34 protein-coding genes are annotated in these 52,262 nt (G+C 36.2%); 18 read left to right on the top strand and 16 right to left on the bottom strand.

Translation table 11 applies throughout. The features are described 5' to 3' along the window. Window positions 1–228 precede the first annotated feature (228 nt). Window positions 229–1,044 carry an alpha/beta hydrolase family protein gene (locus PL77_RS23350; protein WP_044210868.1) on the bottom strand — a complete coding sequence of 272 codons (816 nt, stop codon included), beginning with the start codon at window positions 1,042–1,044 and terminating at the stop codon, window positions 229–231. Further along, window positions 1,037–2,158: a Zn-dependent alcohol dehydrogenase gene (locus tag PL77_RS23345; RefSeq protein ID WP_044210867.1), complete on the bottom strand. Its 1,122-nt coding sequence runs from the start codon at window positions 2,156–2,158 to the stop codon at window positions 1,037–1,039. The genes PL77_RS23350 and PL77_RS23345 overlap by 8 nt, the downstream gene beginning before the upstream one ends. Window positions 2,159–2,322: 164 nt before the next feature. Between PL77_RS23345 and PL77_RS23340 the strand changes: the two genes are divergently transcribed. After that, entirely contained in the window at window positions 2,323–3,165 is an 843-nt protein-coding gene (locus PL77_RS23340) for an AraC family transcriptional regulator (protein WP_044210866.1), read from the top strand. 237 nt (window positions 3,166–3,402) lie between these two features. Here the strand turns inward: PL77_RS23340 and PL77_RS30965 are convergent, their stop codons facing one another. Further along, window positions 3,403–5,343, bottom strand: a complete 1,941-nt coding sequence (locus PL77_RS30965; protein ID WP_156152506.1) for an arylsulfatase — start codon at window positions 5,341–5,343, stop codon at window positions 3,403–3,405. A 391-nt stretch (window positions 5,344–5,734) separates the two neighbouring features. On the opposite strand from PL77_RS30965, the gene PL77_RS23330 reads away from it, so the two are divergent. Further along, the gene (locus PL77_RS23330; RefSeq protein WP_044210864.1) at window positions 5,735–7,351 is read left to right on the top strand and encodes a calcineurin-like phosphoesterase family protein; all 1,617 of its coding nucleotides are present in this window, start codon (window positions 5,735–5,737) and stop codon (window positions 7,349–7,351) included. Between the two features lie 92 nt (window positions 7,352–7,443). On the opposite strand, the gene PL77_RS23325 is transcribed toward PL77_RS23330, so the two are convergent. Beyond that, the gene (locus PL77_RS23325; protein WP_044210862.1) at window positions 7,444–7,734 is read right to left on the bottom strand and encodes a hypothetical protein; all 291 of its coding nucleotides are present in this window, start codon (window positions 7,732–7,734) and stop codon (window positions 7,444–7,446) included. Window positions 7,735–8,018: 284 nt separating this feature from the next. Here PL77_RS23325 and PL77_RS23320 point away from each other — a divergent pair, with 284 nt between their 5' ends. From PL77_RS23320 to PL77_RS23310, 3 genes are all read left to right on the top strand, one after another. Next, on the top strand, window positions 8,019–9,197 hold the full coding sequence (locus PL77_RS23320) for a cytochrome P450 (RefSeq protein WP_044210861.1): 1,179 nt from the start codon (window positions 8,019–8,021) through the stop codon (window positions 9,195–9,197). A gap of 68 nt (window positions 9,198–9,265) precedes the next feature. Next, window positions 9,266–9,574: a 2Fe-2S iron-sulfur cluster-binding protein gene (locus PL77_RS23315; RefSeq protein ID WP_044210859.1), complete on the top strand. Its 309-nt coding sequence runs from the start codon at window positions 9,266–9,268 to the stop codon at window positions 9,572–9,574. Further along, the gene (locus PL77_RS23310; RefSeq protein WP_044210857.1) at window positions 9,575–10,825 is read left to right on the top strand and encodes an NAD(P)/FAD-dependent oxidoreductase; all 1,251 of its coding nucleotides are present in this window, start codon (window positions 9,575–9,577) and stop codon (window positions 10,823–10,825) included. 99 nt (window positions 10,826–10,924) lie between these two features. On the opposite strand, the gene PL77_RS23305 is transcribed toward PL77_RS23310, so the two are convergent. The 11 genes from PL77_RS23305 to PL77_RS23255 all read right to left on the bottom strand — a co-directional run bounded on the left by PL77_RS23305 (window position 10,925) and on the right by PL77_RS23255 (window position 26,183). Next, a complete protein-coding gene (locus PL77_RS23305) occupies window positions 10,925–12,670 on the bottom strand; it encodes a hypothetical protein (RefSeq protein WP_044210856.1) in 1,746 nt (581 codons plus the stop codon). Next, window positions 12,667–14,448: an ATP-binding protein gene (locus PL77_RS23300; RefSeq protein ID WP_044210854.1), complete on the bottom strand. Its 1,782-nt coding sequence runs from the start codon at window positions 14,446–14,448 to the stop codon at window positions 12,667–12,669. The genes PL77_RS23305 and PL77_RS23300 overlap by 4 nt, the downstream gene beginning before the upstream one ends. 294 nt (window positions 14,449–14,742) lie before the next feature. Continuing rightward, window positions 14,743–15,609, bottom strand: coding sequence for an RnfABCDGE type electron transport complex subunit B (locus tag PL77_RS23295; protein ID WP_044210853.1), 867 nt, complete (start codon window positions 15,607–15,609; stop codon window positions 14,743–14,745). Between the two features lie 316 nt (window positions 15,610–15,925). Then, window positions 15,926–16,783: a ferredoxin--NADP(+) reductase gene (locus PL77_RS23290; protein ID WP_044210851.1), complete on the bottom strand. Its 858-nt coding sequence runs from the start codon at window positions 16,781–16,783 to the stop codon at window positions 15,926–15,928. 18 nt (window positions 16,784–16,801) lie between these two features. Continuing rightward, complete coding sequence (locus PL77_RS23285) at window positions 16,802–16,996, bottom strand: hypothetical protein (protein WP_156152505.1); 195 nt, start codon at window positions 16,994–16,996, stop codon at window positions 16,802–16,804. Between the two features lie 4 nt (window positions 16,997–17,000). Then, the gene (locus tag PL77_RS23280) at window positions 17,001–17,582 is read right to left on the bottom strand and encodes an electron transport complex protein RnfA (protein WP_044210847.1); all 582 of its coding nucleotides are present in this window, start codon (window positions 17,580–17,582) and stop codon (window positions 17,001–17,003) included. Next, the gene (rsxE, locus tag PL77_RS23275) at window positions 17,579–18,217 is read right to left on the bottom strand and encodes an electron transport complex subunit RsxE (protein WP_044210845.1); all 639 of its coding nucleotides are present in this window, start codon (window positions 18,215–18,217) and stop codon (window positions 17,579–17,581) included. Before rsxE ends, PL77_RS23280 begins: the two co-directional genes overlap by 4 nt. 2 nt (window positions 18,218–18,219) lie before the next feature. Next, the gene (locus tag PL77_RS23270) at window positions 18,220–18,903 is read right to left on the bottom strand and encodes an FMN-binding protein (protein ID WP_044210843.1); all 684 of its coding nucleotides are present in this window, start codon (window positions 18,901–18,903) and stop codon (window positions 18,220–18,222) included. Further along, window positions 18,900–19,916, bottom strand: a complete 1,017-nt coding sequence (locus tag PL77_RS23265) for an RnfABCDGE type electron transport complex subunit D (RefSeq protein WP_044210841.1) — start codon at window positions 19,914–19,916, stop codon at window positions 18,900–18,902. Before PL77_RS23265 ends, PL77_RS23270 begins: the two co-directional genes overlap by 4 nt. Continuing rightward, window positions 19,909–21,252 (bottom strand): electron transport complex subunit RsxC, encoded by a 1,344-nt coding sequence (rsxC, locus tag PL77_RS23260; protein WP_216595935.1) that lies wholly within the window; start codon window positions 21,250–21,252, stop codon window positions 19,909–19,911. Before rsxC ends, PL77_RS23265 begins: the two co-directional genes overlap by 8 nt. A 17-nt stretch (window positions 21,253–21,269) precedes the next feature. Continuing rightward, window positions 21,270–26,183, bottom strand: coding sequence for a 2-oxoacid:acceptor oxidoreductase family protein (locus PL77_RS23255; RefSeq protein WP_044210872.1), 4,914 nt, complete (start codon window positions 26,181–26,183; stop codon window positions 21,270–21,272). 871 nt (window positions 26,184–27,054) lie between these two features. On the opposite strand from PL77_RS23255, the gene PL77_RS23250 reads away from it, so the two are divergent. From PL77_RS23250 to PL77_RS23240, 3 genes are all read left to right on the top strand, one after another. Beyond that, a complete protein-coding gene (locus PL77_RS23250) occupies window positions 27,055–27,501 on the top strand; it encodes a hypothetical protein (protein ID WP_044210837.1) in 447 nt (148 codons plus the stop codon). A 109-nt stretch (window positions 27,502–27,610) separates the two neighbouring features. Next, window positions 27,611–28,048 (top strand): GNAT family N-acetyltransferase, encoded by a 438-nt coding sequence (locus tag PL77_RS23245; protein WP_052444667.1) that lies wholly within the window; start codon window positions 27,611–27,613, stop codon window positions 28,046–28,048. 217 nt (window positions 28,049–28,265) lie between these two features. Next, the gene (locus PL77_RS23240; RefSeq protein WP_044210836.1) at window positions 28,266–28,514 is read left to right on the top strand and encodes a hypothetical protein; all 249 of its coding nucleotides are present in this window, start codon (window positions 28,266–28,268) and stop codon (window positions 28,512–28,514) included. A gap of 20 nt (window positions 28,515–28,534) precedes the next feature. Here the strand turns inward: PL77_RS23240 and PL77_RS23235 are convergent, their stop codons facing one another. Further along, complete coding sequence (locus tag PL77_RS23235; RefSeq protein WP_082026698.1) at window positions 28,535–29,446, bottom strand: family 16 glycosylhydrolase; 912 nt, start codon at window positions 29,444–29,446, stop codon at window positions 28,535–28,537. Window positions 29,447–29,641: 195 nt separating this feature from the next. On the opposite strand from PL77_RS23235, the gene PL77_RS23230 reads away from it, so the two are divergent. The 10 genes from PL77_RS23230 (at window position 29,642) to PL77_RS23180 (ending at window position 52,071) form a co-directional block, all read left to right on the top strand. Next, window positions 29,642–33,757, top strand: a complete 4,116-nt coding sequence (locus tag PL77_RS23230; RefSeq protein ID WP_044210832.1) for an ATP-binding protein — start codon at window positions 29,642–29,644, stop codon at window positions 33,755–33,757. A gap of 493 nt (window positions 33,758–34,250) precedes the next feature. Then, window positions 34,251–35,090: an AraC family transcriptional regulator gene (locus tag PL77_RS23225; protein ID WP_044210830.1), complete on the top strand. Its 840-nt coding sequence runs from the start codon at window positions 34,251–34,253 to the stop codon at window positions 35,088–35,090. Window positions 35,091–35,219: 129 nt separating this feature from the next. Then, window positions 35,220–36,626: a sulfatase gene (locus tag PL77_RS23220; protein WP_044210828.1), complete on the top strand. Its 1,407-nt coding sequence runs from the start codon at window positions 35,220–35,222 to the stop codon at window positions 36,624–36,626. Further along, the gene (locus PL77_RS30960) at window positions 36,610–38,109 is read left to right on the top strand and encodes a family 16 glycosylhydrolase (RefSeq protein WP_052444666.1); all 1,500 of its coding nucleotides are present in this window, start codon (window positions 36,610–36,612) and stop codon (window positions 38,107–38,109) included. Before PL77_RS23220 ends, PL77_RS30960 begins: the two co-directional genes overlap by 17 nt. Before the next feature lie 93 nt (window positions 38,110–38,202). Beyond that, window positions 38,203–41,448 carry a glycoside hydrolase family 2 TIM barrel-domain containing protein gene (locus PL77_RS23210; RefSeq protein WP_063769047.1) on the top strand — a complete coding sequence of 1,082 codons (3,246 nt, stop codon included), beginning with the start codon at window positions 38,203–38,205 and terminating at the stop codon, window positions 41,446–41,448. 735 nt (window positions 41,449–42,183) lie between these two features. Next, the gene (locus tag PL77_RS23205; RefSeq protein WP_253274015.1) at window positions 42,184–45,222 is read left to right on the top strand and encodes a TonB-dependent receptor; all 3,039 of its coding nucleotides are present in this window, start codon (window positions 42,184–42,186) and stop codon (window positions 45,220–45,222) included. Between the two features lie 17 nt (window positions 45,223–45,239). Then, window positions 45,240–46,958, top strand: a complete 1,719-nt coding sequence (locus tag PL77_RS23200) for a RagB/SusD family nutrient uptake outer membrane protein (RefSeq protein ID WP_044210824.1) — start codon at window positions 45,240–45,242, stop codon at window positions 46,956–46,958. 21 nt (window positions 46,959–46,979) lie between these two features. After that, window positions 46,980–48,584 carry a hypothetical protein gene (locus tag PL77_RS23195; RefSeq protein WP_044210822.1) on the top strand — a complete coding sequence of 535 codons (1,605 nt, stop codon included), beginning with the start codon at window positions 46,980–46,982 and terminating at the stop codon, window positions 48,582–48,584. A 374-nt stretch (window positions 48,585–48,958) separates the two neighbouring features. Then, complete coding sequence (locus PL77_RS23185) at window positions 48,959–49,990, top strand: NPCBM/NEW2 domain-containing protein (protein WP_172665937.1); 1,032 nt, start codon at window positions 48,959–48,961, stop codon at window positions 49,988–49,990. Window positions 49,991–50,589: 599 nt separating this feature from the next. Next, window positions 50,590–52,071: a sialate O-acetylesterase gene (locus tag PL77_RS23180; protein ID WP_044210817.1), complete on the top strand. Its 1,482-nt coding sequence runs from the start codon at window positions 50,590–50,592 to the stop codon at window positions 52,069–52,071. The last annotated feature ends 191 nt before the right edge of the window (window positions 52,072–52,262 follow it).

Below are 52,262 nucleotides of genomic sequence, written 5' to 3'. Positions count from 1 at the left end.
TTTTAAAGGCTCATTCCATGAAATTCTTAACGCTTTTCCCTTCAAGGCCGGGGACTACTTCCAAACTAAAATGGTAGAAAGCTCACTGGCGCGAATGTTAAGCGTTAGCGTCATTCGTGTCCTAAATATCATCAGAAATCTCCTGATTTCTAAATACTTTAAATTCGAAAACTTAGTTTACACTGTAATACTAATTTATTTAAAAATAATCGAGAGCGTAAAGACTCGCTACTTATTGACCGTTTTTTCTACTTTATCAAAGAACAACAAAGTGTCTTCTAAATGCTCATACCAGTATTCCCATTGATGTCCACCTTCAAATTCTTCGTAAACATGCTCAATATTATTTTCATTGAGTTGTTGGTGTAAAACACGGTTGAAAGTGATCAATTCATCAGTGTTTCCACAGTCAAATCGGAAAGGAGGTAAGGTTTCTTTATGCTGAAGAACGGCGGTTAATACATCCTCATCCTGACGGTTTTCTTGAGCGTAAGATTCTAGTTTTTCTTCAACAAACAATTCCATTTGTTGGATTTCTGTAATTGAACTATGTCCACTGACCCCGTCATAAAGGTGTCCATATTTAGCACCGATTCTTAATGCACCAAAACCACCCATAGACAGACCTGAAATGAACAGGGGAGAAGTCTCACTTGTTTGAGGTATATTTTCTCTTACGGCTTGAGGAACATCTTCAGCAATCCACTTCTCAAAACTATAGCCATGATGATCATTATAAGCTGATCCATCACCCCATAATCCATCAGAAGGCATAGCCAAAATAACAGGTTTAATTTTTCCTTCTTTGATCAATCTATTGGCCGTTACATGTGCACCACCCATCATAGCCCAAATCCAAGCACTTCCATATACACCATGAAGTAAGGTGACAATGGGAAGGTCTTTGTGCTCTCCTTCTGGAACAAAAACACAAATATCACCTCTTCCTTTGAGGTTGTTCGTTTTTACAGTGATAAAACGAAGTCCGTCCATCTCAAATTTAGGATTGGACAATTCTGTAGTTCTGAATTTTGATTTACTCATGATCGAAAATAATTACACCTTTTGCATTTCTACCTTTCAACATATCATCAAACGCTTGCTCCAGATTTTCAAGAGGGTAGGTTCTTGTCACCATTTCATCAAGCAATAAATCTCCCTTTTTATAAAGGTTTACGATTTTAGGGAAGTCCACCTCAGGACGGCATTTTCCATACAATGGATTGATGTAGATTTTATCCCATTCAAAAAGACTCATATCAATCAATACTTCTTGCTCAATACCACTGACTTGAACCGCAGTACCCGCATTTCTCACCATCGCTAAAGGAGCCGCCCCTAAAGCAGGAATAGCCGTACATTCAAAAGCATAGTCAGCACCTCTTCCGCCTGTCATTTCCTTTACTTTTTGTGCCGCTTTTAAAAGCCCTTTATCTTCTTTATCGGCTAAAATTGTATGAGTTGCCCCAAACTGTAACGCCATTTGTAAACGTTCAGTATTGATATCAATTGCAATGATTTTTTCAGCACCGGAGACTTTTGCACCTTGGATCGCGTTCAAACCAACACCACCTGTGCCCAAAACTACAGCCGTATCACCCGCAGAAATATCAGTTGCATTGACCACAGAACCATATCCTGTCATCACACCACAACTAATCAAACTTGCAGAGGCCATTGGAATATCTTTATCCATTTTGACACATGCAGATTCTTTCACTAAAGTATATTCTGAAAAAGTACCAAGGTTAAAAGATCTTTCGATCGGCTGACCTTTCCAAAGGTTTCCTTCTAGGTGAGAGTGACCTGGAGTATGTCCATTTCCTCCAGCGACAACCGGAGAATTAGTATCACAAATATGTTGATTCCCATCTTGGCATTGATCACATTTCATACAAGGCGTTGCCCAATTTAATATCACTGAGTCACCTTTCTTAAATTTTGTAACAGCAGGACCTGTCTGTACAATAATACCAGCACCTTCATGTCCTAAGATAATGTCTTTTCCCCAGTGTAAAGAATCATGATCTGTATGACAAAGTGATGCCGCCAAAATTTTTACGATCACCTCATCATCTTGTGGTTCTCCCACTTCAATATTTTCGATAGTAAACGTTCCTTGCCCATGACCAATTGCGGCCTTACATTGTATTCCCATAGTGTAAAAAAGTTTGTGAGTTGAGATAACTTGTGTTGTCGAAAGCAAATCTCTTTTGTTTTGGATGGAATCTTATTCTCTATTTTGATTGAAAAGTTATCTATTTTGTATTTTATATGTTGAATGTGTTATTTTGAGTATTAAAATACATCACTTTTTAATCTATGAAAACATTTTTCGAGAAGGTCGTCACCCAAGATACTTCCAATATCAGAGCTTTTAAATACTCCAATAAAGCCTTTAATACACCTTGGCATGTTCACCCTGAATATGAGCTTACTTTTATTTTAAATAGTGTAGGCAACCGTTATGTAGGGAATAATATTTCAGATTATCAACCGGGGGAATTGGTCCTGCTTGGACCCAACTTACCACACTGTTGGAAAAATGATTTAGAAAGTGATGAACGAGCAGAATCTTTAGTATTACAATGGTCAAAGGAGGTGATTGCACCCTTGATGGGATTTGATGAAATAAAATCGGTTTTCAATAAAGTGGAAAGAGGTATTATTTTCCATCAACCAGAAAGTATTGATGTGGAGGCTAAAATGAATAAAATTATCGCTTCTAAAGGGATTGAACGATACCTTCATTTTGTCACTTTATTAAAAGAAATGGTAAAGTTGGATCAACGTCATTATTTAGCAGGGGCTTCTTATGCCTATGATGAATCGAGTGCTACCAATGATCGAATTGAAAAAGTGCAGAATTTTATTTCAGATCATTATGATCGAAAAATTAAACTCTCCGAAATTGCACATGAACTCAATATGACAGAACAATCTTTCTCTCGGTTTTTTAGTAAAGCAATGCAACGCCCTTTCTTTGTTTTTCTCAACGAATATAGAATCAATAGAGTCAGCCGTCTTTTACTGGAAACTGATATGCAAGTGGCGGAAATAGGATACAGATGTGGCTACGAAAGCCTTCCATTTTTTTATCAGCAATTCAAAAAATTCAAGAATTACAGTCCTTTGGAATTTCGGAAATTATATAAGAAGATCTAAGGTTTTTGAAATCAGGGATTTCTGTTCTTAAAAGTGTATTTGTAATAAAAAATGTACAAGCATACAATTTTGATTGTATTTCGTGCACCGTAGTTAAAACTATGGACAAGTGATATTCCAACCTCATCAAGACTGAAGTCTTGAAGGTTGGTAACGTAAACAACACTTTAGTGTTGGTGGAGTCAATATCACTTGCCCATGACTTCAGTCGTGGTGCACGCTATTTAATTCTAGTTCTTATTCATCTTTCACTCTTTCCAGTTGAATAGCTATAATCTTGGTATTTTTAGGATTTTTGGTACCAGTGACTTCATTCAAAGTAAGATAAATTTTTGAATCATTTTTCTTCAATTGAAGTGATCCTAAGTTTGACCTTTTGATTGTTTTTCTAAAAGTTGATTTCAAATCAAAATTTTCCCAATACGCACTTTCTCCTTCTATTAAAGTTCCAAAATCATTACCTCCATTATCTTCTAATCGTGTTACCGAAGTGGATGCATTATTGGTGGATAAAGAGAAGGAGTAATCTTGGAAGTCTTCAATTTCATGAACTAAGAAAATGTTGTAAGTACCTTCAGTATGAACTTTAATATCATAAGTCGCTTGATCGTCTTTTGCTGACCAATTTTCTATATTATGATTATTATTTTTCAAATTTTGAGATATTTCTGAGGGGCCACAAGTATAAATTTGTGTTGAGGTTCTCCCTTTAAAACCGATTTGGAAAACAGGCATATTGTAAGACTTAGAAGCGAGTACATCGTCATACCATTTTTCAAGTTCTTTTTCCAAAGATTTTGCAATTTCAGGTTGCTCTGCTATTAGATTTTTCGTTTCTCTAGGATCTGAAATTACATGATAGAGTTCTTTTTTACTTTGATCTTGATTTTGAATAAATTTCCATTCTCCCTTTCTGTATGCTAACCCTTGATTTTCAAAAATGAAACTCTCTTTAAATTGAGGGGTTAAAGGCTCACTAGGAGTACTCATATTTTTATCCGCTTTGTCAGTTCCAATATTACCTTTAGGGCTATGACTAGCAAAAACTAATTCACTGTCAGGAACTTCTTTTTTATCAAAAATAGGTGAAAAATCAATACCATCTAATTGAAGTGAATCAGGTAGAGGAAGGTGACACATTGCGACTAAACTAGGGAAAAGGTCTTCAATTTTCGTTACTCTGTCAATGTGTGTCGATGTCAGCTGCTTGCCAAATTTGATAAATAAAGGTGACTTCACTCCATTCTCCCAGTTCGTCCCTTTATACCCTCTAAAAGCCGAAGGGTTTCTCAACTTCCATTCTTCCTCCGTTAAGCCAAAACGATAACTTTTTGTCCAAGGGCCATTATCACTCAGAAAAACAATGATAGTATTCTCAGTCAAACCTTGTTCTTCTACTGTTTGCATGACACGCCCTATATTTTCATCAAGGTTATCAATCATTCCATAGAGAAGAGACATTGGCTCAGATAATCCTTTTGCCAGATATTTATCTACATTTTCTTGAGGAGCTCTCCATGGGTTATGTGGCGCCAAATGAGAAATGTAAGCAAAGAAAGGCTGTTCTTTATTTGATTTAATAAACGAAATGGCCATATCAGTAAGAGCATCCGTAGTATACCCATTCGTATTTACTTCTTGTCCATTTAATAATCCAGTATTATCAAAATAATTATACAAACAGCTATAGTAGGCTTCGTCAAAACCTCGGTCCCATGGTAAATAACCATCGGTTTTTCCGCTATGCCATTTCCCCCACATTCCTGTTTTATAACCATTCGATTGAAACACTTGAGAAATTAGCGTTTCATCTAAATTCATATAATCTCTACCACCATGTACTGATGTAACGCCCGTTTTCAAAAAGTTTCTACCGGTTAATAAGGCAGCTCTTGACGGTGCACAAACCGATTGTAAATAAAAATTATCAAATTGTACGGAAGCTTCTCCTAAAGCATCGATATTAGGCGTTTCAATCATCGAATTTCCATGAAGGCTTAAATCATCAAACCCTAAATCGTCAACCTGTATTAGGATAACATTAGGTGGTTTATTTTCTGTCTCAGTTGAGCAGGAGAAACATAAAAGTGAACTTATAAAAGGGAATAGAAAATAAAGGTACTCTTTTCTTGTCATGAAGTTGTAGTCATTCAACATAATATTTCTTTTAGGTTTCAAATATTTAAAAAATTAAAAAGTGAGTTTTTAGAGCTATATATAATTGAAATTTAAAGTTGCTTGTTTAATTTCAATCAGAGTATTACAAAAATATTTTATTTATTGACATTTTTCTAATCCAAACATGTTAAAATATATTATTACATTATTGAAAACGAGGAGCTAAAGATGGTTGTAAGAGTCTATCTTTTTTATCAGCAATTTAAAAAGTACATCAATTAAAGCCCATTGGAATTTAGGAAATTATATAAGAAGATTTAGTCTTGTAACACCGATAATTTTCTATATTTATCTCATTAAATAAAACTCAATTTTTTGAGAAGTAATTACTAGCAGAAAGCGAATTTGTGTTTTAATCTAAATAAACTTTGACAATTAACTTAAACAAGCAATGAGACATTTTTTTGTATTAATACCGTTATTATTCTGGCTTCATACCGAAGCATTTCCCAAAAAACTCCCCACCAAAGTCAGCGGATATGTATTCGAAGACATCAATCAAAATGGCGTACTAGACAAAGGCGAACCGCTCGTAGAAGGAGTGGCAGTTTCGAATGGTTTGGAAGTGGTATTGACCAACGAGAAGGGTTTTTATGAATTACCCCTTCAACCGAAACAAACCATTTTTGTAAGCAAACCATGTGGTTATGAACTAAGAAAGAACAGCTATCATACCATGGCTGATTTTTTACATTTCTATCCTGAACCCACTTCAGAATCGTATGCTCCAACCGTAGCACAAAATGCGGAAGTACCAGCACAATTGAATTTCCCTTTAAGAAAAATTGAAGAATCTAAGACTTTTACAATGGCCATGCTTGGTGACATTCAAGCACGCTATCAGCATCAAGTCAATTATGCTCATGAAGTAGCGGAGGAATTGTATCAATATCCTAATTTGAAAGGTGCAGTAATGTTAGGGGATATGGGAGATGACAACGCCATGATTTTTCCAGCTTTAAATGAGCTTTTTAAACAATTTACAACTACTGTTTATCCGGTGGCAGGGAATCATGATAGAAACTATGATATTGAAGATTTGACAGAAGATTTTAGTGGTTTTAAAAAGTACTATGGACCAGATCAGTATTCTTTTAATATTGGTGACGTGCATTTTATCGCCATAAATAATGTAACGACAATCAAAGGCATTCAGTACAAAGATTTTATTCCTAAAAACAGAATGGAATGGATCAAAAATGATTTAGCTACTGTATCAAAAGAGAAACTAATCGTCTTTTTACAGCATATTCCATTGGGACATATGATGGAGGAAAGTAGAGCCGAATTGATGGAAGTGATCAAAGATTTCCCTCATGTAAAATCGTTTTCAGGTCACCTTCACGCCATGACACATTTGTATTTACCTTACGGTGAAGACAAAGAATTGCATGATGTAGTAACAGGTGCAGTCTGTGGATTATGGTGGGGTGGAGAGTTGGATCTTGATGGCATCCCGAATGGTGTAATGGGATGTGGATCTCCAAAAGGGTATTACTTAGCCCATTTCAATGGCAATAAAGTCAATATGGAGTATAAAGCATCGGGCAAACCAAAGGAGAAACAAATGAAGATTTGGGTGTATCAACCCTTGAATGCGAAAAAAGACCCAACGATACATATTCCAGAGGGGTTGACAGAAAATAACTTCTTAGCCAATATTTGGGCAGGGTCGATTCATACAGAAGCTTATGCTCAAATAGACGGTGGAGAATGGCAAAAATTAGAGCGAAGAGATAAAATTGTAGATCCAACAGCGAGAAGAATTTATTTAAGAGATTCATTAAAAATATCCAATCAAAAATCTCATCTTGGACCGGGCTACCCGAAGAATATCCCATCTCATATTTGGGTAGGGGAATTTCCAGAAGGTTTTGAAGATGGCAGTCATATTATTAAAGTGAAAGCGGTTGATCCTTCAGGAATGGAATTTAAAGGTCATCGCATTTTTACGAAAGGTAATTTTGATGGTGATTATGAAGAAGTGGATTGGTATAATATCCATTAATCTTCATCATCAGCCCACGATTTAAATCGTGGGCTGATGATGTGTTCGTAATGCTTTGTAGCTCACGGCAACATAAAAAATACCGGTTCTTATTATTCAAAATAAAGCTTGAATTCTATTTCATATAAAATATAAGCTCCTACAACACTAGCTATCAAATTAAACATCAACAACCCAAAACTTTCAGAATTCTTACCACGAAATCCATGATAAGCAGAAATAAGACATAGATTGAAAGTCAAGAAAATAGGTAATACAAGTAACCCAAACCCCCAAGTTCCACCTCTTGCGATGATAATTTTTAGTGTCATAGGGATGTAATAAAGATTTAGAAGTAAGATGAATATAGATGTTCCTTTGTTTGCTTTTGATATGATGGTCATGATGATATTGTTTAGTTGAATCTAATTAAGCGGATACAGCTCAAATTTCAAAAAACACCCTCATAATTTCTGTTTTTTACCTTAAAAACTATCAATTCAACATAACAATGATAAAATACATAACTAATTAACGAAAAAACAGAAAGATTCCCCCAATTCAACTCCATTACTTTGTGGTATCACTCAAGCATTAGAAATCATAACTCATAATATAACTTCTAAATTAAATAGGTAAGAATAAGTGCTCTTATGCTTGATTTTTTTACACTCAAACGACACAAGGTATGGAACACTTGAAAGAAGATAAGAAAACCAAACTAAGCGAATTTCCAGATGCATTTGAACAAGCAAGAATTGAAAAAGGGTATGGTGAAATAGATGATCAGAATGATCCTGTTACGATGCTACTACGCTTGAAGGATGTTCGAAAAACAGCACATAACTGGAAAACATTTATCTCAGGAGCAGAGCCAGGGCGTATCGTAGTGCCTTCAGAAGTGCATATCCGAGACATTCGTCAGATCCCATTTGAAGTAGATCCGCCAGAGCATAAATCGTATAGAGATTTGGTAGAGCCTTGGTTCAAAAGACCGTTGGAAGAGGGGTATCAAAAAGTGTTGAAGACGATTATTGATGAGTTGATTGATGAGGTATTGACGAAAGATCAGTTTGAAGTAGTAGGCGATTTTTCTTTGAAATTACAATCAAGAGCTCTGACTACTTTATTGAATGTGCCTTATAAAGAATCAGAGACTTGGATTGATTGGGGAGTACACGTTTTCCGTTCTGAGGACACTGATTTGGATGGTGGAAAAGCCAATATTCTTTTTGATTATTTAGACGAGAAAATTGAAGAAGCGAGTAAGAACCCAGGTGATGATCTTTATTCATTATTACTTTCTGCTGTAGTGGATGGTAAGAAAATGACTAAAGAAGAAGTGAAAGGGGTGATGATTTTAACGTTTGCGGGAGGTAGAGATACAGTAATTAATGCCGTAACAAACTCTATTGCTTACTTCGCAGAGCATCCGAATTCTTTAAAACGCATTGCTCAGGAACCTGAAATTACGGGTAGAGCAGTGGAAGAGTTAGTGCGTTATTTCGCACCGTTGACCCACATGGGAAGAGTGGTGACTGAAGATACACAAGTGTGTGAGCATGCTATTAAAAATGATTCAAGAGTATCATTATGTTGGGCTTCTGCCAATAGAGATTCAGCTGTTTTTGAAAATCCAAATGAGGTAGTTTTAGATCGTAAAGTGAACCCTCACGTAAGTTTTGGTTTTAGTACGCATAACTGTCTTGGTGCTACACATGCTCGACAAATTCTTAAAATATTATTGACTTCTTTAGCGGAAAAAGTGAGTGATATTGAAATCAAAGACGCGAAAGAAAATATAGAAGAGTGGGGTGAGTTTAACCGTAAAGTAGGGTTTAAAAATATCACTGTAAGTTTTAATTAATCCTTATTTCTAGCCCAAGACTTAAGTCGTGGGCTAGAAATGAGACATCCAAAATAACACGAATAGAAATGGCTAAAATAACATTTATAACAAAAGATCAGGAGTCAATTGTAGTAGAAGGAACAGCGGGATCGGTAATGGAATTGGCGGTACAAAATAATGTAAAAGGAATAGACGGTGATTGCGGAGGAGTGTGTTCTTGTGCTACATGTCATGTACAAGTGGATCCTGCTTCAGCAGATAAGTTGGGAGAAGCAAGTGAAATCGAGCAAGATATGTTGGAGTTGGATGATGACGCCAACGAATACAGTCGTTTATGCTGTCAGTTGCAAGTAACTGAAGCATTGGATGGTGTAGTGCTTAATGTTGTGAAGTAAATGGATAATAATAAATGTTGTGTAATCATTGGGGGAAGTCACGGAGGTGTGAATGTGGCTTTCTCCTTGAGAAAAGAAGGGTGGGAAGGAAAGATTGTGATCGTTGATAAAGACCCCAACTTACCATATCAGAGACCTCCACTTTCTAAAACTTACCTTACAGTAAAAGATGAAAGTGGCTATATTCCATTGAAAGGAGAGCAAGCGTATACGAATGAAGGTATAGAATTACTTTTGGGGCAAGAAGTAACAAAAGTAGATAAAAAGACACAATCTGTTGAACTGAATGATGGAACTGTAATATCGTATGATTTTTTGGTTTTAGCGACGGGAGCCTCTCCTATTATACCTCCAATTAAAGGAATAGATAAGGCAAGGAACCTTTTTGTAATGCGTAATATTCAAGATGTAAAAGGTATTCAGGCCGCCTTGGAAGGTGGAGTACAAAAAGTGGCTATTGTAGGTGGAGGATACATTGGTTTAGAGACGGCAGCTTCTTTAAGAAAGTTGGGGTTAGAGGTTATTGTTTTTGAAAGGGAACAACAATTATTACCCAAGGTCAATGCCAATACACTTTCAGAATTTCTCTTAGAATTACATCAAAATAATGGGGTTCAAATTGAACTTCAATCAAGTGTTTCTGAGATTAAAAATGAAGGACAAACTCAGACCATTATTACAGCAGAAGGTAAGGCCTTTGAATGCGATATGATTATTATGGGAGTTGGCGTTTTTGTCAATCAAACGATAAGTAATCAATTGGGCTTAGAGTATAACAACGGTATAAGTGTAGATAAATTTTGCAAAACATCAGAAGATACTATTTATGCAGTTGGTGATTGTAATACACACTATAGTGCTATCTATGATCAATCGATACGGTTAGAATCTGTTCAAAATGCCGTAGATCAGGCTAAGATCGTCGCAAAGTCAATTACAGGAACTTCAGAGGAATACAACAGCCTTCCTTGGTTTTGGTCTGATCAGTATGATGTTAAATTACAAATTGCAGGTTTAACCATTGACGCAGACAATCATATCATTAGAAAAGAAGACGAGAAGAAATGGTCGATATGGTTTTTCAAAGGAGATCAAATACGTTCGGTGTATGCCATCAATAATGCAAAAGCATACGTGGTAGGCATGAAACTGATTCAACAAAATGCAAAACTAGACAAAGAGAAGTTGGTAGACTTGAATGAAAAGTTATCACCTAAAACTCTTTTGATACAAAACGAGATCAATGTGTGATCATAAAGCTTCATTTCACTTTCCTTTAAACAGGTAATAAATAGTTAAGTTAAATAGCCTCATGAGTGTTTCATGGGGTTTATTTTTCACTAACATATTTTAAATTCTTATCTCTTCTATACTGATATATGTACCAATTTCGGAAGTATTGATATCTATTTTGCCATTAATGGTAAACACTCTATTTTTGAGGCGTTGAAGCATGTTTGAGTTTTTAAATTGTAATTCGATATTATTTTCGAAATAAATATCTATTTGATCATCTTCCGAGAGTACGCTTAAATGTATAGTTTGATGATGAGGGTGCTCTAATGAAAGATCTAGTAGTGCTTGTATAATTCTATATATTTGATTTTTGATAAGCAAATCAGTCTTAGGTTGTAACGTAGGGATACTTAGATGTATTTTAGCCAAGCTATATTTTTTTTGAAGGCATAGATCCTCAATTACATCATAGAGCGATTCATTTTCAAAATCAGGAGAAACCAAATAATGACTGATAGACCTTACTTTTGAAATAGTATTTGTGATCGATGTTAGTATGGAAGGAGCATCCATGTTATCTGCTTTTTGAATTGAATCTAAATTATGATTAATTTCTTCATCAAGTTGAGCTTTGATTTGCTTTCTTTCTTTTTCCTGTCCTTCGATTAATGCTGAGGTATACTTCTGACTGATCTTAAGCTGCTCTTTTTCTAAATCTACTTTCTCCTTGTAAATAATATATGTTTGATAAAACATCAGGGTAAGATAGGCAGTCATATCAAATGAAATAATGATATGAAAGATGTAGCGATTAATTTCACTTTTCTCAATAAGGTTTGCATTAGGTAAGACTGAAAATAAAATAACTGTCATGGTTGTGATGCAGAAAATACCCAATGCATAGTAAACCATTTTCCTTTTCTCTTTTATACCCAAATAAAGTAAATTGATAATACCAATATCAGATAAAGCAATTATGAGAAAAGCCAAGTTGATCAGGAACTTTTGAGACTCAATCATGAATTCAGTTTCACTGAAAAAGATGGCAATGAAATGAAGAATGATGATCGGTATGATTGATTTTTCGAAGATCAGCCCATATTTACCAAGGCGATTTTTCTGTTGAAATATAATATGGCTATAGAGCTCGAAAGCAACATAATGATAAGCCCCAGAAATAATAAGAAGTAGGTATTTGGTATGTATGGCAACACTTAAATTAAAAAGATTAGCAAAGAAACCATATTCCATGTCAGGGTAGGAAACATAAAAAATGGCACAAAGTACGTAAATGACAAAAACACGTTTTTTAAGAAATAAACCTCCGATTATACTCAAAAAAACAGTAATTAAAATCAATGACCTACAGACTACTTTAATTGTTTTTTCTTGATTGTATACTTTTTGAAATGTAGCACTATTATAAATTTTAATACTCTGATTTATAGGCCAATATTCATCGTAAATTGTAAAGTAAATAGTTGTCGGCTGACCTGCTTTTATATTAAAAGGTTTGCCATAACCATAACTTATGTTTTCGGGAATATTATTATTGGCCCACCCATATTCTTCAGCTGCTATTAAATTTTGTTCATCAATGATCCATAATTTCAAACTTTTAACCAAGACACTATTGATCTTTAAAACAAGTTCTTGATTAATTGAACTATGGACGGTTACTTTGAAATAATGGGTGTCACCATAACCGTAGGTAATGTCTTGGCAGGGAGTATCAGCCCATAAATTATCTTCTTCAACAGCGTTAATATTACAGATTTCGTAAGTGAAGCTATTATCTGTTTCTGAAACGCAAGAGAAAAGGCAAAGAGTCAATAACAATAAAAAGCAATAATTTTTCATGATAAAGATGTAGTGCTTAGTGCATTGATTTGAGCATTAATAAAACTAATTTTTGTGCCATTTGGCGTCTTTTCAATAAACATTTCGCCATTCAGCTTTTCGATGTTGCTTTTCATGTTTTTGATTCCAAATCCATCATAATTTTCTTCACAAGTAAATCCAACTCCATCATCCATATAGAAAAGGCTGATTTGTTTTTTGGAAGAATCTCCATTAATTTCAATGAATACATTATCGGCTTTACTATGCTTTAAAGCATTTGAAAGAAGCTCTTGTATAATGCATAGAATTATATTTTGGACGGGTGGAGAAATAAAAGCATTGACACTCACTGAGGCTTGAATATTGAGGTTATAGGCTTGATATTGTTTTAGAAATTCTAATAAAATATCATCAAAACTCTTTTGGTTTTTGGGGTTAAGCCCATAAATCATGTCATCTAAGCTTCTTATTGTATCTGAAAGAATTTCCGATTTATTGACTTTAAAAAGGCCTCCCATTTTATCGATGAGTGCAAGGTTAGCACCAATATGATCATGTAACTCTCTCCCGATTCTATTCTTTTCATCTTCTTGACCTTCCATTAACGCCAAAGAGTAATTTCTCTGTACATTATTGTACTTATACAACAATTGTTTTCGGTCTTGAATCAATCGATAATATTTATATAGTATTACACTAATGTAGTAGAATGCATTAAAGGTAAATAAATAGAAGAAAATGGTTCTTGAGGTCTCATTTTTTTGGATTATTCCGAAGTTCGCCAACCCCGAAAAAGCCATTATGATCACCATATTTAGTATAAATGCATAAATTATAGGTTTTACAATTAATAATTTTAGCTTATACCCTTTGTATAAAATATAAGTAATGAAAGAAAAGATAACCGTCATACCTGTACCACACAATAGCACGTAGAGCGTATTAACAATAGGAGATTCTTGAGGGAAGATAAAGAGACCTAGGATACTAGAAAAAGCCATCACCATGAAAAAGCGCATTGTTTTAGGAATTCTTTTATCTAAACCTTTACAATTGAAGATGATAGAATAGTAAAAGCAGAAAAAAGAAAGGTGATGGAATTGGATAATCACGGCCTGAACGAATTTAGAATTGTAATCATCAGGAATGAGGTTGACTAGGAAACCATATTCTGCTTCTATAAAAGCTAAACCTGTAAGGGTTGATATGAAATAATACAGAAAAATTATTTTCCTGAAATAGAAGCCTAGAAAAATACCAATTGATAAAAGTATACCTATTAGTGTACGACAAATTATTTTCACATACTTTTCATATTCAAAGTACTTTTCTAATTCGTTCGGACTTTTTAGGCTAAAACTATCATTATAAGCAAAACCAAGGTCGTGTAGGCTGTAGATAACTTTTTTCTTTTCACCAGCTTTAAATACTAAGGGAATAGAGATGCCTTTTGATTTATCTTCGGGAAATTTGTTGACTGTATTTCCATAGTGTAGATGACTGGAAATAGTATCATTTTCTATTACCCACAATTTAAAGTCATAGAAAGTACATCCATTGAAAAATAGAATCTGTTCTGTTGCTTCCTTTGCTTCTAGATTTATCTCAGCATATTTGATACTCTTGATCAAATAGTGTTGATCGGGAGTAATAGGAATATATGAAGGGAGTGCATCAACTTCAAGTTCATGGGTTTGAACGAGAATTTGATCTGATGATTTTTTACCGTAACATTCTGTGTTAATAGCAATGATGATAAGTAAAAAATAGAAATTAGCTAATATTTTAGTAAGCATAATTTACTACCAATTGTATGATACAAAAAAGTCGATGAAGGTAATTATTGCACACAATTTACAATTTATCTTTGATTAATCTAATGTCAATGAATTTCAAAATTCAATAAATATGATATTTGGGGTGGATAACACTGTTTTGTTATATAATTTTTCGCACAAAAAAAACGTACCAATAACTCAAAAAATGAGATTGATACGCTTTTGACAAATTTAAAAGCAAATGATTAAAGTCCTAAATAATAAGTATCTAGAACTTTGTTAGTAATAGAGTATTGCTGGTTTAAAATACTTTTAGGAAGTTTCCAATCTTCTCTTTCCTTTGCGAATAATCTTTTTACTTTCAGGACCTTTAATGATTCCTTTTTTGTCGTCTAACCAAACAATTGCACCCGTTGGGCATCGTTGAATGGCGTCTTGTGACTTGTGATCTTTACCATAATCGATGGCAGGTAAGTTGTTGATCATCGAGATTAAGTTGCCTTTTCCATCTACAGCACATTTACCACATGCTGAACAACCCACTTGACATTCTTCTAACACTGCATCACCATTTTCAAGGTTTTTACAGTTGACCCATAAACGATGGCTAATAGGATGGATAGAGAACAGGCCTTTCGGACATGCTTCTACACAATCACCACAAGCGGTACACTTGTCTACATCGACGACCGGAAGGGAATGTTCGTTGAGTGAAATCGCATCGAAATCACATGAAACGGCACAATCTCCTAAACCCAAACAACCCCAGAAACAGCCTTTGTCACCTCCTGAAATTAATGAGGAAGCTTGGCAGGTTTTGAGGCCTTCGTATTTTGATCGATTGACAGCAACGTTGGTACCACCACCACAAGCGAGACGAGCCACTTGCTTTTCTTCTTTACCCAAGTCTACACCCAAGTAAGAAGCAATACCCTGCTGACCTTCTTCTGTATTTACTGAACATTTTCCAGGTAATATTTCACCTTTGACAACTGCTTCCGCAAAAGGTTTACACCCTGGAAATCCACAAGCACCACAATTGGCCTGCGGGAGTAGATCGTTGACAACATCAATTCTCGGGTCTTCATAGACATAGAACTTTTTGTTGGCGACAATCAGCATGATGGCGAGTAGGAGTGTCAGTCCTCCCAAAGCCAAAAGTGCAGTTATTATTGTCATATCTTGTTCTTTTTTTAAGTTAAATATGATGTAGTAGCGCCAAAACAAAGTTCTGACGCTACGGACCACCAAGTACACCCCTTAGAGGTGAAAAAAAGTAATTCTTTTGAATACAAGCGTAATGTGAAATTCTCTATCGCAAGTGTTAAGCCGTTAGGCGTCACTTGTGATTAACCATTGGCGAAGTCTCCTGACTTCGAACGGATTGCAAGATTTATTTATTTCGAAGTCAGGAGACTTCGCCAATAAACAGTTCCAAGTGACGTTAGCGCTTAACACTTGAAACATGTAACGCTTGTACAAAATACCCCAGCACCTAGTAAATCACCTCAGCCCACTTCTGACCGGCGATTAACTCTGCCTTACGTACTAACCACGCTTCTTCACTTCCGAGAATTGTAGCAAAAGCCTTGTCTAAATTCTCTTTGATTTTCTCGTGACCAGCAACGTAGATATACGTATTGTTTTGATTCAATAACTTCAATACCTCCTCCGCTTTACTTTCAATTGTGGCATCCAATGTGATCGTATCAGACCATTGACCGTGAGAAGTCACGGCTTGGAATGCTTTGAAAGTAGCTTGATCGTAGTATTGTGTCAAGTCGTCGTTTTGCTCATTCATGTACAACATTTCCAGACCGCTCTTAGCTCCGTAGAATAACCTTACAGCACCTTTCCAGTCTTTCACGTTTTCGTAGATATGTTTTACAAATGCTCTAAACGGAGCGATACCAGTACCCATACCAATCAAAATCATGTTGGCTGTCTTGTCTTTCGGTAATTGGAAAGCCAAATCAAAAGGTCCTGTAATGATTACTTCATCCAATACCTTTCTACTACATAGGAAATTAGAACTTATGCCTTTGTATTGTTCTCCGTTGAACTCATCTACATAGTTACATCTTTTGACTAAAAGTGTGATTCTAGTCTTACCATTCACACGTACTGGAATATCAGAAACGCTGTATAATCTGTGATGGTATTTTTGACCAAAATCGCCTTCTTTTTCCACTAATACGCCAAAGCTTTGATTGACTTTACATTCGAAACTAGGATCTTCTATTTCTAAAATAATTTCCCTAACTTCATCTGCCTTAGACGGTGATACTCTAATACTAAGAATCACTTTGGCCTTATATGTTGTTTCTGTTTTATAATCTGCTAATGAACTCATATCAATATCTTTTTTAATTTAAACATTCGCTTTTTTGAATTGCTTTTTGCAAACTGCTCCACATGAACAGCTTCCACATTGTGATCTATGCTTCAGCACGTCTTCGTCGTTCAGTTCTTCTTTGAAAAGTTGTCCCCAAAGCGATTGAACTACGATCCATGCCACTAAAATGACAACGAGAATTAAGAGTGCTGTGAAATATTTAATTAGCATAGTATTACCCATTTAGTCCTGAAAATCCCATAAATGTGAGTGACAAAATACCACCGATCAACAGCGTTAAAACTGTTCCTTTGACCACATTGGGTACTTCAGCAAATTCCATTTGTTCACGTAATCCGGCCATTAGTAATAAGGCGATTGTAAATCCAGCTCCTGCTCCTAAAGCGTAGAATACACTTTGAAGAAGATCATACCCTTTGTTGGTTTGGAATAATACAAGTCCTAAAATGGCGCAGTTTGTTGTGATCAAGGGTAAGAAAATACCCAACGCTTGGAAGAGGGAAGGACTCATCTTTTTGATGATCATTTCCACCAATTGTACCGTTGAGGCAATTACCACAATGTAGCTGATCAATTGGAGGAAGGGTGCGTCGATAAATACAAGTAAACTATGAATGCCGTATCCACAAACTGCACTTATCAGCATAACGAATGTCACCGCTCCCCCCATTTTTGTCGCCGTATCCACCTTTCCAGAAACTCCAAGGAAAGGACAAATTCCAAGAAAATACGCTAAAACAAAATTATTGATTAGACAGGCATTTAAGAAAATGCCCCATAAAGGTTCGTTGTTCATGATGATATCTTTTTAGATTTGAAAACGTTGAAAATCAAAAGCCAAAAAGCTAGTGTAAAGAATCCTCCTGCAGGTAGAATCATCACGATCCAGTCTTGAAACTGATCGGGGAATACCTGAAAACCGAAGAGACTTTTACTGCCTAGTAATTCTCTCACCACGCCCAAGCACAATAGACCAAAAGTAAAACCTACGCCCATACCCAAGGCATCCATGATGGATTTACCGATGGTATTTTTAGAGGCAAATGCTTCCGCTCTACTCAAAATCAAGCAATTCACTACAATCAAGGAGATAAACGCACCCAAACTTTTGTGTAGCTCTACACTGATGGCTTGGATTACATAATCGATGATTGTTACGAAAGTGGCGATAATTAATATATATGAGGAAATCCTTACTTGTTTTGGAATAAAATTACGTAATGCGGAGATTAAAATATTCGACATTAGTAATACAAAGGCAGTGGCTAAACCCATCGCGAGGGCGTTGCTTGCCGTGTTGGTTACAGCCAAAACAGGACACATTCCTAAGACCTGTACGAATACAGGATTCTCTTTCCATAATCCTTTAATAAACTCATCCGTGGATAAGTCTTTCTTTTTCGGAGGTTCTTTTTCCAATACTGTACTCATCGTTATTGTATTTTAAATTCCGAAATATTACGCTGTATAATTGGAAGCATTTCTGAAGTACTTTCATTCAGAATATTTCCAATGGCTCTTGATGAAATAGTAGCACCTGTGATGCCGTCTACTTCCCATAAGTTGTTCTTTTCTCCACTTTTTACGGTGGCAACAGGGTTGACCAATTGTGATTTGTCAGCATTCAGCTTTACATCCATCGCTTCGAAGTTGGCAAGGAAAACTTCATCTTTTTCGATTTTATCTCCCAAACCTGGCGTCTCTTTACTTTCCAGTACATAGAAACCCACTATCTCTTCTTTCTGAGGATTGTAACCATACAATACCTTGATCACATCAGCATACCCTTGACCAGCTCCTTGGATTGCTATTCCTGCCAATTCACCTTGACCTGTAAATCCGGCATAGACTACAGTAGCTTCTTTTTGGTTTTCAGCAAGAGGCTGGAAATGCCCCTCTTTGTCCAAATAAAAAGCTCTTGTTTTCTCGATGCCTGGAAGTACTTTGAAGATGGCATTTTGCAATGCTTCTTGTTTTAGAAAAGCAATTCTTTCGGCGGTTCCTTCATAAGTCAGTACAATCAATAAAGCACACAAGGCTCCTATACCGACCATCGCCGTCAACATCTTCTTACTGTTGGATGTTGGTTGCTCCTGTTGTTCTATAGTTGCACTCATGACTTTTTCTTTTTAGATGTACCGTAAACTCTAGGTTTTAGCCATTGATCCAGTTGTGGTGACAATGCATTGCCGAGTAAGATGGCGTACATTACCCCTTCAGGGAGTCCACCCCATATACGGATGACAACGACTAAGATTCCTATAAAAGCACCGTAAACTATGATTCCTTTGGTGGTCAATGGAGATCCTACCATGTCCGTTGCCATAAAACAAGCACCTAACATTAATCCTCCAGAGAATAACATAAACAATGGAGAAGGGTAGAGTTCTGCATTAAACAAATGCAAGGCACCACTCAGAACGATTACTGAAGTCAGAATACTTGCGGTAATCTTCCAGTTCGCCATTTTTCTCACCATCAAATACACACCACCTGCAAGGATCAAAAAGCTACTTGTTTCGCCTAGTGAACCTCCAATCATACCAAAGGCAAGATCGAATGAAGGGGTAATATGATGATCGAATTTAAAAGCGGATAATGGTGTCGCTCCCGATGTGATATCGTATACAGGTTCCATAAATGGCAGAGCCAAAACGGATGATGGAATACTTGTAAAACGATCAGCGGATAAAGCATCTGTCCATGTGGTTATCGCTACTGGGAAAGCCGCTTGCAGCACCGCACGTCCTACTAAAGCTGGATTGAAAACATTGTATCCTAATCCTCCAAAAACAAACTTTCCTAAGCCAATAGCAATGAAGCCTCCACAAGCTACCATCCACAACGGGAAAGCAGGAGGGAGGGTCATCCCCAACAGTAAACCTGTGATCACTGCAGAATAATCCGAAGTAGTCACTTTTCTTCCTGAAACTTTACACAAAGCATACTCTGTGATCAAACAAGAGGCTACTGCGGTACCCAAGACTAATAAGGCTGATAAACCAAAAGTGAAAACGGAAAATAAGGCTGCCGGAATTAAGGCATACACAACATTTTTCATTATCACTTGCGTACTATTCCCCTTCACGATGTGGGGAGAAGTACTGATATGTAATGTTTTATTAAGCATGTTGTTTCGCAGATTTTCGTTTTCTAACGATTGATTTTGACAATCTGAAATATTGCACCAGCGGGATATGTGAAGGGCAAACGAATGAACATGAACCACACTCGAAGCAGTCCAATAAGTTTTGTTCCTCCGCCATTCTATCATAGGCTTTGAATTTTGCCATTAAACCCATTCTTGATGGATTCAATGATAAAGGACAAGCCTCCACACAAGCACCACATTTGATGCAAGGGTGTTCTTCATTTCTGGAAACCACGTCTTCATCATTGAAAACAAGAATGCCAGAAGTTCCTTTTACAATTGAAATATCAAGGTTGGAAACGGCCATACCCATCATTGGGCCACCCATATACACCTCACTGATGTTGTCACTAACTCCCACTTGATCCAAAACGTAGCGTAAAGGAGTTCCCATTGGAATCAGGTAATTTCCTTTGTTTTTCACTCCTGGACCTGTGATCGTGACCACTCTTTCTTGGATGCCCCAACCATGCGGAAGAAGACGTCCAATCTCTGCAGCTGTTGCCACATTGACCACTACTGCACCTACATCAATAGGCAGACCACCAGAAGGCACTTCAACCCCCATAATGGATGTGATCAACATTTTTTCAGCACCTTGAGGATATTTTACAGGAACGACTTTCACTTCGATAGGAAGGTCTTCTGGAATATGACGTTCCAAATGTTCCGCAGCATCCATTTTGTTGGCTTCAATACCGATGATCGCTTTCGGTGCACCCGTTGCTTTCATCAAGTATTTAATACCATGAATGACATCCTCAGTCTGTTCTAACATTACTCTATGATCGGTGGTGAGATAAGGCTCACATTCGATACCGTTGATCAAGAGTACTTCACAATTCTTATCATCAGGCACTTTCAATTTGACGTGAGTCGGGAACGCCGCTCCACCCAAACCAACAATACCTGCATCTTGAATACCTTTCAAAATCTCATCTGCACTTGCCGTCTCAATATCGAGGGGCATTCCTTCGGCTACTTCTTGACCAGAAAAAGGGAATACCTCCAGGAAGATTCCTGGAGACATTTTTCCTGAGATGGTAGGGACATTCGCAATCTTACGGATGATCCCTGCAGCAGGAGCGTGAATCGGCACTGATACATAGCCCGTAGACTTTGCGAGCAGTTGACCTCTTTCCACTTCCTGACCCTCTCTTACTACAATTTCTGAAGGAGACCCAATGTGCTGTGCCATGGGTATAATTAGCACCGGAGCGAAATCAAATTGACGAATCGGCAGGTGATTGGTCTCTTCTTTGTACTCCGGTGGATGAACCCCATGTTTGAACGTATCCTTATGAATATTCAACATTTTCATAGGTTCAATCTTTAATTAAATTTCTCTCCTCTTTTAATCCATTTTTCCACGTCTTTCTCCGCCATGTTGGCTGGTGTACCAGGGTGAATTACGCCAGCAGTACATTTTTCTGCCGCTTTCACAATGTCTTGGTACGTACCGCCGTCAGAGTTTTTGACAAAGGCTTTTTTATCTGAATTATAGCTGAAAATTTTGCTATTGATTTTAATACACTCATCGCAAGAAGTACATTCTTCTGTCTCTAACCATGGTGCGATATAATCCGCATTTTGTTCAGCAGCTGGCGACTCAGGGGATGATGCAGTGTCGGAAGAGGCAGTTGAGTTTACCAAACTGTCCATATTCATATTACCTCCACCGGCTAATTTCATCAAACCCTGAGCAATGTTTCCAACCACTTCAGCTTTGATTTTCTCTTCGATATTTTCTTCAGGTTGTTCTTTCACACCTGCAAGACCTTTCAGCATGATCCAGAAGTCTCTTCTTTCTTCACAAGACTCTACAATCGGATCAGCCACTAACACTCTGTTCAAGTGTTGTTTTCTATCTACAGCCCAGATGAATGGATATTTACCTTCTCTATCATCTGCGTCCATTTCAAGGTACTCACTGATCACTACCATATCCTCATTCCAAGCATCACGAGGAACTTGTCTGAAGTGCTTTCTGAAACGAGCTTCAGTCAAGGCAAAGTCCGCAAATGTCATATCCAATTCCATTTCCTTCTCTTGCTCATTCTCGATGTACTTCAATGTGTATGAAGGCCAGTTTTTCTCCATATCAGGGTTACCCGCTAAGTCGAAGTTCTCTTCTGTAGTTTTGCCCATTTCAGGGTTGTACTTGAAGATTGGGTAAGAACGAGACTCTAACGCCAATTTCGCTTGGTGTGCTCCTAAATCATCCGCTACACCATGCTCTGGCTGACATGTTGTATACAAGTTGAATAAGGCAGGGCGTTTCGCTTGAAGACCGTCAATAAATCCTTCGATCATCTGCGTAGTATTCGCTAATGTACCTTGTAATACGTATGTATTTCTGTGTGCCATTGCCAATAAACCGATCTCCTTACGAGGCTCTGATTTACCTTTCCAAACCTTACCGTACTGCGCCATATCTGATACTTGACCGATAAAGCCTGAAGTACATGCTTGACCACCTGTGTTAGAGTATACTTGCGTATCTACAACGATTACTTTGATTGGTTTACCCGAAGCCATCATTCTTGATAGGTTTTGGAAACCGATATCGTACATAGAACCGTCACCACCAAGTGCCACTACAGGAGGGCAAAGGTGCCACTCATCGTCTGAGAATTGCTCCCAGTTGAAGTAAGTGAAGAAGTCGTCATGTTCAGCTGGATTGTACTCTCCGCTTAATTCCAATTCCGCTTTACGGATTGCTTTAAATCCTTCTGCCATTTTCACCATGTGTCCTTCAAATACACCCATTGCTAATGATGTAGAATCTTGGAATAAGTGGTTGGCCCATGGGAATGGATAAGGGTTGTAAGGATAAGTACTACCCCAAACTGATGTACAACCTGTGGCGTTACAAATACCCATATTCGAACGACCTTCACCTGTTGTACCTTGAGTATATTTCCATTTCAGTTGCTTCAATTGAGCAATCAGCTGACTAGTATTTCTTAGCCATTCTTGATCAATTGGCTCACTGCCTTTTTCTTCTTCAAATCGGTTGGTGATATCTGCCATTGTCAAATCTTTGTCCTGCATTTCAGTGACAATTTTCGACATCATATCTGTATCATTCAGATTGACAGTACCGACAAGTTTCGTTTGAAGATGTTTCTCCATCTTACCGATCAACTCGTCTAAGTATTTCACATGCTTCTCAACTCTTGGATTCATTAATGACTCCACTGTTGCAGTAAATAAGTGAACTACTGTTTTCTCCGAACAACCTAAACAAGCACCGTCACCTGATGCAAATGCACCGTAAGCGTCCTTGTTCAATAACAATGTTTCTAGAGGTCCGATTTTCTCCTCCAGATCATCAATTCTGTTGTACTTCTCAGGAGTAGTAGGAAGATCTTCCCATAGATCCCACTCACTGCGTAGTTTGGCAACAGCACCTTCTGTTTGAATGACAGTCTTAAGGGCATCATCATTACAAACTTTCACACATTCCATACAACCTTTACAAGTTGCAGGGTTCAATGTGATACTGAATAGACCACCACTGTTTTTCTGTTTTTTCTCGTTCAGATGGTAGTAAGGTCTTGTCAATGCAAATTTGAAGTCCCCTAATTCTTCTTTGAACCATCCTAATTCTTCCACTAATTTCGCTTCCGTATCAGGGTTAGCAATTGCCTCATCAATTACTTGATGGATTTGCTGGTTCACTGAGATTTTCTCATCATTATCTCCGTTAAATAAACCTCTGATTTGGCTTTCCATCTTACGGATCGCTCTTGGAAGTTCAGTTACTTCGAAATGATTTTTCTTCACTCTCTTCACTACAGTATCTAGTACCGATGAAAGCTCAGAAACTAAACCTGGAAGTGCTGTATCAGGACAAACTGTATAACAGTCACCACAAGCGGTACAATTTTCAGGCACCCACTCTGGATATTCAAAACGAATACCAGTCATGTCTCTGAATAGGGAAGTCGTCGCAGGCATCAAACTCAATCCGATAAATGGATCTGTTAAGTTATCATTACCCATACCTCTTTGGTAGAAGTTACCTGTTTGCTCCCAGAAACGGTGCACATCACTCAATTTCGACTCACTGACAGGACGTTCTTTTAACATCTTCGGTACTGTAACCGCACCCGCATCTTTCTTCTGAGATGTCGTTGTTAATTCCTTGTTAGTGATCTCATGAATTTCAGTGAAACCTCTCTTCACCACACGCATGTTGTCATCCACCACACGTTGTCCTTTGGCTCCGAATTTATATTGTAATTGGTCTTCGATGGCTTTCAATAAAGTCTCATCTGTCAGACCTGCTTTTTCTTTTAATGGAGAAGCCGAGAAGAATGCCCCTTGGAAGGCGATACCTTGCATACGAAGCTGTAATTCTGGATCTGTAGCTTCCTCTCTTGCGATCTTAAATCCATCGATATACCAGATATGAATATCGTTTTGGATGATCAGTTTTTGATACTGTTTTGGAATATCAGCCCATACCTCTTCAGGTGTTTCTTTTTCACTTTGAATAATGAAATGACCGCCTTTTTTCAAACCTGCTAACGCATTTGTGTGTTTGAATACGTTAGGGTCTGGAGAAAGCACCACATCCACGAAGTAATATTCGCAGTTGATACGAATTGGCTCTGGTGCTGCTGCTAAGTAATAGGTAGTAGGCTGACCTTTTTTCTCTGATCCATATTTAGGGTTGGCTTTGATATCATAACCCAATAGATCGAATAATGTCATGGCTAAGTTCTTACCTGTAGTAATGGCACCCCAACCACCAACAGAGTGGAAACGAACCGTTACCGCACCATCAGGCATTAAGTTAGGATTTTCAGAACCTCTAACTGCCAAGTCTTGAATATTTGGATAAGCCTTTTGGATGCTTTCCTGATATGCTCTTTGTTTTGGAGAAAGTGGATTTTCCTTTAAGAAATCAATCGACAAGTAGAACATCTTCTTCTGAGCACCGTCAGGCAACATGTTTTCTACCGCACCGATAATTCCTTCAGGTTGTAAATCTCTACTACCCATACCAAATGATCCTGAGTACAATACAGGGAAGTCCTCTGGCTTCGTATAGCTTGCCAACGTAGGATAAGGAACATTCTTACGGTGTGCACCATTCTCGATACACTTCGTAACCACTGATCTGATCTCTCTCATGATCGGAAGATCTTCTGCCAATGGCTGATCCAAACGTTCTAAAACAACTACACCTTTTCTACCCTTCAAGATATGGCCTAACATATCCGCAGGGAATGGTCTAAACATCACTAAATCAACAACACCAATCTTAAGACCTCTTGTTTCTCTTAAATAATCAACTACAACTTCTGCCGAAGAAACCACACTACCTTGACCTAAGATCAAGTAATCCGCATCTTCGATTTTGTAAGTCATTACTCTTTCATACAGACGACCCGTCAATTCAGCAAAATCTTTGAATGCTTGGTCTGTAATTTCTTGAATATGATCAAAGAAGAATGGACGCTGTGCTGCAACACTCTGCATATAAGCATCTTGGTTTTGTACCAAACCTGCCATCAATGGATTATCCACATCCCAGATTTCAGGAATTCTTCTTCTCTTATCTCCATAAATAAGGCGTTGTGCCTCAGTAGGAGTATCTATAATATCGTCTGGTCTACCTAAGTACTCTTTGATCAGTTCTCTTTCTGGAAGGCTCAGCGACTCAATAAGGTGAGTCGTCAAGAAACCATCCTGAGCAATGATACCAGGAGTCAGTGCCAGCTCGGCAATTTTATGGGAAATAATATTTAAATCAGCAACGTGTTGTGCCTTTTTGGCAAACAACTGGAAGAACCCAGTATCGTCTACTGCATGATAATCATCGTGTCCTGCATGTACATTAAGCGTAGACTTTGTCATGGCACGAGCACCGATGTTCAATACATACGTTAAACGCTTACCTACCGCCGCATAAAGCGATTCGTGCATGTAAGCGATACCTTGTCCAGAAGAGAAGTTGGTGGCACGCTGTCCGGTCATCGATAGACCCGCTGTAACAGCTGCTGCAGCATGTTCACCTTCCGGCTCAATAAAAATTAATGGCTTATCAGAAATGTTTAAATGTCCTCTGGCAGCTTCTTCTGCCCAATATTCACCCATTTGAGTAGATGGGGTAATCGGATACGCACCTGCTGCATCTGTAGACTCTCTTTCACACATGATGGCAACTGTATTACCATCCATTGCTACACGCTTTCCAGGGTATTTCGCTTTAGAAGATTTGTGGTCCTTCATCGTCGTTGATTTAGTCTTAATTGTATATTTTTTCGTTTTCTTTAGGGTGTACACATCCATCCTCAAAAAGTCATTTTTTTTGAAGTCAATAAGAAAGTGTTGGTGGTATATTCCACTTTCTATGCTTTAAAGAATATGCACACGATGAACCTTAGTTCTGTAAGAGGAAAATCCTCAGAATATTAAAGATGTTCCAAGTAGTAGTTGTTTTTTATAGGCTTAACTCGATAAGCATTGAAATACACATTCAACAACTTATCAATTTCCTTTAAGAGTAACCTTAATGATTAATGCACTCTAATTTGGCAGAAAATGGCTTACTTCGATTATTTAAAATTGGACTGCCACAAGAGTTAGTAAGAACGGGTCTTCATTTCATACTTTGCTTTTCTATGAAGACTTTGGATTGGTTACGGCTCAAAAGTTAGTGCTAAGACATCCCTTTTATGGAACACTTTTTATCAATTGTATACATCTAGAGTTATAAAAACGCTAATGTGGCTTTAAATTGATCATCATTGCATTGGTGGTTATTGGTCCTCAGAACATGTTCAAAATCAATTGAAAATGCCCTTAATTACTTTTCATTCACTAATGTAGGTTAACACGATGGGTTGCGACATGATCGTCCTCAATAGAAAACATGACGAAAGTCAGTTTTGTGATAAAAAAATGCATTTATGACACTTCTAGCCTATTTTTTATGACTTATGTTATTTAATTATAAATGTCGTTATAACACTAATTTAAAATTAATACAAATAAGATTAAACGTGTCGGAAATACACTAAATAGCGAAATTTCGCCTTGCTTTCATCATAATACTTTTTAAATTGCAGTATGCTTACTTCACCAACAAACGCAATACCCGATGATACAAAAACAATCACACCAAAAAGAGATCCAGGAGTTGCTTAGCTTCTGTAAGAATGCTCAAAATAATGTAGAGCAGTATCTTCGTACTGATAGTTACTACAATAGAAGTATGATGTTAATTACGTTTGAACATTTGTTTATTCATCTTGAAGATTATCTCGTTGATACTTTTCAAGAATTTGATAGGCAAAGTTATGTGGACTGTACACCTTCTACAATGCCTGTCTATGATTATGATGGGAAGTTGTTTACGTTGGAATGTGCATCGGAGTGGGTAGGCTGTAAGATCTTTGGAGATGCTGAGGAGATTGAGCAATTATTGATACATAATGATATTGTTGATTGGAAGATTGTTCAAAACAACTTGAGAAAAACGAGAGCATTGGTAAAAGGTCTACGTCAAGATAAAAACAAAATGCCTACAAAAAGAAACAGAATATAAATCGCAGTTTTTTGAAACTAAAATTTTAGAAAGCCACCTTAGAAGTTAAGGTGGTTTTTTATTTGCATGAATATTTATTACTCCGATAACTAAGCTTTCCAATATTTAGATGAACTTAAGATATATCAATAACACTCAACATACCTTTTACAGTGAGGCAAAACAAATTCGTATCAAATGCTTTTTTGAAGGACTTGAAAATGCAGAACACTTCATAAATGATCCATTTGAACAAGATGGTTTTCATTTGGTTTGCCTGAATGATCAAGAAAAAGTAATTGGAACGGGGAGGTTAAACATCGTAGATAAAACGGGTATTATTTCTCAGATGGCTATTGCTCCTGAAAATCAAAATCAAGGGATAGGTAAAATAATACTGCATAAATTGATTGAAAAAAGTAAAATGTTAGATGTTGATCAAATTAAACTGAGTGCAAGGTTGACTGCTCAGTCATTTTATGTGAAAAAAGGATTTAAACCTCTTGGTAATGTTTATCCTTCTAAAAAAACAGAAATTATGCATATCGATATGATTTTGATGCTCTAGATGAACTTTGTGTTAAAATGTATTTCAACCGGTTTAAAAGTTTAATTTAGTGATAATTATCATCAAAAAAATATCAAGGTTTGGATATATTGCATAAGCTTTAAAAATCCAATTACGAATGAAAACTAACTAAAGTTTTCACCTTAATAACCCCTACTAAAACAGTTCCGCTTACATATATGGGATGTAAGTAATCACACATAAAACTTTTACTCAAATGTATAATTCAAATCTAAAAGTCAAAAAACTATTAATTGGCCTATGCCTTAACGAAGGAAGAACTATCGAAGAAGTTGCACAACACTTAGGTTTATCCTCTAACCAAGACGAAATTAAAGAAATTGTGGATATCCTTGAAGATGAAGGATTGATTCAAAACACCTGTTTAGGGTACAAAAACACAACAACAGAACTTACCGCGAAAGGTTCTAAAGAAGCTTCGACCTTATTGGAGGTTGCTTATTAGGAAAGAAATTTAAACTGCCCTTAGTTTTTTACTAAAGGGCTTTTTTTGTGGTGCTCTTTTCTCCAGATTCGTATGTAATCAATCACAAATAAGGAGGGAAGTTCATTTTCTTTTGGTAACCCGTATTCCTTAGCCAAACTAGCATTTACCCATATTTCGAATGGCTCTTTTGAGATTGGCCAATCGATTTCAAATTGTGTATTCTTCATAGAATATATTTCTTGGCCATCCAAGAATAATTTTAAGTAGTGCCTTCCCCATTCAAAACCGTAAACATGAAAAGCATTGGTAAGGTTTCCTTTATTCAGTAGAGGAATGCTCAATAGCTTTGTGCGGTGTAAAGGAGAAGTGGAATTGATGGAATAATAACTAAAAAGAAATGGAGTTCTCTCCATATATTGATAAAAACGAGGCTTACCTACAATATCAAATAGGTGAAGTTCAAACAATGAATTTCGAATACCAAAACTACTTTTAATACTAGAGTTAGCAACTTTTGCTTTGATCTCTATGTAGCCCTCCTTGATTTTATTTTTGCTGACTATGCCTCCTGTAGTCACATTCTCATATATTTTTCCGTTATACTTTTCTTTAGAAAACTTGGAGTTCGGTTGCCATTTTGAGGAAATGATCAGTTGTTCTTTGGACAGTTGAATATTCTTACTAAAAAACTGCGATGGTGCATCTCCTTTCCAGAGGTGATAATTATTGTTACTTCCTTGTACAAACCATTTTGCAGTATCTATTATCCCATTTTGAAATTCATCACTATTTCGGTTATCTAATGTCCATTCATTGGCTGTAGGGTGTGTGGAATAAGGGACAATTTTTTGATATTCATCCTCTATTTCAACATTCGCTTTTTGTGGTAATTGCTTTTGGCAAGAAATCATTAAAATAAGTAGTACCGCTATGTTAAAAAATTGCTGCATGTTATATACCTATACATTTGAGATAATTTTGGACTAATTTAACCGCATTTTTCATCATTCAATTCCTTGAAATTACCAAGTTTCTTACCTTCGATTATCTTCTTTCTAAAAGTATTGGTAGAATTATTCAAGACTACCTATCTTTAGATAACCTTGTCGTAATGAAATAATACACCATCATTTTTTTATCATAGAATGAACTATCAGTTTTACTTTTTTAATACCTCAGGAAGATTCTATTTAATATTCTTATTTTGTTTCATCAATAGCTTTTTTGCTCAGGCAAATAATGTAGAAATCAATATCACCAAGCAATTGACTTACAAAGAAGGACTGTCGCATTTTGGTGTGACTTCTTTGGAATTGGACAAAAATGGCTTGCTTTGGGTAGGGACGTTCAAGGGATTAAATATTTATGATGGTTATGAGTTTAAAAGCTATTATTATCAAGACACGCCAGCTCTTTTAAGTAATCGAATAACTACGCTCTATAAGGACCATCAAAACAATATTTTAGTCGGAACTGAAAAAGGTCTTTCTATATATAGAGAACATCTCGATAAGTTTGACTCATTATTTTTAACCGAAAATGTCATTAAGAGGAGAGAAGCTACATCCATTACAGATATAGTGGAAACGAGTGATTATATCGTTTGTAATACCTCAAATGGTTGGTTGATTGTGATGGATAAAGAGAATTATAAGGTGATCGATCAACTTTTTACGTTACCTCAATACAGCAATAACTTCAAAGCCTTTCATATCTCTAATTTTGTAGACAACCAACTATTAATTGCTTCCAACAGAGGATTACTGACCTATGATATTGATAAAAAAACTTTTAGAAATAACAGTTACGAACATTTCAACTACTGTGTAGATGTTACTTTTGATGGTCACAAAACAATCTATGCCTTAAGTTATACAGATGTTTACATTTACCATTATGACAAGCAATCGAATACGATAAAGTACGTGACAACGATTCTTGAAGATGAATATTATTCTGAAGTTGAAATAGGATTGAATGGAGAATTATGGTTGTTGAAAAATAACAATACTATAGCACTTATTACCGAACCTAACTATTATAAAAACATTCATCAAAATATTATTTATTATAATTTTATGGATGATTTTACTCGTTTAAGTAGTATTAAATTGAGTAAATACGGAGGGTGGTTAGGAAGTTTTAATCAAGGTGTTTTTCGAGTCAAAACGGATAAACCTTTCTTTCAATATACAGGTTTGAAGGAAAAATATAAGGAAAATAAATCAAGTCAAGTCATCAATATTGTACCTTATGCTACTAATAAAGTTTATGTGACGCTCAATGCAAATGACAATAAATTATTTGACCTGAATGATTTATCTATTAAAAATATAAAACATCCTAAGATTAATAATCAATTGATATCTAAAGTATTAGTGGATAGTCATAATAGTATTTGGGGTGGAAGTAGAAGGAAAGGAATATTCCGAAAGAAGAATATCAATGCAAATTGGGAACAGCTTCAAATAAAAAATAATCCAGATTTTATATTTGAAGGGGCTCAGACCATTATTGAAGATGGCCATGGAGATATTTGGTTGGCAGGGTTGAATGCACTTTATAAGTTTTGTTTGGATAATAAAGGCGAAATTAAAAAAGTAGATCAACTCAATCAATTGGATAATTTGGAGTATGATACCAATTTGGGCATTAATGTAATGTATTATGATGAGCTGGAAGATTGCATTTGGATAGGAACAAATGGAAATGGATTATATCAAGTTTTATTGAATGATAATCATACACTCACTGCTCAGGATTGTAGAAAAGTAAAGATGTCGGCTTCATGTCCATTACAAGGCTCCATAATTACATGTATCAAAAGATTACCCAATCAAGAACTTTGGGTTGGTGTTTTGGAAGGTGGTATTTCTAAGGTATCGAAAGATGGAGATGCCTATTGTTTTGAGACATATACAGAAAAAGATGGTTTGGATGATAATGATGTGATGACTTTTGAGTTTGATGTGTTCAATCGATTATGGATTGCTACTAATAAAGGAATCAATCAGTTTGATCCCACTACCAAAACCTTCGTCAATTATACAACCAGTGATGGTATCGTTCCTGCATCTTTTGAGGTGGTGTCTACTAAATTACAAAATGGTTTGATGGTCTTTGGTGGCAATAATGGGTTATGCTATTTTGATCCCAATCAGATTTCGACCAAAATTGATGACCCAGCATTATTATTCGGCGAGCTAAGGATTCACAATAAGAAAATAGAAGTGGAGGAGAAAGAGGGAGCAGTGTTGACCAAAGTTTTGAATGAAACCTCTAAAATAACACTTGACCATGATCAGAATTCACTGTCATTTGAGTTGATTTCTTTGCATTATGAAAATGCGAATACTTATGGTTTGAGGTACAGGTTACTTCCTAAAGAAGAGAATTGGAATACTATCACCTCCAATAATAAAATTGCTTCTTATAATTTATTACCTGCGGGTGAATATACTTTTGAGGTACAGGCTTCTAATTCCAAAAATGAATGGTCAGAAAGTCGGACTATCAAAATACAAATCCTTGAAGCTTGGTGGAAAACACTTTGGGCGAAAGTGATTTATCTCTGTTTATTTTTGATTGGGATCATTATCGTAATGATCGTAATTATTCGAATTAAATCATTGAGCTATAAATTAAAACTAGAGCATTTAGAAAAAAATAAATTGAAAGATCTAGATGCTGCACGTTTGAAGCTGTTTATGAATATCTCTCATGAATTCAGAACACCGCTCACTTTGATCAATGGTCCTATAGCTTTATTGAAGAGCATGTTTGAAAATAATCAGGATGCATTTGAGCATATTGATTTGGTGCAAAGGCAGTCGAAGAAAATGTTACAGCTAGTGGATCAAGTACATGAAATTAGAAAAGCAGATCAAAACTTGTTGAAACTGAAAAAGAAGCATTTTGATTTTACACACCTTATTACTGATGTAAAAAAGGATTTTGATAAACTGGCTGAAAATTCTAAAAAGACGTTGAAACTCGTTGGTACTGATCATCAATTAATGGTAGATGCGGATGAAAGTAAGTTGGAAATTGTCATCAACAACCTTCTTAATAATGCTTTTAAATTCACGGAGGCAGAAGATACGATTACTATAGCCTATGATTGTAAAGGAGAAACATTGATTTTGAGTGTTGAAGATACTGGACGAGGTATCTCGGAAGAAAATCAAAAAAATATATTTAAGAGATTCTATCAATCAGATAATAAAGATATATACACTGCGGGATCAGGTATTGGTTTGGAACTTTCTAAAATGATTATCGACTTGCATGGTGGGGCAGTTAAAGTTGATAGTGAAATGGGGAAAGGAACGAAATTTACGATTGAGTTACCGATTGATGTGATTGTCAAAGAAGAATTAAGCGACATCAAAGTGGAAGAATCCATCAAAGAAGAATCCCATGATCAACGTCAAAGAACTCTAAATGAAATGGTGGATATTTCGTTCCTTACCAAAGGAAGTAATTCTAAAAATAGTTTGATCTATTATGTAGAAGACAATGTAGATTTGAGAAACTTTGTATCCAATATTCTTTCCCAACATTATAAAGTCAAAACGTTTGATCATGGAAAAGCATGCATGGAGGCATTGGAGAAAGAATGGCCTGACCTTATATTAAGTGATATTCTGATGCCCGTTATGAACGGTTTAGAGCTTTGTGAAATGGTAAAAGGAAACGTAAAGACGAGCCACTTACCCATTGTTTTATTGACCTCAAAATCTTCAAGCGATGAAAAAGTAGAAGGAATGAACGTGGGTGCAGACGCGTACCTGACCAAGCCTTTTGAGATCAAACAGGTTGTAGCCACCATTGAGAATATACTAAAGAGCAGAAAAGTACTTCAAGATAGATTTCAAATGGAAGTACCCCTTCCAATAAAAAGAAAAGAACTCTCCGACTCCGATCAAAAGTTCTTGGAAGACTTTACTAATTTACTCAACGAAAACTTATCCAATGAGAACATAGATCTTCAAGAGTTTTCTAAGGAGTTACTAATGAGTAGAAGTCAATTCTTCAGAAAGATCAAGAGTATTACCAATTCAACACCTAATGATATTATCAGGACTTTTAAATTAAAAAAAGCAGCAGAGTTATTATTGATCAAAGAAAATACGGTCAATGATGTAGTGATAATGACTGGATTCAAAAACAGGACTCACTTTAGTAAATTATTTAAAGACCACTTTGGTGTTAGTCCAGGAAAATATGCCAGTGAAACGAATGATAAACTGTCCAAGTAATACAAAGCAAGCCTACAGAACTATCAGTGGATAGTTGCAGATAATGTTATGAGTGTCAAAGTAACCTCCCGACTTTTAAGTAGGGAGGTTTTATTTCTTATAGAATAAAATATTGAAGTATCTATTATGATCTCTTTGGAGAATAATTCCTGCTCTGAGTTCCTGTAAGTACATTTCAAGTCATTTTTTATAAAACCTGTAAAATCAATGTCGTTTTTAGTGTCACGGATGTAAAACTGCGTATTTGATAGCGAAAAGGCTGTTTTGAGACGCAAAATGACACTAAAAACAACAAATTTGATACGCCTTCAAATCATAATTCAAGGAATAAGTGTGAATTTTACGATGTCAACAATAGAGAATTAATCTATAACAAAGTTGAATGATCTATCTGACATTTTTTACACTAACTGTACCTCTTATAATACTACGGTAGGTACACATGAAATGAATTATTAACGCTCTCTTGATTGAGAATTTAATTATCTGAATTATGAAATTGGTTTTTAAAGACACTGAATCGAAAGAAAATAAGGCTATCACAGTTTCTCAAAAAACAACACCTTGTTACGATACACTATGGCACTATCATCAACAGTATGAACTTATCTTTATTCAAAAAGGAAGCGGTCTTCGATTTGTAGGAGATGACGTGACTTCTTTTTCTGCTGGAGATCTTGTAATTGTTGGTCCCTACTTGCCCCACCTATGGCGCAACGATGAAGGACAAGATGATGTAAGCATTTTAGTGATGAAGTTTGATACAAACTTTATGGGGCAAGGCACTTTTGATAAACCTATTTTCTCCAAAATCAAAGACCTTTTAGAAAAATCAAAATTCGGAGTTTCATTCTCTAATGACTTAGGCTTGTCGATAGAAGATGAATTAATGGAATGTCTTGATCAATCGACAGCAGAACAATCTATATTTCTATTAAGCTTGTTGAATCGTTTGGCGAATGATAGCGAAATGAAAAAACTATCGACCTCAGATATGAGACAACAAGGCGATACAAGTTCTGATAGAATTGATAGAGTGTTAAAATACATTTCAGACAATTATGAAAAAGACATCGATCTTCAAGAGATCGCTGATATAGCATGTTTAACGTCGAATTCTTTCTGTAGATTCTTTAAAAAGGTGACGAATAAATCATTCAAGCAATACCTGAATGAGGTGAGAATTAGAAATGCCAGCAGACTTTTGGTGCAAGAAAATTATCAGATTTCTGACGTTTGTTATGAGGTGGGTTTTAATTCGATTACCAATTTCAATAAACAATTTAAAATGATCATTGGTAAGACACCAAGAGAATTTAGAATGGCCATTTAAGAGGATTATTTAGTAGGGTAATTTTGAGTAACCTTTGGCTAATTATAACGAAAGAAACGAAGATTATATGATATAATTTTACATTAAGTTCTAAGACAAAATATTTTTTACAAGCAATACCTATTAGTTATGAAAGGGATAGTATACCTTCTGATTTTTTTAATTCCATGTTTTCAACTTTTCGCTCAAAAAGGAAAAAACAAAGCTAAGAAACCTAATATCATATTATTTTTTACGGATGATGGAGGGTATGCTGATTTTGGTTTTCAGGGTAGTAAAGAGATCAAAACACCACAATTGGATAAGTTAGCCAAATCTGGTTTAGTGTTTTCACAAGGCTATGTTACTGCTTCTGTTTGTGGGCCTTCAAGAGCTGGATTGATCACCGGTCAATACCAACAAAAGTTTGGTTATGAAGAGAACAATGTACCAGGTTATATGAGTGAATCTTCGAAGCTTTTGGACGTGGATATGGGACTGCCTACAGATATTATGACGATGGGCGACTACATGAAAGAACTAGGGTATGCGACTGCTTTTTATGGTAAATGGCATTTAGGAGATGCAGATAAATTCCATCCTACAAAACGAGGTTTTGATGAGTTTTATGGGTTTAGAGGTGGAGATAGAAGCTATTTTGCTTATGAGAAATTTCCTCACCCTGATAAGAGGATGGAGAGAAACTTTAACAATTTTGAAGAGCCCAATAAATATGCTACGGATGTTTTTGCAGAAGAAACAATCAAGTTTATTGAAAAGCATCAAGATGAGCCATTCTTTATTTTCCTTTCTTACAATGCGGTACATACACCAATTGAAACCACAGAGGAAGATTTAGCTTTATTCCCTGAGTTAGAAGGAAGAAGAAAAGAATTGGCGGCCATGACTTGGGCAATGGATAGAGCTTCAGGAAATGTATTGCAGAAATTAGAAGAGTTAGGGTTGGATGACAACACATTGATTGTATTTACGAATGACAATGGTGGTCCATCAGATAAAAATGGATCGATCAACTTGCCATTAGCCGGTACAAAATCTAATCATTTAGAAGGTGGTATTCGAGTACCATTTACAATGACATGGAAAGGACAGATCCCAAAGAAATCAAGATTTGATTTCCCAGTAAGTACATTTGATTTACTTCCTACTTTCTACGCTGCAGGTGGTGGAGATGTGTCAAAATTGAAAGATGTAGATGGTGTGGACTTGATGCCTTATATCAAAGGTGATAAAAAGGGAAGACCCCATGAAACATTATTCTGGAAAAAAGAAACTAGAGCTGCAGTAAGAAGTGGAGATTGGAAATTGATCCGTTATTCTGATCGTCCTGCTGAGCTTTATAATATAGAAAAGGATGAGTCTGAGTTGAATAACTTGGCTTACCAAGAAACGGATAAGGTAAAAGAACTTTTTAAACTATTGTACGAGTGGGAATTGACATTGGAGAGACCGTTATGGCAACTGAAGAGACAGTTTGAAAAGTATGATAACGATAGAATGGACAAATATAAACTAGGTAATGAACAAAATAACTAAACTAATACAGCTGTTATTTTTAGCAGCTGTATTTACAAACAACGCTTTAGCACAAACACCCGTTTCTCACCCAGATTTAGTATGGGAGAAAGAAGAAACACACTCCGATGAATTTGAATCATTAGATACTGACAAGTGGGAGAATGACCCTAATGATTGGGGCGTTTGGTCATGGGAACCGTCACTAGCTTATGTAGAGAATAATGAATTAAGAATCAGAATGATTCAGGAGACACATAGACGCAATACGCACTTTGGTCAGAATGAAGAATTATATTATAAATCAGGCATCATCAGAAATAACCAAACCATTACTTATGGTTATTTTGAAGCAAAGATTAAAGGAGCCGATCGTTTTCCTGGCGTTAGTCCAGCTTTCTGGTTGTACAGTATCAATCAACCTGATCCAACAGAAGATGGACAAGCAAAGTATAGTGAGATTGATGTTGTGGAATTGACCCAAAAAGAATGGGACTTTGATAAAAATGAGTGGGAAGGTCCAGAAGCAATTGATATGAACTTGCATGCTGTTGCAAGAGAAAATGGAGAGTTGGTTCAGATCAGACCACATGGTAAACCTGAAATTGCTCAAAATAAATGGTATGCAGATTTTGATCCAAGAGATGACTATCACACGTACGGAGTTTTGAGTAGAGTAGATTCTATTTTTTGGTACATAGATGGTATTGAGAGAGGACGTAAAGAAAATCTATACTGGCATTTACCGATGCACATTACAGTGTCTATGGGCTTAAGAAATCCATTTGTGAAATATGTTGACGGTGTTCGTTATCCCGTAGCGGATTCTACTACTACAGTAGGTTTCCCTACAGAAATGGCTTGTCAATATGTTAGAGTTTGGAAAGCAGCTTCTCAAATTCAAGCTTATGCAAAAGAATATGAAAACGTTGAGTTTGGGAAGAATAACGGCTTGAATTTTAACTGTTACTTTGATGCAGGAAGTGGATTCAAATCGACATCAAATATGGATGTGGAATTGGTAGAAATGAACGCATCAAGCGAAATTGTAAAAGTAGCAGCTACTTCGCAAGCCTCAATTAATGGTAAAGCGGCAGGACAAGCTTCAGCATTTTTTAATCTGCAAGGTGTTTCTAATTCGGCACAGTTAGAGGCTGGTCATTATTATGAAATTCATGCACGTTTTACTTCATCAAAAGAAAATCAAACGGTTGAGTTAACACCGCTTAAAAATATTCTAATAGTGGACGAGGTGACTTCAATTGATCAAGGATTAGGAAATAAGATCGAAATCTTCCCTAATCCTGCATTGGAGTCGATCAAAATCAAAGGTCTACAGAGTGCAACAAATATCTCAATTCATAGCGTTTCTGGAAATGTAATGTTGGAAAAAGAGATTGCACCTCAAGAGAGCATTGACATTAGTGAGTGGGTGAATGGTGTGTATATCATTAAAGTTAGCCACAATAATGTTGTTACAACTAAGCGTTTTGTAAAACTCTAAAGCTCACCATTCTCAAATCACGAGTGAAGTTGTGAAATGATGGTATCAAATATCGCTTAAATACGGTATATAATTCTAAAGAGACTTATCGTAATGCATAAAAAAATCATTTTTATTTCAATACTTTTATTTTCAACACTGTCTTCTTTTGCACAAAAAGACTGGGAAAATGAACATGTATTTGAAATCAATAAATTAGGTCCAAGAGTAGCCTCTTACTCTTATCCATCTGTTGAAAAAGCATTGGAAGGAGATAGAGAGCAGTCAAGATTTATTTCATTAAATGGAAAGTGGCAATTCGAGTTTGTTCCAAAAGAGGAGCTGCGTTCACAAGATTTTATGAAAACTGATTTTGATGCTTCTCAATGGGATCAAATACAAGTGCCCTCTAACTGGGAAATGCTAGGTTATGGTCAACCTATTTATACGAATATCACGTATCCATTTACACCAAATATTTTGGATACAACTTTGGTATACAATTGGAAAGGTCCTCAACCTCCGCTTCCTCCCAAAATATATAGAGACAACCCCGTTGGTTCTTACCTCAAAGAGTTTGAAATTCCTTCTTCATGGAAGGAAGATCAATCCATTATTCTTCACTTTGGTGGAGTAACATCAGCCTTTTACCTCTGGGTAAACGGTGAGAAAGTCGGTTACAGTCAAGGAAGCTGTTTAGCGGCTGAGTTTGACGTGACTGATTATGTTCAAGCCGGAAAAAATAAGTTAGCTGTTCAAGTTTTCCGTTATAGTGACGGAAGTTATTTGGAAGATCAAGACATGTGGCGATTGAGTGGTATTCATAGAGATGTGATGTTGATTGCTCAACCAAAGATTGCCCTTAATGATTTCTATGTAAAAACAGATTTCAATGATGATCGTTCAAAGGTAAAACTACGAATTAGACCTAGCTTATGGATGGAAGGTGATGTAAAAAAATTACCTCAACTAAAGCTAAAAGGGATGCTTTATGATGATGAAAACAAAGCTGTTCTTGAGAAAGAAATGCAGGTTTCACTTCAAAAAGTATACGAACAGAGGTGGCCTCCTAGAGATATGCCTAAGTTTGGTTTATTGGAAGCTGCTTTTGAAAACCCTAAACTTTGGTCAGCAGAAACGCCCCACCTGTATCAATTGGTGTTGTGGATTGAAGATCAAAAAGGAAATGTAGTAGAAGCTAGAGCCCATACTTTGGGTTTCAGAACGATTGAATTTGATGAAAACAATGCTTTATTAGTGAATGGTACTCCAATTAAAATCATGGGAGTTAACAGACACGATCATCATCCGACCAAAGGCAAGGCGATCAGTAGAGCAGATATGGAAGAAGAGATTCAATTGTTGAAACAATATAACTTCAATGCGGTTCGTACTTCTCACTATCCAAACGACCCTTACTTCTTAGAGTTATGTAATAAGTATGGCTTGTATGTGATGGATGAAGCCAACATTGAGTGTCATCATTTGGGAAGTTATATTCCAAATCAGCCCTCTTGGGTTGCTGCTATGATGAGTAGAGTGACAAGAATGGTGGAAAGAGATAAGAATCAACCTTGTGTGATCTCATGGTCATTGGGTAACGAATCCGGTACAGGGCCAGCTTTTGCAGCCGCAGCATCTTGGGTAAAAGATTTTGATCCAACACGCTTTGTTCATTATGAAGGAGCGCAGGGCAACCCAAGTCACCCAGATTATAAAGAAGGTGATAACGTAGGGTATACTTCTCAAAATTGGGAATCAATGGCCAACCCTGATGATGCGTTTTATGTGGATGTAGTCAGTAGAATGTATCCTAATTTTGCTCAGGTGGTACATCTTTCGAAGAATGATAATATCACTCGTCCTATCGTTTTGTGTGAATATATGCATGCAATGGGAAATTCGATGGGTGGACTAGGAGAATACTGGGATTACATCAGAGCAACACCAAACGTGATGGGTGGTTTTATTTGGGATTTCAGAGATCAAGGTTTGGTCCATAAGAATAATAAAGGAGAACAATTTTATGCTTACGGAGGTGATTTTGGTGATTTACCAAATGATCAAAACTTTTGTATCAATGGTGTATTTGCTCCTGATTTATCTCCTAATCCTCATGCTTATGAAGCAAAATATGTATTCCAACCTGTAGCCATTTCTTGGTCTGACAAAGACCAAAAAGTATTGGATATCAACAATAGATTTTCATTTACAAACCTTTCCAACTACACATTTGAATATACAATCCAAGAGGAAGGAAAAGTGATACAACGCGGACAACTTCCAGTGGTCAATTGTGATCCGTTGTCACACACTCAACTATCATTATCAATGGAAAATGTAGAGTGGAATAATCATAAAGATTATTGGATTACGGTAGAGATGAAAGAAGCAAAGGACCAATTGTGGTGTAAGAAAGGAAGTGTTGTAGCGTATGAACAATTACTTTTAAAAGCAGGATCGAAGGCCGTTGTAAATCAGTCAAAGTCAGAGAAGATGGAACTGACAAAAACAACTTCAGAATACTTGCTTCAAGGTGGTCAAAGTAGTATCACTATTGATGCGACAACTGGTGATCTTAAAACATTTACTTATAATGGAAAAGACCTGTTGAGTAAGCCATTACAACTCAATTTCTGGAGACCTTCTGTTGATAATGATGTGAGAGGTATTAGTGCACGTCCTATCGGAAAGTCTACCAACTTTTGGAAAAACATTGAGCATCGATGGACTGACGTGAAGGTCAAATCAAAGAAATTGAATGGTAAGACTTTTAAAATAGAAGTAGAGAAAGTTTTAAAAGATAGCGTTGAGGTGGTGGTGACTTATACCATTACAGGTCAAAAAATTGATGTTGACGCAGAAGTTACGAGGTTATGTGACGTGCCAAATCTTATTGCATTTGGTGTCCAATTTGGTATTCCGAAGTCATATAATGAGGTAGAATATTATGGAAATGGTCCTTTTGAATCGTATGCAGATAGAAAGAGAAGCAGTTTGATGGATGTTTATACGATGGACACCAAAGACCTCTATTATCCTTATATCAAACCTCAGGAGACGGGAAATAGAACCGATACTAGATGGTTTAAAGTAAGTGGTAAAGAAGGACAGTGGATGTTGGAAGCTGATAGTACATTCGATTTTTCGATATGGCCTTATTCTTCCAGCAAAATCAAAAAAGCCAAACATCAGTATGAATTGGTAGAAGATGATTACTTCACGGTCAATATTCTTGCTGAGCAGGCAGGTTTGGGTGGTACATTATCAGTGACTCAACCTCAATTTAGAATGGACAAAAAGACGTATAGATTAGGATTTAGTATTCATGGTGAATACATGGATAATGATTTTAAGTAGTTTAATATATATAAATAGTGTAATCAACCCTTAGTTAAAAGCGATCAATTCATTGAAAGTCATAATTGTAGACATAGGCTTTCGATGTACCTATGATAGATTTTGATGTAAAATTTCATTTCATTTCATTGTGACTAACTCCTAAGTAACTTTTACTTAGGAGTTTTTTATTGTACTAAAGTGACTTAGTTTTGCCTTCAAAGCCTTGATTTTTATGCTTCGTTTTTGTGTTTAAGACAGATATGACGAAGAAGGAAGCTTAAAAGTTGCCCCGATAAATGCTTGTAGAAAGATTGAGTAGAGGTTAAAGGTAATTTAGTTTACAATGTATTTAGTACTCAAAATAGGAATAACTAAGATGAAAATGTTGGGTAAATAAGGTTTATAGATAACATTTTTTAGCGTTTTAAACCTGGAAATTACCCCAGAGAGGTACTTTTTTACCCTAAAAACTATCGAATTCTAACCAAAACTAACTCCTTTTTACCCTCAATCCTTAAGATGTTAAAAAAGTGTAAGTAAAGGGTAATTATTACACATAAGCTCTCTCTAGTCTTAAGTAATATTGTAATGTAAGATAGCAACGTTCGTCTACATTAATTTTTTTCAGAGAAAGCGTGGTTCAGCTCACTCTTTCAACATCTGTTCATTAATCATAAAGTTATGTTATTCTTAAGTAAACTTAGTATGAATCGGAAAGTGATACCAAAAGCAGGGTTTATAACCTTCTTCTTAATGATTTTTTATACAACTATTTCTCTTGCACAAGAAGTTGTTGTTTCAGGTAAAGTGACAGATAACGGTCAGCCTCTACCTGGTGTAAACGTATTGGTGAAAGGTACAACAAAAGGTACTGTAACCGATTTTGATGGTAACTTTAGTATCAATGTTCTTAAAGAAGATGTTCTTGTATTTAACTATATCGGTTATGTACCCCAAGAGCACGAAGTAGGAACAACTACTAATTTCGATATCAGCTTAAAGGAAGATCTAGAATTACTAGATGAGGTAGTAGTAGTGGGTTATGGTACTCAAAAGAAAAAGGAAGTTACGGGTGCTGTAAATAACGTGGGCTCTGAAGCACTTGAGAAAATGCCAACTCCAGATTTAGGAACAGCATTACAAGGTCAAGTAGCTGGTGTTAACGTTCAGGCATCAAGTGGTGCTCCAGGTGCTGCGGCAAACATCCAAATTAGAGGTGTAGGTTCAATTACAGGTTCAACAGAACCATTATATGTAGTGGATGGTATTCCTTACCAAAGCAACCCTAATATTGCTCCTTCGCAAATCAAGTCGGTTGATATCTTGAAAGATGGTGCATCAGCAGCGATCTACGGTGTAAGAGCATCAAACGGTGTAATTTTGATCACTACAAAAACAGGTGATCCAGGAAAAGTAAGAGTAGATTTCACGGCATGGGGTGGTATTCAAAACATTACGTCAGGTACTCCATTGATGGATACACACCAACAGTTTTACTATGATCAGTTAAGAGCGGATGCGACAGGTATTCCTTCTTCAGTATTATCAGAAAACCCAAGAGCTTTAGAAAATAATTCAGACTTTATTGGAGCAATTCAAAATGATAACGCAGCGATTCAAAATTATGAATTAAACGTAGCTTCAGGTAAAGGTGATTTACAAATCAACGCCAACGTTAACTACTTCAACCAAGAAGGTATTATTATCAACTCTGGCTATGATCGTTTAGCAACTCGTTTAACAGGTTCAATGAATAAGAAAAAGTTCAAGATGTTTGCTTCAGTTGGTTTCCAAAACGAAAACACAAGCAGTGAGCCTTGGGCAATTTATGAAAGAGCAATTACACAAAGACCATGGAGTACTCCTTTAGAGGAATTACCAACAAACGGTGATATTGTTCAGATTCCAGATCAAAACGAAATTACTTACAGTTATTTATCAGGAATCATGTCCAATACGGATGAGACAAACACGAAGAGATTTAATATTGCATTAAGTGCTTCTTACGAAATCTTAAAAGGTTTAACTTACCAAGTAAGAGCAGGTAGTAACTTCTTAAACTCAACTAGAGATCGTTTCCAACCAAAATATACTATTATTGATGCAGGCGGTAATTATGTACCTGCAGCTTCAAGACCACAAGCAAGATCAAACGAAGACTATACATGGAATGAAAGATATACTTTAGAAAATATTTTGACTTATAATAAGTCGTTCGGTAAGCATAATTTAAACTTCACTGGTACTTACTCATTAGAGCAGTACACCAACAGAACTACAGGTCTTTTAATGTCATTTGCTGAAAATGGTAATAATGAAATCAGAGTGCCAAACGCAGCGGTTTCTATCTCAAATCCAGTAGGTCAAATTCAGGAAACTGCATTAGTTGGTATGATGGGTAGATTGCAATATAGCTATGATAGTAGATACTTACTTTCAGTATCACTAAGAAGAGACGGTACTTCGCAGTTCAGAGTTGACAATAGATTTGATGTCTTCCCAGGTGTTTCATTAGGTTGGAACGTAGACCAAGAAAGTTTCTGGAACGTTGATTTTATCAGCGGATTAAAACTAAGAGCGTCATATGCTGAGTTGGGTAACAATAGAGTAGGAGCTAACCCTTACATTGCTTCTCCAGTGATTGAGCAAGGTATAAACTACTTATATGGTTATAATCAAGAGTTAACTCCAGGTTTAGCACAAAGAAGATTTGCTAACCCTGACATCTCGTGGGAAACTGCCATTGCACAAAACATTGGTATTGATGTAACAATGTGGAATGATCGTATTCAGTTTACGGCGGATGTTTACAGAAACCAAAAGCAAAATATGATTCTTGGTCAGCAATTACCATTATCAGCAGGTGCTAACGTAACAAGAGAGAACAATGAAGTAGAAATCTACAGAACGTTCACTTTGAATGCGGGTGATATGACCAACACAGGTCTTGAGTTAGCTCTAAATTATAAGAACCAAACAGAATATGGTTTAAATTATAATATCGGATTGACATTTACGAAAAACGTGAATGAAGTAACTAACTTAAACGGAATCGAGAGAGGTTATGCAGGTGGTCGTCCATCATTAACTATGGGTTCTATGGACCACACTACGTTTATGGCGGTAGGTCATGAGGCTGCATCATTCTTCTTAGTACAAACAGACGGTATCATCAGAACAGATGAGGAGTTGAAGGAATACCAAGAAACAATCAACCCAACTGCTCGATTAGGAGATGTAAGGTATGTAGATCAAGATGGAGATGGTCAAATTACTGACAATGATAGAGTTTATGCTGGATCAGGTATGCCAGATTTTGAATCAGGAATTATCGCTTCATTAGGTTACAAAGGATTTGATTTCTTCATCCAAGGTTATTACTCACACGGTGCTAAGATTTACAATGGATCAAGACTTTTTGCATACGCTCAAAGTAGACACACTGATTTAGTTGGAATGTGGAGCCCACAAAATCCTACATCTGATGTTCCTTTAGTGACTTATTCACAAAGCGAAAACGTGAGATCTCAATCTGACCTTTGGTTAGAAGATGGTACTTACTTCAGAATTAGAACAATCACTTTAGGTTATGATCTAAGCAGAGTAATTGGACAAGAATCAGGGATCTCAAAAGCAAGAGTATATGTATCAGCAGTGAACCCGTTCACTTTTACAAAATACAGAGGTTATGATCCTGAAGTAGGTGGTGAGAACATTTTAATGAGAGGTGTAGATAGAGGTAACTACCCTGTATCAAGACAGTTCTTACTTGGTGCTCAAATTAGTTTTTAATTTTAAAAAGTATTACAATGAATGCTTTAAAGAAGATATTAATCGTAAAATTATTAGCAGGGTTGTTTTTTATGACATCGTGTAATCATGATGACTTTCTTACCAGAAAAAACCCTAACGCTATTACAGAACCAACATTCTGGAAAACAGAAGCAGATGCTGAAGCCGCTTTAACAACAGTTTATGCAGCATTACAATTTCAATCTGTAAGTGGAGGTCACTTGACTTACGAAATGATTAGAAGTGATTTAGGAGGAACAAATGACTGGGTAAGACACTTCCCTTATACTGAATTAGTAATTCCTGATAACAGTAGACCTGTATTTAATAAATGGGCTGAATGTTACAATGGTATTTTCAGAGCCAATCAGGTGATTGATAACGTACCAACAATCGAGGAAATTTCTGAAGAAAGAAAAGAAGAGATTTTATCTCAAGCACGTTTCTTAAGAGCATTTTTCTACTTCGAAGTAGCACATACTTTTGGTGGAGGTGTCATTAAAACTTCTTCTAAAATTACAGATCACAACATACCTTTCTCAACGATCGTAGAGGTAACAGGTCAAGTCATTATTCCTGATTTGGAATATGCTATCGAGCGTCTTCCATTGACAAGACCAGAGTCTGACTTGGGTAGAGCAACTTGGGGTATGGCAACTACACTACTTGGAAAAGTATACTTATACAACAAAGAGTGGTCAAATGCGGCTGTTGAATTCAAAAAAGTAATTGACTCAGGACTTTACCAGTTGTCTTCTAACTATGCAGAAAACTTTAGACATGATGTGATTTACAATTCAGAGTCTATAATGGAAGTACCTTTTGATGGTTCGATCAACTCTGGTGCTCAAGATGCAAGTATTGTTGATGATGGCGGTAACGTATCAGGTGGTGAGTCTACAAAGTTAGCACGTTGGTATGGTCCTTATTCACTAGGTGGATGGCAAGGTATGATGCCTACTTATTGGGCTCATGAATTATTAGTTGCTGATTCAGTAGCGGGTTCAAATGCTCATTCATCAAGATACAATGCAACATTGGCAGGTCGTGATGCTGAGGGATTATATTACAACAAAACAGCAGCAGACTTAAAAGCTGAAGTAGGTAGAAGATGGGGTAACGGTGAGTCGTCATACGTAAAAAAGTATGCAAACTGGTACCACATGGATACAGAGAATATCGAAAACAGATCTTCTATCAACTACAAGCACATGAGATTGTCAGATGTTTACTTAATGTATGCAGAGGCAGTATTAGAAGCATCAAGCGATTTGAATACAGCGATTGAGTACATTGACAAAGTAAGATCTCGTGCAGGAGTTGTAACAATTCAAGATTATATCAACAATGATGGTGGTATTCCTCAGTTACACATCTCTCAGGATTTGTATGGTGAACGTCCAATTGTACCTGCATCAGTTGAAAACATCAGAACTCACCTTCGTATGGTAGAGCGTCCAACAGAGTTAGCGTTTGAAAATACAAGATGGAGAGATTTAGTAAGATGGGGTGTTATAAAAGATGTTTTCACAAGTCATCATAATGATGAGGTTTTAAGAATCGAAAACTTCGAAAAATTACAAGATGAAAATGAGGTAGTGCCTATTCTTCCTCCACTTTATATCGAAGGTCGTATTCGTCCTGACTTTGTAAACAACTGGAGTTTCTATAGTCCAGACCAACACGATTACTTCCCAATTCCAGCAGCTGAAGTTCAAGCTAACGAAGCAATTTAATAGAGATCAATCATGATAAATATGAAATATATAAAGTTATTCATTATCTCATCACTAGCCCTTTTATTGGGGGCTTGTGGTGAAGAAATGAACAATCCAACAATAACGACACCAAGCCATAGCGTGGTGAGAGTATCGCAAGTGGGTAATGATAATGTCATCAATATTAATCAGCACATTGATTTTGCAGATGTGTCTCAAGGTATTGAAAGTAGACAATGGATTTTCCCAGATTCAAATGTAACAGTGGAAGGTAACCCTCAAGACGCTCAAGTGAGAGGTACTTTCCATAAGGAAGGAACTTGGGAAGTGACTTTAAGTCAAGTATTCCAAGAAAATGCTTTTGTAGGTTCTGAAACCGTTCCTAGAGAGACAAATCAAATTGATACAACGATTGTAGTAACTGTAATGCCTGCAGTGAAACTCAATAGCATCAAAGCAAATTTATTATTATCTGATGGTACTTTGGGTGATGAAATTTCAATGGAACCAACAACTCCAACAGAGATTCCTTTCGGTAGTATTTTACGATTCACTTATGATGCAACAGGTAATCCTACATTGATTCAAGGAGAGTTACACGGTGCAGAATTAGTAGCTGAAGATGCAAATGCGAATACATTTGATGTGAAATATGTAACATTGGATAAAGTATATAGCTTTGCTCCTGTATTTGTGAGACAAAGACCAATGAGTTCAGATACATTGGTAGTTGTAGATTTCGTGAAATGTGTACGTTCAGATGAGCCATTACTTTTAGAGCGAGTAACTACAGATGCAAGCAAGAAAATTAACTTAGTGTACTCAAGAGGCTTAAATGCAAATTCTCCAAAAGCTTCAGATTATAGCGTAACACTTACTACAGCGAAAGATGAAGTATTGACTCCTGAAGTTACAGCTGCTTATGTAAGCCCTGACAATGCAAGTTTCCTTGTTCTTGAAATCGGTGATGAGTTAGTATACAGTAATGATGAAGTGACTGTCACTTACACCGGAAATTCATTAGAATCACAAGATGCAGCCATTGCTGATAAGTTCACTGATGAAGTATTAGTTGGTTCTGAAGAAGATGTATTAAAATCATCAGGTTACGACTATAGCTATGAAAACAGTGCAATGGTTTACAGAGGTGCTGATCCTGCATGGTTAGGAAATGTTGTTCCAGATCTCTTAGAGCAATCTACAGAAGAAGTTTCAGAAGGAAGTCATAGTTTGAAGGTTACTATTCCTGCAGGTACAGCAGATCGTCCAGTGAAGCCATCAGCAATCCAGACTTACTTAAATGGAGCATTGCATAAGTTTGATTTCACCGAAAATGAAAACAACAAATTAAGATTAGAATTCGATATCTTTATTGTTAACAATGGTGGAGATAGACACCCAGGTGCTACGTTCGATACGAACATCCGTTTCCACTTAAGTAACAAAGGTTCTGACTGGCAAGAAGTAGCTCACGGTTATGCTAATGCAGAAGAAGGAAAGTGGTTAACATTCTCGAATGTAATTGATGTGAAAAACGTAATCAGTGAATATAACTTGATTATGAAAATAGTGAATACTGGTAGTGAACCAACGACAGTATACATTGATAACCTTCGATTGAAGAGATATTACCCAAGACCTTAATTTAAAGAGAGGTTTGTAAGTAAATAGGGATGGAGTTTTGCAATGAAAATTGTAAAACTTCATCCTTTTTGTTTTTGAGATTTTATGAGAAACCGTAGTTGTATTGTTACATCTGCGGTTTTTTCTGTTATAAAGATGAAGAAAGAAAAAAGCAGACATAATGATACAAAATAGTACAAATGATGCTTAAAATGTGCTATATAGGCGTTAAATGTCAAATATATTATAAATAATGAAAGATTATTTTCAATTGAAATGTGACCTAATGCATAATTTTGTTCAACAACTCTAGAGAAAAGTTCTTTTAAAAAATCAGACATAATAGACAGTAAACTAATTCTGATTTTGGTTACTTATATTTAATGACAAGTGAAATGAAAATTCAAAAGAAAATATTATTAGCAGCAGCAAGCGTTGCATTTAGTTTAAATACTTATGCTCAAGAACCAGTAGCAGAAGAAGTAGTACAAGTAATGGAAGGTAAAAAAGTTTATCTTCATAAAGACGAAAGTACAATTAAGAGTACTTCTTACTGGAGAATTAACCAAGATAAAGCAGTATCTGGTGAAAAGATGACAATGAATGGTGTACAGTATGATAGAGGTTTAGGGGTACATGCTCCTTCTCAACTAGTTTACAAAGTACCTCCAAAAGCGGATATGTTTTATGTTGTACCAGGGCCGGATGCTGCCCATGTTGGTAAGATCGACATGAAAATTCTTGTAGATGGTAAAGAGGTGTTTGCTACAGGTAAAATTCATAGTAAGTCAAGAGGATATACTCCAAAAATGGTTGCTATTGATGTAAAAGGAGCAACAAGTCTTGAGTTATTTGTAGATGCTTTAGGAAACGAAGGTGGAGACCACGCTGACTGGGCAAATGCATTTTTTGTTGAAGGAGATAAAGAAAATAAAGTAAAAGATCCTGATTACGCAAAAATATTTGCCAAAACACTATTGGATGATGAGTTACCAGGTGAAAAAGAATACATGACGATTGAGAAGGCATCAATGGTAGACTCACATTGGAGAGTGCTTAATGATAAAGGTGTTGATGGTAGTGTAATTAGTATTGCTGGTAAAAAATTCAATCATGGTATTGGTGTTCATGCACCGTCTAAGTTGGTTTTCCCTATCAAATCAAACTATAAATCATTTGTGGTAACTCCAGGTGGTAATGATTCTAATGGAGGAAAAGTTACAATGAAAATCCTAATTGATGGTAAAGAAGTTTACAATAGCGGACTTATTGGTAATAGATCAGACCAAAAAGTTGAGCAGTTAGTATTGGATGTAAAAGGAAAGAAACAAATGACTCTTCTTGTTGAGGATACTGACGGAAATAAAGGTGGAGATCATGCAAGCTGGGCTGGCGCATACTTCTTATTGTCAGGTGGAGCTAAATAATCAATAGTTATTATTGATAAAATGTATATTGAAGGAGTCTGTAAACACATTTGTAGCCTCTTTTATTTTGATCAAATTCTATCCCTTAACGTGTGGTTATACTGATGAAGTACCAAGCCAAAATAGATCCTATCAATGCTTGTATAAAGGTCGATTAATATAGCTTCTTTTATGAAGGATTAATGGTAGTGTATTGTGGTTCGCGAGGACGTTGCAATGCAACGACCATACAGAACCGCATTTTAGAAGATTATTATAAAACCTTTGTCTTTTGAAATGTAATCAGACAATCATTTAGTAGTATCTCCCTCGGCCTTGAAGGGAAAAGCGTGAAGAATTTCATGAAATGAGCCGTTAAAAATGATTTTGCTGTTTGAGCTTTAGCGAGTTTAAAATCATTTAGGCGAGTGAAATGGAATTTAGCTTTTGACTTCTAAGCCTTGAACTTTTTGCTTCGTTTTTGTTTCAAGTCAAAAATGAAGAAGAAGGAAGTTTGAAAGTAGATTCTATCAATGCTTGTATAAAGGTCAATTGAAAGTTGACGATAATTTAGTTTACAGCGTATTAAGGGAAACAACCATCTTTTTATTATAAATTTTATGAAATCGAATTTTTACAAAGCAAGTAGTCTCTTTGTACTAGCTTCTCTTGTTTCACTGAGCGTTGTTGCTCAAACCCTAAAATTAGCTGATATTTTTACAAATGACATGGTCATTCAAGCTGATAAAGAAATAAAAGTTTGGGGTAAAGCAGAACCAAATACACCAATCAAAGTTTCTCTAGGAAATAAAAGTACATCAGTAAAATCAGATCAAGAGGGAAAATGGAAGGCTATTTTGCCAAAAATGAAATATGGAGGGCCTCATACATTGGAAGTGAATGGAAAAGAAAAACGTAGTTTCACCAATGTGATGGTGGGTGAAGTATGGTTTTGTGCTGGTCAGTCGAATATGCGTTGGTTTGTCCGTGATGCTAAGAATCCAAAAGAAGAAATCGCAGCTGCCAATCATTCAAACATACGTTTTTTTACTGTTCCATTATCCGGTTCTGAATTCCCTCAAGAGCATTTCACTCAAAAAACAAAATGGGAAGTTTGTACTCCTAAGAGTGTAGCTCAAAAAACAGCGGTAGGATATTATTTTGGTAGAGAACTACAGGAGAAATTAAAAGGGGTGGCCATCGGACTTATTGATATTTCCTATGGTGGAGCAAGTATAAGTACATTTATGGATGCTGAAACTGTGAAAAATTCAAAGTCGATTCAAGGCATTAAAAAAAGAAATAAGAATTTTCTTGCAGCCTATGAAAGACAAATGGATGAATGGAGAAAAGATACTTCCAAAAGACCTCCTCATTATCCAGAGCAGTATTTAGGTTCTTTCTGTTACAATGATATGTACCATCCTATTATACCATTTTCAGTGAGAGGAACAATCTGGTATCAAGGTGAAACCAACGAGGGAGAGCCTGACCCGTATGTGATATGGTTCGGAGAGTATATTGAAATGATGAGAGATCATTTCGAAAATGAAGAAATGCCTTTTTATTATGTACAGTTAGCAGGATTTGCAGGAACAAAAGGTTCTGAAATGAAATATCCTTCATGGGCAACGTTCCGATTAGCGCAAGCAAAATGTCTTAAATATGAAAATACAGGTATGGCTACAGCCTACGATCTTGGTGAACCAAATGAAATTCACCCTAAAAATAAACAAGAAGTTGGACGAAGATTATCTTTATTAGCATTGAGAGATACCTATGGTAAAAAAGTGATTGCTCAAGGGCCAACCTATAAGAGCTATAAAGTGAATGGAGATAAAGTAGTCTTAGAGTTTTCAAACGTAGCAAAGAGGTTAGTTTCAACAACAGCAACTTCTTCTGTTAAAGGTTTTATGTATGAAATAACTCCAGGAACATACGAGGCAGTAGAAGCTAAAATTATAGGTAAGAATAAAGTGGAGTTACCATTAAAGGCTGCTACTTTATATTATTCTTATGAAAATTATGCAGCAATAGACCTCTATAATAGTGAAAGGCTACCTGTCTACCCTTTCAAAGTAGCCATCAAACCTTCATTATAATACAAACGGAAACGGATTGTTTTAGTGTTAGAAGATTTCTGGTCATCTATGGGATACAATTATCCCTATCACTTAAGTTATTGATGAATGATATAGCTTTTATTCCATTTCAGTTTTAACTGATTTTGAAAAATAAGGACAAATTTCTGAAGGATAAGAGGAAAGAGGCTGTCTCATAACTAGTTTATGAA

Origin of the sequence: Flammeovirga sp. OC4 (assembly GCF_000812565.1) — a bacterium.
Classification (GTDB): Bacteria; Bacteroidota; Bacteroidia; order Cytophagales; family Flammeovirgaceae; genus Flammeovirga.
Note: the sequence above shows the minus strand (reverse complement) of the source record. Positions and strands in the feature narration are given on the sequence as shown.

Bases quoted from the DNA above. Each gene is read 5' to 3' on its own strand.
- PL77_RS23350 (WP_044210868.1), bottom strand. From the start codon at position 1,044: ATGAGTAAATCAAAATTCAGAACTACAGAATTGTCCAATCCTAAATTT.
- PL77_RS23345 (WP_044210867.1), bottom strand. From the start codon at position 2,158: ATGGGAATACAATGTAAGGCCGCAATTGGTCATGGGCAAGGAACGTTT.
- PL77_RS23340 (WP_044210866.1), top strand. From the start codon at position 2,323: ATGAAAACATTTTTCGAGAAGGTCGTCACCCAAGATACTTCCAATATC.
- PL77_RS23330 (WP_044210864.1), top strand. From the start codon at position 5,735: ATGAGACATTTTTTTGTATTAATACCGTTATTATTCTGGCTTCATACC.
- PL77_RS23325 (WP_044210862.1), bottom strand. From the start codon at position 7,734: ATGACCATCATATCAAAAGCAAACAAAGGAACATCTATATTCATCTTA.
- PL77_RS23320 (WP_044210861.1), top strand. From the start codon at position 8,019: ATGGAACACTTGAAAGAAGATAAGAAAACCAAACTAAGCGAATTTCCA.
- PL77_RS23315 (WP_044210859.1), top strand. From the start codon at position 9,266: ATGGCTAAAATAACATTTATAACAAAAGATCAGGAGTCAATTGTAGTA.
- PL77_RS23310 (WP_044210857.1), top strand. From the start codon at position 9,575: ATGGATAATAATAAATGTTGTGTAATCATTGGGGGAAGTCACGGAGGT.
- PL77_RS23305 (WP_044210856.1), bottom strand. From the start codon at position 12,670: ATGAAAAATTATTGCTTTTTATTGTTATTGACTCTTTGCCTTTTCTCT.
- PL77_RS23300 (WP_044210854.1), bottom strand. From the start codon at position 14,448: ATGCTTACTAAAATATTAGCTAATTTCTATTTTTTACTTATCATCATT.
- PL77_RS23295 (WP_044210853.1), bottom strand. From the start codon at position 15,609: ATGACAATAATAACTGCACTTTTGGCTTTGGGAGGACTGACACTCCTA.
- PL77_RS23290 (WP_044210851.1), bottom strand. From the start codon at position 16,783: ATGAGTTCATTAGCAGATTATAAAACAGAAACAACATATAAGGCCAAA.
- PL77_RS23285 (WP_156152505.1), bottom strand. From the start codon at position 16,996: ATGCTAATTAAATATTTCACAGCACTCTTAATTCTCGTTGTCATTTTA.
- PL77_RS23280 (WP_044210847.1), bottom strand. From the start codon at position 17,582: ATGAACAACGAACCTTTATGGGGCATTTTCTTAAATGCCTGTCTAATC.
- rsxE (WP_044210845.1), bottom strand. From the start codon at position 18,217: ATGAGTACAGTATTGGAAAAAGAACCTCCGAAAAAGAAAGACTTATCC.
- PL77_RS23270 (WP_044210843.1), bottom strand. From the start codon at position 18,903: ATGAGTGCAACTATAGAACAACAGGAGCAACCAACATCCAACAGTAAG.
- PL77_RS23265 (WP_044210841.1), bottom strand. From the start codon at position 19,916: ATGCTTAATAAAACATTACATATCAGTACTTCTCCCCACATCGTGAAG.
- rsxC (WP_216595935.1), bottom strand. From the start codon at position 21,252: ATGTTGAATATTCATAAGGATACGTTCAAACATGGGGTTCATCCACCG.
- PL77_RS23255 (WP_044210872.1), bottom strand. From the start codon at position 26,183: ATGAAGGACCACAAATCTTCTAAAGCGAAATACCCTGGAAAGCGTGTA.
- PL77_RS23250 (WP_044210837.1), top strand. From the start codon at position 27,055: ATGATACAAAAACAATCACACCAAAAAGAGATCCAGGAGTTGCTTAGC.
- PL77_RS23245 (WP_052444667.1), top strand. From the start codon at position 27,611: ATGAACTTAAGATATATCAATAACACTCAACATACCTTTTACAGTGAG.
- PL77_RS23240 (WP_044210836.1), top strand. From the start codon at position 28,266: ATGTATAATTCAAATCTAAAAGTCAAAAAACTATTAATTGGCCTATGC.
- PL77_RS23235 (WP_082026698.1), bottom strand. From the start codon at position 29,446: ATGCAGCAATTTTTTAACATAGCGGTACTACTTATTTTAATGATTTCT.
- PL77_RS23230 (WP_044210832.1), top strand. From the start codon at position 29,642: ATGAACTATCAGTTTTACTTTTTTAATACCTCAGGAAGATTCTATTTA.
- PL77_RS23225 (WP_044210830.1), top strand. From the start codon at position 34,251: ATGAAATTGGTTTTTAAAGACACTGAATCGAAAGAAAATAAGGCTATC.
- PL77_RS23220 (WP_044210828.1), top strand. From the start codon at position 35,220: ATGAAAGGGATAGTATACCTTCTGATTTTTTTAATTCCATGTTTTCAA.
- PL77_RS30960 (WP_052444666.1), top strand. From the start codon at position 36,610: ATGAACAAAATAACTAAACTAATACAGCTGTTATTTTTAGCAGCTGTA.
- PL77_RS23210 (WP_063769047.1), top strand. From the start codon at position 38,203: ATGCATAAAAAAATCATTTTTATTTCAATACTTTTATTTTCAACACTG.
- PL77_RS23205 (WP_253274015.1), top strand. From the start codon at position 42,184: ATGATTTTTTATACAACTATTTCTCTTGCACAAGAAGTTGTTGTTTCA.
- PL77_RS23200 (WP_044210824.1), top strand. From the start codon at position 45,240: ATGAATGCTTTAAAGAAGATATTAATCGTAAAATTATTAGCAGGGTTG.
- PL77_RS23195 (WP_044210822.1), top strand. From the start codon at position 46,980: ATGAAATATATAAAGTTATTCATTATCTCATCACTAGCCCTTTTATTG.
- PL77_RS23185 (WP_172665937.1), top strand. From the start codon at position 48,959: ATGAAAATTCAAAAGAAAATATTATTAGCAGCAGCAAGCGTTGCATTT.
- PL77_RS23180 (WP_044210817.1), top strand. From the start codon at position 50,590: ATGAAATCGAATTTTTACAAAGCAAGTAGTCTCTTTGTACTAGCTTCT.